This is a genomic window from Ensifer sp. LBL (assembly GCF_050435225.1).
Taxonomy (GTDB): Bacteria; Pseudomonadota; Alphaproteobacteria; order Rhizobiales; family Rhizobiaceae; genus Ensifer.
In genome coordinates this window covers 1180414-1235446 of the sequence record NZ_JBNDJY010000001.1, presented here as the reverse complement: position 1 = coordinate 1235446, position 55033 = coordinate 1180414, and the positions used below count along the sequence as shown (strand labels likewise).

The following is a 55033-nucleotide window of genomic DNA, read 5'->3' as shown; positions in this document are numbered from 1 at the left end:
CAGCCCTGGCCATTACTGACGGACTGACTGTCGACGTTCTATAAGCATTACGGGTTATGCTATCTGGCGCGTGCCATATTTCGTTTCACTGTCCGCGCCAGGCGCCCGACTGCCAGAGCTGTGCAAGCGAGACGCGATAATCCGGAAACGCGAATTCAAAACCGGTTGCGCGCATGCGGGCGTTCGAAACCCGCTTGTTTTCGCCATAGAAGGTGCGGGCCATCGGTGACAGTTCGGCTTGCTCGAAGGGCGTTTCCGGCGGCGGCTCGACACCCATGAGCCGGGCGGCTTCCGCGACCACGTCCTGCGGCGGTGCCGGCTCGTTGTCGGTGATGTTGAAAACGCCGCTGGTGCCAGTGTTGGCAAGGAACAGGGCTGCCGCGCCAATATCCTCGACGCGGATGCGATTGAACACCTGGCCGGGCTTGACCAGTCGCCGCGCCGTGCCGTTTTCGAGATTGCAGAAGGCGTTGCGTCCGGGGCCGTAGATGCCGGAGAGCCTCAGCACCGCGACGGGAATATCCTTCTTCTTGCCGAAGGCGATCCAGGCGTCTTCCGCTTCCACGCGTTCGACAGAGCGGGCCGAGACCGGTTTGCGCAGCATGTCCTCAGTGACCCATTCTCCGCCGTGGTCGCCATAGACGCCCACCGTCGAGAGGTAGCCGATCCATTTGAGGTTCGGCGCGATCTGCGCGAGGTCCAGGCTCGTGGCGCGGAACATGGGATCGCCGTCGCGACCGGGCGCGATCGACTGGATCAAATGGGTTGCCTTGCCAAGGGCGGTGGCCAGACCGTCGGAGATCGTTTCGCCGTCGAAGAGGACCGGGCGGATGCCGGCCTTTTCGAGCTTTGTCGCCTTCTCCTCGGTCCGGGTGGTGCCGATGACGCTTGTGGCCGTCGGGGCCATCGCTTTTGCGATTGCGGTACCGGAGTAACCGGCGCCAAGGATCAGGACATGCATCGGCTCACTCCCGCGATCTGCCATTCGTTGAGGACGTCTTCGTCCGTCTCTGGCTCGCATTGTTCGGCAAATTCCGCAAGCGCCGCAGGCGCGACCAATCGTGACAGCGCCCAGACCGCCATCGCCCGCACCACGGCAGAGGGGTCGTTGACGCGGGCCTTGACTGCGGGCACCAGCGCCTCGCTGCCGGAGTTGCCGGCGGCGATCAGCACGTTCCGCACGAAGCGGTCTCGACCGATGCGCTTGACGGGCGAGCCTGAAAACAGGCTGCGGAAGCTCGAATCATCGAGGTCAAGCAGGGTTTCGAGCGACGGCGCCTTCAGGTCGTCGCGTGCTCTGAGCTTCATTTCCGAGGCCGCCTGCGCGAACTTGTTCCAGGGGCAGGCGGCAAGACAGTCGTCGCAGCCATAGATGCGGTTGCCGATCAGCGGCCGGAATTCGGGATCGATCGGCCCCTTGTGCTCGATCGTGAGGTAAGAGATGCAACGGCGCGCATCGATCCGGTAGGGCGCCGGGAAGGCGTCGGTCGGACAGGCGTCGAGACAGGCGCGGCAGGAACCGCAATGGTCGCGCTCGGCGTCGTCGAACGCAAGGTCGGCCGTGGTGAACAAGCTGCCGAGAAACAGCCATGAGCCATAGTCGCGGCTGACGAGATTGGTGTGCTTGCCCTGCCAGCCGAGGCCGGCCTGCTCCGCCAGCGGCTTTTCCATGACAGGGGCGGTATCGACGAAGACCTTGACGTCCTCGCCGGCGCGGGCGGCAAAGCGGGTCGCGACTTCCTTGAGCTTGCCCTTGATGATGTCGTGATAGTCGCGGTTCTGGGCATAGACCGAGATCGCACCGCGATCGGTCTGCTGGAGAATGCCGCGCGGATCGTGTTCCGGGCCGTAGTTCATCGCGAACATGACGACGGAGCGCACCTCGCTCCAGAGCGTGCGCGGATCGGAACGGCGCTCGGCCGTCTCTTCGAGCCAGTCCATCGTGCCGTGGAAGCGCTCGTCGAGGAAATCCCTGAGCCGGCTTGGGGCTTGCGGAATAGCATCGGGCCGGGTGATGCGACAGAGATCGAAGCCCTTGTCTGCCGCTTCCGCCTTCAGGAACGCCGTCAGCTTCAGCCGGCGCCGTTCCTCACTGTCTGCCTTGGCATCGATGCCGGGCACGCTGTTCGCCTCAGAAGTCGAGATCCGCATAGTGCGGAACGGGGGTCACGCCGCGCACGCGCTCGGCAAGCAGCGGGCGGAAGGAGGGGCGGGACTTCAGCCGCTGGTACCATTCCTTGGCGCTCGGAGCGTCCGACCAGTCGATTTCTCCAAGATAGTCGAGCACGGACACGGTCGCGGCCGCGGCGAGATCCGCATAGGAAATGCGGTCGCCGGCAAGCCAGGTGCGTGTGCCCGCGAGCCACGAAAGGTATTTCATGTGCTGGCGGATATTGGCGCGGGACGTGCGCAGGATCTTGCTGTCGGGCGCGCCGCCGCCCTGGTCCGGCGTCATCTGCAGCTTGAAGATACGCTCGCGCACCAGCGGCCGGGTCACATCGGCTTCCATCTTCTGCAGGAACCACTCGACCAGCCGGCGGATCTCGGCGCGCTGGAACGGATCTTCCGCGAGCAGCCGGCGATCCCGCTTCATGATGCCGTTCGTCTCGTCGAGATATTCCGAGATGATCGTGGCCCCACAGAGAGCCCTCATACTATCGTCAACATAGACCGGTAGCGTGCCGGCCGGGTTCAACGCCAGGAAGTCGCGCCGATTTTCCCAGGGCTGCTCATCGGTCAGTTCCGTCTGATAGCCGTATTCCGAAAGGATCAGGCGAACGAACCGTGAGGCGGAGGACATTGGGTGATGATACAGTGTCGGCATCGATGATCTGGTTTCTCAGAGGCTTTTTGCTGGGGGCATCAGCGTGGCGGCGCAAGCGTCTGGCCACGGCTCATAAGAAAGAGCTATAGAAATTTGTGGTGGCAAACACAAGCGAATCAGCCTTTTCCCCCCACTTCAAAACTTGTCAGGAAAATCTCATATATGGCGGATCAATCGATCATCAGCGCGCTCGTCCTCGGGCTCATCGAGGGCCTGACGGAGTTTATCCCTGTCTCGTCGACGGCGCATGTTCTCCTCGCCGGCCACTTTCTCGGCTTCAAGTCGCCGGGCAACACCTTCGCCGTTCTCATCCAGCTTGGCGCCATTCTGGCGATCCTGCTCGTCTATTTCCAGAAGCTTCTGTCGATCGCGCTGGCGCTGCCGACAAGCATCAAGGCGCGCCGCTTCGTCGTGTCAGTGCTGCTCGCTTTCCTGCCGGCGGCCGTCATCGGCGCCATCGCCCATGATTTCATCAAGACGGTGCTGTTCGAGACGCCTGTCCTGATCTGCGTCGTGCTGATCGTCGGTGGCGTCATCCTCTATGCGATCGACCAGATGCCGCTGAAGCCGCGCTATACCGACGTGATGGACTATCCGCCGTCGCTGGCGCTGAAGATCGGTCTGTTCCAATGCCTGGCGATGATCCCCGGTACGTCCCGTTCCGGCGCGACCATCGCCGGCGCGCTGCTGATGGGCACCGACAAGCGCTCGGCCGCCGAGTTCTCGTTCTTCCTGGCGATGCCGACCATGCTCGGCGCCTTCACGCTGGACCTCTACAAGAACCGCGACGCGCTGTCCTTCGACGATTTCACCATGATTGCCGTCGGTTTCATCGCAGCCTTCGTCGCCGGCATTTTCGTCGTGCGCTCGCTGCTCGACTTCGTCTCGCGGCGCGGCTTCACGCCTTTCGCCATCTGGCGCATCGTCGTCGGGATCGCCGGCCTGATCGGTCTGTGGCTGCTTGGCTGAGCGGAACCGACGATCTCAGAATGACAAAAGGCGCGTTCCGGACGCGCCTTTTTCTTTGGCCTAAAGCGGCCTCCATAAACAAAGCCGCGTGCGTCTCAAGAAGAAACGCACGCGGCCACTGGCCCCCGCCAATAACTTTTTGATGCCTCGTCGAGGCGCCGCCCCTTAGTGGCCGGAAAGGTCGATCGATGCCGTGGTGCACGGATCGACGCCATAGGCCGGCGCGCAATCCTTGCCGCTGCTGGCGACCGTGTTCGGCGCCATGAACGAGCCAGCCAGAATGATCAGTGCCGCACACGCAAAAAAGATTGCGATCGACTTGCCCATGGACGCTATGCCTTTCGAGAATGATGCCGCCGCCCGCCGTCATGCCTTGGGATCGGGGGCGCGAGGCGGTGTTTAGTTGGTGGATATGACATGATCAATATCAGGACATGTTGAATTTGCGGTAAATGCCAATCGCTTTTGCCAGTGCGGCAGAACTGCAACGCTGTTACCGCAATACAACAGAAAACGGCCGCCGGAGGTTCCGACGGCCGTTCAAAAAATCACTGGGTCGCTGCCGATCAGGCGGCGCGGCCGCTGCGGGTGTACTGGCCCTGTGGACGGTAGCGCACGAGGTAGGTCGGCAGGATCGGTTCCAGCATCGTCGGGTCGATGCCGATGCCCGAAAGCGTGCGGCCTTCCGAGACGGCCTTTGCCGAGACGACATTGTCGGATTTCAGCAACACCACCTGGTCGGCGGTGAGCGGCGGCGTGACGAAGGGGATCAGCGACGAAACGCTGCCGATCAGGGACGCAACGCCGAAGGGCAGCGAGACGAGCGTGCGCTTGCGGTCAATTGTGTTGAGCATGATCTCGAGACAGTCACGGAAGCTCAAGACGTCAGGGCCACCGAGTTCGTAGATCTTGCCCTTGGCGATCTTGCCATCGACGGCGCGGGCCACAGCTTCGGCGACGTCGGTCACGTAGACGGGCTGGAATTTCGTCTCACCGCCGCCGACCAGCGGCAGGACCGGCGAGAAGCGGGCCATGTTGGCGAATTTGTTGAAGAAGCCGTCCTCGGGGCCGAAGACGACCGACGGACGCAGGATGATCGCGTCGGGCTTCGTTTCCAGGATAGCGGCCTCGGCGCGGCCCTTGCTGCGGGCATAGTTCGAAGCGGACGATGCGTCGGCGCCGATGGCGGAGATGTGGGTCAGCGTCGCGCCGACGCCGCGGGCCGCTTCAGCCACGGCACGGGCGCCGAAATCCTGGACCGCATCGAAGGTGTTGCGGCCGCTCTCGAACAGTACGCCGACGCAGTTGATGACGTGATCGGAGCCTTCGACCGCGCGGTCGACCGATTTACGGTAACGCAGGTTCGCCTGGACGAAGGAGATCTGGCCGACATTGCCGAGCGGCTGGAGATGGCCGGCAAGATCCGGACGGCGAACGGCGACGCGGATGCGATAGCCGCGCTTGGCGAGCGCGCGCACCACATGACGGCCGACGAACCCGGATCCGCCGAAAATCGTCACCAGCGGCGGAAGGTTGGACAAGGTCATGGGATGTGCACTCCTGATCGGATCGGAAAGAATTGATTGCTACATAGCCCAACAGCCGCGAGAGGTGAAGGCCAATCGACGCCTGCGTGCAGAGCCTGCTGAAGGTTGGAGGCGGTGGGGATCAGACGCCTTCGACGACCACCATCTCGGCGTCGGCGACTTCCTGGCGGATAGCGGCGGCAATCTGGTACTCGGGAGAGTTATAACAGTCGATCGCCGCCTGCAGCGATGGAAATTCGATAACCACGTTGCGGGCGCGAACGCCACCTTCCAGCCGGTGATGCACACCGCCGCGCGCCAGAAAATTGGCGCCGTACTTCTCGAAGGCCGGCTTTGCGGCCGCCACATAGTCCTTGTAGCGCTCGGGGTCGCGGACATCGACCCGTGCGATCCAGTATCCCTTGGCCATACTGAGCTCCTCGTCTTGCAGCACGAAAGGCTGACGGGAGTGTTACTTCCGGCAAATTTGGGTCGAGGTCAAGCGGATCGGCCGGCCGCGCGGATCCGAAGGGTGCCGCCCGACATCAGCGGGCAAGCGCGCCGTTCATTTCGGCAAGGATGGCGCGGGCAGCGACAAGCGGCTCGGCGGCTGCGACGATTGGGCGCGCGACGACGAGATGGCTGGATCCGGCCTTGAGCGCCTCGGAGGGCGTCATCACCCGCTTCTGGTCGCCCTTGTCCGCGCCGGCCGGGCGGATGCCCGGAGTGACGAGCGCCATGTTGGGGCCGATGATCTTGCGCACGGCCGAAGATTCTTCCGCCGAGCAGACGATGCCGCCCATGCCGGCGGCGCGCGCCTGTTCGGCCCGGCGCAGCACCAGCGTGTGCGGGTCGTATTCGTAGCCGGCATCGATCACGTCCTGCTCGTCCATCGAGGTGAGCACGGTGACGCCGAGCAGGCAGAGATCGGAGCCCTTCGCTGCCTCGACTGCCGCCTTCATCGCCTTCGGATAGGCGTGCAGGGTCAGCATCGACATGCCCATCTTGGCGATGTTCTCGACGCCCTTGGCGACCGTGTTGTCGATATCGAGCAGCTTCATGTCGAGGAAGACCTTCTTGCCGCTCTTGGCCAGGTCGCGTGCGAATTCCAGGCCGCCGGCAAAGACCAGCTGGTAGCCGATCTTGTAGAAGGAGACGTCGTTTCCGAGCGTCGACACGATCTTCTCGGCATCCGCAATCGTCGGAAGGTCGAGGCCTACGATCAGTCTGTCGCGCGCGGTTTCGGTCATCGTCTAAATCCCCTGCCAGTGTTCCATCGGGGTCCAGTCGCATGCGACGGCTCGATCCGCAAGGCGGAAAGCAAAGACATTGCCGCCGCCGCCACCCTTCTGGTCGGCGGCGCGCGAGATCGGCGCGCCAGTGAGCCGGCATTTCAGAAGCGTGCCGACGCCGCCATGGCCCACGAAGGCGATCGGGATCTTCGGGTCGTGGTCCTCGAGGATCCGAAAGACCGCATTCGAGATGCGGGCCTGGGCGTCGATCGCCCGCTCCCAGCCCTTGAAGCTCTCGGTGGGATTGGCGAAGAACCAGTCGGCCGCCTTCTCGAATTCCGGCGGCGGCAGGAAGCCGGTAGCCGAGCGATCGTTCTCGCCCATGTCGTGGTGGACCTCGACCGTCACGCCGGCCGCATCGGCCAGCAGTTGTGCGGTCTCGATCGCCTTGGTTTCGTCGCTCGAAACGATCCGTCCGAGCGATCGCACCCAGGGCAACGCGGCGGTGATGACCGCGCGTTCGCGGCCAACCGTGGAAAGGCCCCATTGCGGGACGGGCACATCAGGATCGATCTGGACCTGCGGATGGGTGACGTAGACGCCGAACATCCTGTCAGTGCGCCCGGCGATAGACCCAGAGCTGCGCCGGCGGAATGTTGCGCACGACGAAGTCGAGATGCTGGATGCTGTAGCGGTCCGGCATGGCAACGACGGGCGACAAAGGTCCGTAGGAAATCTGCACGACCGGCCGGCCGACCGGAATGCGCGACAGCAGATCGTCGATCAGTTCAACGCGCCGGTGCATCGGGAAGTTCAGAAGCGGCACGGCCGAGACGACGCTGTCGAAGGTCTGGCCGTTGAGTTCGCCAAGGGTATGCTCCAGATCGAAAGCATCGCCGTTGATGAAGTTGACGCCGTTGAAGTTGGTCTTGAGCTGATTGTAGAAATCGGTCGAATACTCGATCGACACGAGATTGGACGGCTCAAGGCCACGCTCCAGGATCGCCTTGGTGATGACGCCAGTGCCGGGGCCGAGCTCAAGAACCGGAAGGCCCGAGGCCGGGTTGATGACGCTTGCCATTCGGCGCGCGGTGACGGAGGAGGTCGGCAGGATCGCGCCGACGGCCTTGGCGTTGCTCATCCATCCCTTGAAAAAGCGAATCTCCTCGTCGAACTTCCGTCCGAGCCGTTCCTTCACCTTCACGCGCAAATTCATTGAACCCCTCAAAACCGCTGTCCTCTCCTCGCACAGGCCGTCCGCGCATGATTCCCCACCCGGTGATTCGAGCCGGTGGCGGCGGCGTCAATATAATGTGTCCCCATCTGCGGCAAAAACAAGTCTGTCTGCGCCTGAAAGCGTTCGCTTATCAACAGCCCGCAAATGCCGCGGCCAACAAAAAACCCGCCACGCGCGGGCGTGACGGGTTGGCAATTCGTGCCGCGTCAGGCCCGGCTACACGCGCATCGGCATGAGCACATAGAGCGCATCTTCAGCGGCCAGATCACGGACGAGCGTCGGCGAGCCCGGGTCTGCAAGCATGAAGATCGCATCGGTGCCGGTCAGTTGCGACGTGATGTCGAGCAGGTACTTGGCGTTGAAGCCGATTTCGAGCGGATCGTGGTCGTAGCCGACGGGCAGTTCTTCCGTAGCACTGCCGGAATCCGGATTGTTGACCGTCAGCGTCATCTGGCCTTCGTTCAGCGCCAGCTTGACGGCGCGGCCACGCTCCGACGAGATCGTCGATACGCGGTCGACGGCCTGGGCGAAGGACTGGCAATCGACGCGCAGTTCCTTGTCGTTGTTGGCCGGGATGACGCGCTGGTAGTCGGGGAAGGTGCCGTCGATCAGCTTCGAGGTCATGACGATCGAGCCCATCGTCAGGCGGATCTTGGCGTCGGAGACTTCGACGGTGACGACGAGATCCGGGTTGTCGAGCAGCTTCTGCAATTCGCTGACGGTCTTGCGCGGGATGATGATGCCCGGCATGCCTTCGGAACCGGACGGCGCTTCGACGTCGGCGCGCGCCAGGCGGTGGCCGTCGGTGGCAACAGCGCGAAGCTTCAGCTCACCCTTGCTTTCGACCGTGTGGACGAAGATGCCGTTGAGATAGTAGCGGGTTTCCTCGGTCGAGATCGCGAACTGGGTGCGATCGATCAACATCTTGAGGTCGGTCGCCTTGAGGCGGAACGAGTGCGAGAAGCTGCCGGCGGTCAGGTCCGGGAAGTCGGATTGCGGCAGGCACTGCAGCGAGAACTTGGAGCGGCCCGAGGCGACGGTCATCGCCGTGCCTTCGGCGTTGGTGGCGAGCAGCACTTCCGAACCGTCGGGCAGCTTGCGCACGATGTCGTAGAGCAGGTGGGCCGGCACGGTGGTCGCACCCGCCTGTTCCACCTGAGCCGGCGTCGCCTCGGTGATTTCGAGGTCGAGGTCGGTCGCCTTCATTTCGAGGCTGGCGCCGTCGGAACGCAGGAGCACGTTCGAGAGGATCGGGATCGTGTTTCGCCGCTCCACCACGCGGTGCACGTGGTTCAGCGATTTCAGGAGGTTGGATCGCTCGAGAGTAATGCGCATGGGATGCCGCTTTCAACCATTGCCCGGCGGGCGAAACGTCCGCCTGAGCGTCAACTGCGAGTGCCCCGGCCGACCGACCGGATAGATGTGGACCGGCAAAATGGCAGAAAGAGCGCCCGGAAAGCAAGGGGTTTGAGGGCTTCTGTCCCCAGATGCGGCACGTAGGCCCGCCGTCTTGCCCTTGCTCTGTCATGGTGGCTCACTCATAAAGGCCGGATAGACACATCGGTCAGCACGATCAGGACGTTACAGGTGGAAAAGCAGAAGACAGCGGAACCGGCAGGCGGACAGAGGGAGCGCAGCTACCGGCTGCACAATGTGAGCGTTCCGGCCCGTCCCCTTGATGCCGCGCTCTATCTGGTGGCGACCCCGATCGGCAATCTCGGCGACATCACGCTGCGGGCGCTGGAAACGCTGGCCGGCGCCGATGTGCTGGCCTGCGAGGACACGCGGGTCACACGCGTGCTGCTCGACCGTTACGGCATCACCAATCGGCCCTATGCCTACCACGAGCACAATGCCGACGAGGTCGGTCCTCGGTTGCTGGCAGCGCTTTCGGAAGGGCGTTCGGTGGCGCTGGTGTCCGATGCCGGCACGCCGCTGGTCTCCGACCCCGGCTATCGCTTGGGGCAGCTTGCGATCGGGGCCGGACATCGCGTCGTGCCGATCCCCGGCGCCTCGGCGCCGCTCGCAGCGCTCGTCGGTTCGGGCCTGCCGAACGACGCTTTCCTTTTTGCCGGTTTCCTGCCGACCAAGGACAAGGCCAAGCGCGATCGCTTCAGGGAACTCGCCGCCGTGCCGGCAACCATCCTGTTCTTCGATTCGCCACACCGGATCGCTGCAACCGTCGCTGCGGCAGCCGAGGTCCTGGGCGAGGGCCGGCGGGCCTCCGTCTGCCGCGAACTGACCAAGACCTTCGAGGAGTTTCGCCGCGGCACGCTCGGCGAGCTTGCCGTTCATTATGAACAGGCGGGGCCGGTCAAGGGCGAGATCGTGCTCGTCATCGGCCCTCCTGACGCCGCGCCCGAACCGGAAGCGGCCGATGTCGATGCGCTGCTGCAAAGCCTCGTTGCCGACATGCCCACCGGCAAGGCGGCAACCGAAGCCGCCCGCCAGACGGGCCTGCCGCGCAAGGAACTCTATGACCGGCTGCTGCAACTGAAGGAGCGCCATGACGACTGATGGCGGCGACAAGCGGAAGCTGAGGGCGCTGAGGCGAGGATACCTTGCCGAATACCGCGCCGCGCTTTGTCTCCTGCTCAAGGGCTACCGCATCGTCGCCATGCGCCATCGCACCAAGCTTGGTGAGATCGACATCATCGCAAGGCGCGGCGATCTCATCGCCTGTGTCGAGGTCAAGGCCCGTCGCTCGGCCGAAGACGGCGTCTTCGCCGTGACGGCGACAGCGCAGAGGCGTATCCGTGCCGCGAGCGATCTCTGGCTGGCGAAACAGCCGGAATTCAGCAGGCTTTCCGTGCGCTACGACATCGTCACCGTGACCCCTTGGGGCTGGCCGCGGCACCTGCCGGATGCGTTCTGAATCGGCGCATAATGAAGGAAAATGATTGCGTTGTTCCGCGGGTGCCTCTCGTTGGAACATATTCTCGAATTTGTAATCGTTCCGACATAAAAGCGTTACGGGCCTGTCATTGAAGGTCACTAGTCCACTGCCATCCGCAACCCGGTGGAGAGGATTAGTCATGTTCAAGAAGTTTACGCTCGCAGCCCTTACCCTTGCTTTTTCCGCGACCTCGTCGCTTGCCGCGACCAATATTACCTGGTGGCACGGCATGGCCGGCCGCAACGGCGAAGTCATCAATGAAGTTTCCAAGAAATTCAACGAAGCCCAGAGCGCCTGCGCGCTGACCCCGGTTTCCAAGGGCACCTATGAAGAGGCGCTCGCTTCCGGCATCGCCGCCTTCCGCTCGGGCGAACAGCCGAACATCCTGCAGGTCTTCGACGCCGGTGCCGCCACCATCATCAACGCCAAGGGCGCGGTCATCCCGGCCGAAGACCTGATCATCAAGGCCGGCCACAACTTCGACCGCAACGCCTTCATCGACGGCGTGCGCTACTTCTACGCCGACAGCGAAGGCAAGTTCGTCGGCATGCCGTTCAACTCGTCGGCGCCGATCATGTACATCAACGACGAAGCGCTGAAGAAGGCCGGCGTCGAAGCACCGAAGACCTGGGAAGAGTTCGAAGCCGCTGCCCCGAAGCTCAAGGAAGCCGGCTACATCCCGCTCGTCCAGTCGCAGCTGACCTGGCAGTTCACCGAGAACTTCTTCTCGCGCAACAACATCCAGTTCGCCACCAACAACAACGGCTATGACGCCGTCGTCGACACTGAGCTGAAGGTCACCGACCCGAACCTCGTGATGATGTTCGACAAGCTCAAGGCCTGGAAGGACGAAGGCTACTTCGCGTTCTACGGCGCCGGCTGGAATGACAACCAGAAGGTCTTCGAAGAAGGCAAGGCCGCCTTCTGGATCGGTTCGTCGGGCTCCTTCGGCGGCCTGCAGAAGACGGCGCAGATGCCGTTCTCGGCAACCTTCCTGCCCTATTGGGGCTCGATCAAGGGCGCCGGCACCAACTCCTTCATCGGCGGTGCTGCCCTGTTTGCCATGTCCGGCAAGTCGGATGAGGAAAACAAGTGCGTTGCCGACTTCTTCCAGTTCCTGACCTCGCCGGAGATCCAGTACTTATACCACAAGGCCACCGGCTACGTCGCCATCACCAAGGCAGCCTACGAGCTTGCCCAGAAGGACGGCTACTACAAGGAAAAGCCGGTTGCCGAAGTCGGCATCAAGCAGCTCATGCTGCCGGCCGGCGACTGGTCGAAGGGCTACCGCCTCGGCTTCTACCCGCAGATCCGCGAAATCATGGAACGCGAATACGGCCGTATCTTCTCGGGTGAAACGACCGTCAAGGACGCGTTCGATACCATCGAGAAGGAAGGCAACGAGCTGCTCGCTCGCTTCGCCAAGACGGCCGGCTGATCTCCATGTCGACCGTGACAGATCTCCTCCCCGCAGCGCGGGGAGGGACCGGAGCAAAGACCGGGAGGCGTCGCTTCGGCGCCTTCCGGCTTTTCGGTGGCCAGTCGAATAGTGGAGGGGAAAGCGCTGCAAAGCGTGTGCAATTCTCCTCGCGGTTCCTGCCTTACCTCTTCCTCGCGCCGCAGCTCGCGATCATCTTCATCTTCTTCTACTGGCCCTCGGTTCAGGCGATCCAGTCGTCCTTCTATCTCGAAGACCCCTTCGGCTTCGGCTCGACTTTCGTCGGCATGACCAACTATACGGACGTGCTGAAGTCAGGCGAATATCTCGGCATCGCCCGCTTTACCGCGGTCTTCACCGCGCTCGTCACCTTCTTTGCGCTGTCGATCGGCCTGCTGCTCGCCGTCAAGGCTGATGGCGTCATCCGCGGCAACGCGGCCTACAAGACGCTACTCATCTGGGTCTATGCCATCGCCCCGCCGGTTGCAGGTCTGATCGGCATGATGTTCTTCGACCAGCATATCGGCCCGATCGTCGAGCTCGCCCGCTGGTTCGGCTGGGACATCAAGGTCGGCCTCAACTACTTCGACACCGCCTTTTCCATGGTGGTCGTCTCGGTCTGGAAGCAGATCCCCTACAACTTCATCTTCTTTCTTTCGGGCCTGCAGGGCATTCCGGTGGCGGTGCGTGAGGCGGCAGCGATCGATTGCCGCTCGGGCTTCCGCCGCTTCTGGACCGTCATCCTGCCGCTTCTGGCGCCGACCGCCTTCTTCCTTCTGATCATCAACGTCACCTATGCGCTGTTCGACACCTTCGGCGTCATCGACGTGATGGTGAAGGACAAGGCCGCCAACAACCCGATCACCCTTGTCTACAAGGTCTACATGGACGGGTTCCGCGGCAACGATCTCGGCGGCTCGTCTGCCCAGTCGGTGATCCTGATGCTGATCGTCTTCGTGCTCACCATTTTCCAGTTCCGCTTCATCGAGCGGCGCGTGCACTACAATTGAGGCGGGGCCGATGTATCGCACCAAGATTTTCGACCACGTCATCCTCCTCATCGGCGTTTTCATCATGGTGGCGCCGGTCGTCGTCGCCTTCATGACCTCGACGCACGAGGCGGCCGATATCCACCGCAACGGCCTCAGCCTCACCTGGGGCGGCCACTTCGTCGAGACCTATCAGACGGTGCTGACCCGTGAGGGCGGCTTCACCGGCAAGATCACCGGCTTCAACATGATGCTGAACTCGATGATCCTGGGCTTGGGCTTTGCCGTCGGCAAGATCGTGCTCTCCATGCTCGCCGCCTATGCGCTGGTCTATTTCCGCTTTCCGCTCGCGACCTTCTTCTTCTGGGTGATCTTCACCACGCTGCTTTTGCCGCTCGAAGTGCGCATCCTTCCGTCCTACGAAGTGATGAACACGCTGAAGCTGACGAACACCTATACCGGTCTGATCGTGCCGCTTCTGGCATCCGCCACCGGCACCTTCTATTTCCGGCAGTTCTTCAAGTCGGTGCCGGACGAGTTGCTGGAGGCGGCCCGTATCGACGGCGCCGGGCCGTTCAAGTTCTTCATCGACGTCCTGGTGCCGCTCTCGCGCACCATGATGGCAGCGATCTTCATCATCATGTTCGTCTATGGCTGGAACCAGTATCTCTGGCCCACCCTGATGACCACCGACGAGGGTTTCTTCACGCTGGTGCGCGGCATCAAGCAGATCCTGCTCGTCTGGGTCGGCTCGAACATCCCCGACTACAACGAGGCTTTTGCGCTGGCGATCCTCGCCATGCTGCCGCCTGTGATGATCGTCGTGATCTTCCAGCGCTGGTTCATCAAGGGCCTGACCGAAAGCGACAAGTAAGCGGAGCGGCGGCGGGACAAAGGTCCCGCCCGCTCCTGAAACGACACCAATTTTACGGAGGCAGCCATGGCGGCCATTACTATCGCCGAGGTCTCGAAGATCTATCACGGCAATGTCGAGGCGGTGAAATCCGTCTCGATCGACATCGAGGACGGCGAATTCATCGTGCTGGTCGGCCCGTCCGGTTGCGGCAAGTCTACGCTCCTGCGCATGGTTGCCGGCCTTGAAACGATATCAAAGGGCACGGTGACGATCGGCTCGCGCGTCATCAACGACGTCGATCCGGCCGAGCGCGACATCGCCATGGTCTTCCAGAACTACGCGCTCTATCCGCACATGACCGTCTACGAAAACCTCGCCTACGGTCTGAAGAACCGCAAGACGCCGAAGGCCGAGATCGACGCCCGCGTCGCCGAAGCCGCGCGCATGCTGGAGATCGAGCCGTATCTCTCCCGCAAGCCCCGCGCGCTCTCGGGCGGCCAGCGCCAGCGCGTCGCCATGGGCCGCGCCATCGTGCGCAAGCCGGCGGCCTTCCTCTTCGACGAGCCGCTTTCCAACCTCGACGCCAAGCTGCGCGTGTCGATGCGCGGCGAGATCAAGCGCCTGCAGAAGCGTCTCGGCACGACCTCGCTCTACGTCACCCACGACCAGCTCGAAGCGATGACGCTTGCCGACCGGCTGGTGGTCCTGAACGGCGGCCGCATCGAGCAGATCGGCCGGCCGCTCGATGTCTATCACCGCCCGGCCTCGACCTTCGTCGCGAGTTTCATCGGCTCACCGGCGATGAACCTGATCAAGGGGCACATCGAAGGCGGTAGCCTACAGATCGGCCTCTACCGGATAGACCTCGCCGGCCGCGCGCCGGTGGAGGGCGCCGTCACCGTTGGCCTTCGCGCCGAGGATCTCCGGCTTGCGGGTGTCGGCGAGGACGCCATGCTGTTTCAGGTCGACTATGTCGAGGAACTGGGCGCGCAGCGGCTCGTGCATGGCGCCATCGAGGGCCAGGCGCTGACCATCGCGCTGTCTCCGGAAACGCCGCTATCGGGCGATCTCGCGGTGACCATCGCGGTCGACCGCCTGCACTTCTTCTCGCCCGAGACCGGAAAGCGGCTGGAGCGCGGCACGTCGTTTGCCAATGAAGCCCCGGCGCAGACCCTTCGCCTGGAGACCGCATCGTGATTTTCGAAACCGTCGAGCAACTTGCCGTTCCCTCGCTTGAAACCCGCGCCAGCTTTGCCGAGATCGTGCGCACCATTGCCGCCCATGACGCCGCCATGGCTGCCCGGCCGGAGATGAACAGCGTCGAGGTCGGCGGTACGCCTTCGTCGGCCGCGCCGCTCGCCTTTCCGTTCACCGTCTCTGCCTGGAACCTGGAACGCTGCCTGTTTGCGCCGGAAAGCGCTGCACATCTGGCCGAAACGGGCGCGCCGGTCGTCCTGCTTTCGGAAATGGACAACGGCATGGCCCGTACCGGCCAGCGTCATCCGACCGCCGAAGTCGCCGATACGCTCGGCATGCAATACGCCTATGGCATCGAGTTCATCGAGCTTGGCCTCGGCTCCGACACCGAGCGCGAATTCTGCGAGGACGATTTCAACGCCAAGGGTTTCCATGGCAATGCGCTGATGGCCTCGGTGCCGCTCGGCCGGCCGTTCATGCTGCGCCTCTGGGGCGAACGCCTGTGGTTCACCGACGGCGAGCAGCCGCGCCTTGGCGAACGTATGGCGATCGGCGCCGTCATTGAGACCGAGGCTGGTCCGTTCGTCGCCGTCTCCACCCATCTCGAAAGCGCAACGACCGCCGTCTATCGCGAGCGCCAGGTCAAGGAATTGATAGATGCGCTCGACGAAACCTTCCCCGGCCTGCCCGTGCTGATCGGCGGTGACCTCAACACCGGCAACCACGCCGGCGGCGATTTCGAGGCCGAAGGTCTGTTCGCCGTGAGCGCTGCCAGGGGCTTTACCCGCCACGGCGGACCGCTCGACGTGATGACCACGCGTCCGAGCCTCATCACCCGTTGGCCGGAACGGGCGATGAAGCTCGACTGGTTCCTGTCGCGAGGTCTGAAAATTGGCGAGACCCGCATCATCCCGTCGCTCGACGAAACCGGCCGGCCGCTTTCGGACCACGATCTCATCACCTGCGTCGCCGAAGGCTTCGAATAGGCCCGGCTCTCCTTGCCTAAGGCCCGCCCGCATTCTACATGTCGAGGGCTTTACCAGTGCGGCAGGGGGTAGCGGTTTTCCCGTCCTCTTCCGTTCCGGTAGTTTGAAATCGATCACGGCTGTCCGTGATCCATGAGGGATGGGTAGATGGCGAAAATCGTCAATGTCGGGGTCCAGATGGACCATGTGTCGGGGATCAACATTGCGGGGGATTCCACCTTCGCCATGAGCCTCGAGGCACAGTCGCGCGGCTATCGCCTTTTCCACTACACGCCCGAAAAGCTGTCGCTGCGCGACGGCAAGGTCTATGCGAGCGTGCAGCCGATGACGCTGCGCGACGTCAAGGGTGACCACTTCACGCTTGGCGAAGCCGAGCGTGTCGATCTTTCGACCATGGACGTCATCCTGCTCCGTCAGGACCCGCCCTTCGACATGGCCTACATCACCTCGACGCATCTGCTCGAGCGCCTGCATCCGAAGACGCTCGTCGTCAACGATCCGGCCTGGGTGCGCAACTCGCCGGAGAAGATCTTCGTCACCGAATTTGCCGACCTGATGCCGAAGACGCTGATCACCCGCGATCCCGCCGAAATCGCAAGCTTCCGCCAGGAAATGGGCGACATCATCCTGAAGCCGCTCTACGGCAATGGCGGCGCGGGCGTCTTCCACTCGACCCGCGACGACCGCAACATGTCGTCGCTGCTGGAAATGTTCGGGCAGATGTTCCGCGAGCCCTTCATCGCCCAGGAATACCTGCCGGCGGTGCGCAAGGGCGACAAGCGCATCCTGCTCGTCGACGGCGAGCCGGTGGGCGCCATCAACCGCGTTCCGGCGGACCATGACGCCCGCTCCAACATGCATGCCGGCGGCCGCCCCGAGCCGACGGAGTTGACGGCACGCGAAAAGGAAATCTGCGCCCGCATCGCGCCGGCACTCAAGAAGCGCGGCTTCCTCTTCGTCGGCATCGACGTCATCGGCGACTACATGACCGAGATCAACGTGACCTCGCCGACCGGCATCCGCGAAGTCAAGAAGTTCGGCGGCGCCGATGTCGCGAGCCTGCTTTGGGACGCGATCGAACGCAAGCGCGCCTGATCGGCACTAGCTTGTAACCTGCCACCGGTGGAACAAGCGTGCCGCGGGTCTTTGCCCGCGGCCGTTTTCTGGAACGGCCCCTTGCCGGTGCGTCCACGCCTTTCAAGTGTTCTGTTATTGTTCTTGTTTTTGTGCGCGATCCGTGCAAGGCTTCTGCCTGCAACCCTGGGCGGTTGCGGCGCCCGATAGCCGGGCTGCCTGGGCGAGGGGGCAAGCATGGTCGCGCGCGTCAGCACGGTCGCATTTCAGGGTATCGAGGGACTGCCTGTTGATGTGCAGGTGATGGTCGCGCCGGGCAAGGTCGGCATGCAGATCGTCGGCCTGCCGGACAAGGCCGTCGCCGAAAGCCGCGAGCGGGTGCAGGCCGCGTTGCATGCCTCCGGTCTCGCCCTGCCGGCCAAGCGGGTCACCGTCAATCTCGCGCCCGCCGACCTGCCGAAGGAAGGCAGCCATTTCGACCTCGCCATCGCCCTCGGGCTGATGGCAGCCCTCGGTGCCATCCCCGGCGACGCGCTGGCGCCTTATGTGGTCATCGGTGAACTCAACCTCGACGGCACCATTGCTGCCGTTGCCGGCGCGCTGCCGGCGGCAATCGGCGCCAATGCGCTCGGCAAGGGGTTGATCTGCCCGGCCGAAAGCGGACCCGAGGCGGCCTGGGCCGGCGCCGAGATCGATATCCTGGCGCCGCGCAGCCTGATCGCGATCGCCAACCATTTCCGCGGCACGCAGGTGCTTTCGCGGCCTGAAGCCGCCATCCGTTCGGGCGCATCTAACCTGCCCGATCTCGCCGACATCAAGGGACAGGAGAGCGCCAAGCGGGCGCTCGAGGTGGCTGCTGCCGGCAACCACAATCTCTTCAAATTGTGGACGCAAGACCCATCCGCTATCTTCAGCGTTGAAGCGTGCCGTGGTCGCCGGTATTGCTGTCGTTCCCGCGTAAGTTCAGGCTCACTTATGCAGCCTCTCGAAGCCAAGCACCCACTATGCTGACAACGATATTCGATACTGACGGCAACTCGCTCAACGCTAAGGTGGAGGTCGAGGACTACGCCATCATAGTTCACAGTCGCGGTGGCGCATTCGGCAAACCCAATCTTCGAAACCCTGACTACAGACAGGCACTCCGGACAATCCTTGAGCGCCTCATGGCTGGGGGTGCGACCCTCTCCGGGGTTTGGCTCGACAGCGCTGTTGCTCAGAACTGGCCGGAACCCGATCGGCAACTGTTGGATCGGGCAGAACTCGCCCTCCCGGTTGATGAACTTGTCACGCTGATCGGCCAGCGCGGAGCGGCAAAAGGTCGCCCGAGTGGCACGAAGGGGCACGGCAACAGCACCAAGCGTGTCCGAATTGGCATATCGGGCGCCTTATCATCAGAGTTGTTGGGGCTGCTCAATCAAGGTGTACGTACTCGCCAGCCACGCCTCCAGGCGGAGACGTTGAGGCGCGTCGAGCCGTGGATGATCGACGAGGCAATCGAGGCCTTTAAGTCCGGGGTGCAGCACGGCTTTCAAGGATCAACCGACTACGACGTGCTGCTGCCGACGGGTGAGCGTCTTCCACCGAAGGCGATTTTCGGCATAGCGCTTTCGGGTGTGATCGGCCGCCCCGCTATGCCGAGCGATTTTTCGGGGGGCATCGGCACGCCATGCTTCGAAAGCATCGAGGACGCGGGGTACCCGATTATCCCCAAGGACGAGGAAACGCCATCGCCCCGCTCCGAGTTCGATGATGAGCGCTCTTGGGCCGAGGGGTCGACTGTTCGCGTCACGCACTTGCGCCGTGAGCGCGCACCAGGCCTCGCGCGAACGAAAAAGCGGCGCTTCATCGAGCAACACGGACATCTCTTCTGCGAGCGTTGCGGCTTAATTCCCTCGAAGTGCCTTGGACCCTTTGGTGACGCCTGTATTGAAGTTCACCACGACACGGTTGCTGTTGCCAAAATGGAAGGCAAAACGCGCACCCGTCTCGCAGACTTGAGGTGCCTCTGTGCGAACTGCCACCGCATCGTCCATCGCGAGACTTTGTAAGTGTCCGTTCCACGATGAAACGCGTCGCTGGATACACGTTCATTGATCACGCTCGCGGCTGCTCAATGGTTGATCGCGCATAACGTCGTCACGGTCGATCCGGTGTGATCGCATTGACCGCACAACCGTAGATCAGTAGTTTACTGGAGGGGTTCGGACGGGGGTCTTCATGTCAATCGAAAACCGATCGGTCGCAGAAAGTGCGAGCGAAAAGACGGCAATCGCGGCGATAGTTGCCATCGTCATGGTTGTTCCGGGGATGATCCCCGCTGCGATTGTTACCGTGATCTATGGGTTCTTCTTCAGCTTCTATACGGCTGGCGGGTCGTGGATACCCTATGTTGATGAGATTGGCCGCCTGTGGTTCCCCGAGATGCTCCGTGGGGCGGTAGTCGGCGCGGTGGCCATATGGGTGAGCAGGTACTTCTTTCCACGAAGCAACGTTGAAGCGGTGCGCTTAGCTGCGCTCGCGTTTTGGGGCGCGATAATGCTGCTGGCCGTGATAGTCAGCGTATCGGTTCGCGGCATGACGCTTGATGTTATATCAGTAGTGGCTCTGATGACCGGTTTCGGGGTTGGCTTGTGGGTCACCGATCATTGATCTCCATCGCGACGAAAGCAAATAATCCTCTCTCGGCCAAAGTTCTCACACCGCCCTTATGCGCAACTATAGTCTGGGTTCTGTGATGGGGATACTTGCAAGGCTATTCAGGCAGGAAGACTACGAGAACGCTGACCACTGGCGGCATGGCTGGGAGAACACTAAGGTCTTCCAAGAAGTGGTATTCACGACCATAGAGTGCGTGGTCATCCTCGCGGCTCTGGACATCGCTCTAAGGAAACAGTTCAGTTGGACGCTCGCGGTCGTGGACGGCTTGGCGTTCCTCGCGTTGATGTCCTACCTGCTTTTGTACTTCAAGTTCCTCATTAATGCCGCCAATGAGAAGTTCGAGATCATTCGTAATCCCAGCGCGTTCGCATGGATTGCCGGTACTGCGTCCGTGCTTGCCTCGTGGGCTATCACCTTCTTGTTGCCCCGAATGGTCTCGACGTTCGTGGAGATCAACTTCATGCAGTGATCGCTTGAAACCATTGCTTGCCAAGGATGATTTCTGTGGAGCGATGGCCCTAACTCTCCAGTTGACGTCGAACTTACAGTAGTATTTTCGAACCTTTGCAAGGGAGGGGAGCATGGGGATCATCTGGGTAATATTGATGTATGCGCTGGGCATCGCGCAGCTCGTGGCATTTCAGGCAGGCTTACAAGAGTGGCTCGGCCTACACTGGATCGTGTCGATCGTCATCGGCATCGTCGCGCTGATGCTTGGTCCGATTGGCAGCCTTGCCGTGGCTGTCGTGGGGTTCTTCGGAGCTATGGAGGCGTGGAACTGGGAGTGGTGGCAGGCGGGCTTACTCTGCTTCCCGTCTCTCGTGATCGGCCTCGTGCTGCTGGTGGTGAACGGGGCAGCGGGCCTCGGCGGTCTGCTCTTCAGCAGAGGACGTTAGACCGATGAGTGATCGTCCTGCTTTGTATCTGTTGATACCGGCAGCCCTGCTCGTCGTCGCTATCCTGCCGCTTCCATACGGATACTACACGTTCCTGCGGCTCGTGGTGACAATAGCAGCAGCCGCTGCCGCGTATGTCGACTATCAAAGCTCCCGTTCGTTCAGCTGGCGTGTGATCGTCATGGGCCTCGTGGCCTTGCTCTTCAATCCAGTTGTCACCGTTGCACTGAGCCGGTCGACATGGTTGCCGATTGACCTTCTTACCGCTGGTCTGTTTGCGTACATGGCACTGAGGAAGGATAGGGCAACAGAAACGTAGCAGCAGGTCCTCCGCGTGTCTGAGGTGGCGAAAACGCACTATCGCCTCGCTAATCTACGTCAGTTGGTTTTCGAATGCGTCGTAGTGGTGCTTCCATTATGACGCACTCGTCCGTTTCATTTCCGCCGACGCGCTCGATCAACGCAAGAGCATGCTCCTCGTCCAGCGGTTCCACGTCGACTGGCATCGGCTTGCCGGTCCAGCCACAATCCCCGCATACGGGGCGCTCCCAGACGACATCCAGATCTCGGACATCTCGCCCCTCCTCAGGTGCCAACGAGCGAGAGCCGCACTTGGGACAGGCCTCAGGAACGTCCCTGTGGAAGCGGATGACCAACGACGTCCCAAGTCCAAGGACATGTTCGACAGTCGAGATACACGCCTCCGCATCGTGCCAAGTCGCCGCTCGAGCGTGAGTTAACCAGTTCGCAAATGTCCATGCCTCGATCAGGAGCGTTTTGAATAGGTGCCGCCGCTCTTTCTGCTCTCGACCCGGTAGAGCTTCAGCCAAGATCACTTCGACCCAAGCCCGGAAGTCGGCGCGCATCGGCCGGTCATTGCATTCCCACCGCACCCAATCTTGGGCCGCTCCGATGAACGTCAGTAAAGTCTCGCGGCTACGCATACCTACCGCTTGGAAGTCGGCCACCGTGTCTGCACGCGAAAGGGCAGCGGTGCAATCCGCGATTTGCTTAAAGGTCTCCCCAAAGGGCATAATTCTTCGAGCGTTTAGTTGGCGTGGCTCGGATACAGGCATGCGTAGGCACAGCCCCATATGGAAGGTCACCGCCAAATCCATGTTCGGGAACTGGTCCTGCGAATAAAGATTGGTGGGGTTGGTTATGACCCACCATCGATCTTTGTCTGTGTGAATATCCCACACATCATGTCGATGGCTTAAAACAGTTTCGGAATAAACCTTCTGCAGGAAGGTGATCTTCAGATCGGGAGCTTGTGACGCGAAGTAGTCGCAAACGTCTAATCGTTCTTGGTCGGTTGCCGGAAGCATGAGAAGTAGTCTCGTTCGTGTCCGTGAACAGGGCGCCTACTTCTTACCAGCCCCGCTCGCTAAAGTCGCCATCTGAAATCCACGCAACCAGCATGCACGTCACCGCTTCAAGGGAATTTCGAAAACTCATTATCGCCCCCTCGCGATCACAACCCCCAAGCTGCCAACGCCTTCTCTGCGGCTGCTGGGTCTTCCTTAATCCTGTAGACCGTTTGGCGGGTCAGGCCTGAGGCCTGGGCGATCTCTGACACGCTGTCGCTCTTCCTAAGGAGATCAGCCACAGTCGTGTACTGCTCGCGGGTATAACTCGGCTTGCGACCCTTATAGCTGTCGTTGCCCTTGTCTCTCGCGTTGGCTATGCCAGCCTTCTGGGCGTCTTTCGTGGCCTCTGCTTGGGCCTGTGCGGTGCCAGCCATGAAGGCAATCATCGCGTCTCTGACAGCCATCTGTATGGGGTCAGCCGTGGCCCCGTCGAAGGTCATGGAGTTGATTACGGTCCTGATCACCACGCCCCGACGCATGAACTCCCTGATAGTGTCGGTCACGTCTGCATAGTTCCTGCCCAGTCGGTCGACCCAACGAACCACGAGAGTGTCACCGGCTCGCAGCATATCGAAGAGGCGCTTGCCCTCTGGACGGTCCTTCATAAGGACAGACATACCCGATACGCCATGATCAGCAATGACATGATCGAAGGTGAAGCCAGCCTTCTCCGCTTGAGACTGCTGGTGATCGAGGGTCTGCTCAGAGGTAGATACGCGGGCGTAAAGAAAGGTTGCCATGATGGTTCACTCCACATGTCCGTTGGGGTTTTGTCCGAATGGATATGTGTACGAAAGAACTAAGTCAACCCTATCGGACATATCTTCCGCCGCCGCCGAAGCGTCCGCTGAGGTATACCCTTGCGAACACTGTTTGGCCGTGCCGCAGAAAACAGGAAAAGGACTGTGGGACGCAGGCCAGGTCCCTTGACCGGCCGTATGAAACTTCCGATGGCTATATCCGGTTAGATGCGCATGGGGGTTGAATGTTTAGGAAATTAGCACTTGCGTTTGTGGTTGCTGCGGGTTCTTCCGATGCAATCGCCAGTGAGACGGGTACGTTTACCGATCTGTTCGAGAGCGTATGTATCGGGAGCCAACTTAAGCCCGACCTTGTTAGCACGATCCTCACGCAGGCCGCGTCATTCTATGGCATGCAACTCAAGGAACTTCCTCAGGAGCATGTCGTGACGTTGGCTGCCGGCGCTCAACGCGGTTGGGGAATTGCAAAAGATGCCTCCGAAGCGTTTGTCGTAGTAGTTGGGCAGAGGACTATGGATAACGGGAAGCTTAGCAACAACTGCGCCATCACGAAGCAAGGCGTCGGTGGGGCCGATGAAGTGAAATCCTTCGTTGAGCGAAAGTTTAAATCAAAGAAAATTCTTGAGCAGGCACAGGGTTCCTCGGATGTCGCGGTCTACGGAGTGGAGCTGTTGGGGTTTGATAAGAAGGCAGCCATAGGTATTCAATCAACACAAGGCAGCGACCCCAACTTAAGCATGCTAATGCTTTCCTTGTTTGAGGCGGAATAGGGAGAGGTGCCGAAGTATCCACTTCTGTCGACACGCACAAAATAGGCACCACCGGGGGGAAATTGCATGTTCCCTATATCTGATTTGGGCTCTCAGATTTTTAACTCGGATATTCCGACCGTAGAAGCGCGTTCGAGGCTGGATGGTACAAGGAGACCACCCGAACCTCTCACGCTCTTCCACGGTCGATACGGCACAACGGAAAACCGCGCTTAGTAGCCTAACTCTCTTCGAGGAAGGCTCTGCATGGCCCAGTTGAAGAACCACTGCACGGGCAGTAGGCGCTGGAAGGGGAGGGTGTCGGTGACGGCCCTCGCATCGTGGCGAGAGTAGTCGTCGCCAAATGCAGCAGTCACAATTCCCGATGTCGCCTTAGGCAGCTTGTCGAGCAAGAGGTCAGCGGTCGGGTTACCGAACAGCGTGCCGGTCAGGCCGCTCGAACGATAGTCGAGGACGCTCTCGCCAACCGTGAAGCTGGCACTCGTGTCGATCAGCATCGGCAGCAGGGAGCTTTCCGAGGATCGCATGACGCCGGCAATGCCGAGGTTCGACCATGACAGCCGCTCCTTCATCTTGCGCGACCGATCAGGGTCACCCAGGAGCTGCAGGTGGGTCTGGCCCCAGTAGACGAGCGAGCCGGTGATCGACGCCAGCATGAGCTGGACGCCTGCTGTGATGTCGCGCTGATTGAGGCCCTGCATGAGGCCGCGTGTCCAGGCACCAACGGCGAACGAACGGAACTGGAGGAAGACCTTGCCGAGCGGCGAGTTCATCCACTTGGCGAACTGCCCGACGTCGTTCTCAAGGATCATGTTGCGGGAGGCTCGGTTGAGCGCTTCCGTGTAGGCCTTGCGAGCGTCGGTCGGCCATTCGCCCACGTTCAGCTTCGTCAGTCGCTTGCCCTTGTATTCCGCGTGGTCGGTGAAGGCTTTCTTGACCAGGGCGATCTTGTCGTCGTCCAGGCCGAGGAGGCGCATTCGGTTCGGGGTGAGGCCCTTGCCGCCCTTGGCCAGCTCGCTGAACTTCTGGGCGAAAGCTCGAGCCGACCATTTCTGGAGCGTGGCGTTGATCGGGGCCATGAGCGAACCCATCGCCACCGCTCGGTTGGCGTGATGAAGCCGAGGCTCGATCCAGTCCATAGCCTTGCCGATGGGCGTCGAGCTGCCGCTGGCGAGCGCCTGGGGAATACCGAAGGCGTCGGAGGGGATGTATGATGCACCCACCTCGAAGTCGCGACCGACAGCCACAAGGTCGTCGATCTCGTCCATCAGCTCGTCCACGCTCTGCCCGCTGCGTGCCATGTTGATCAGGCGACGGAACTCAGGCAGCGCGGTATAGGACGTCTTGACGCCCATCTGGGAAACAACACGGGCCGCTTCCGGTATCTGCGAGAAGCCGACCTGACCCATGAGGCGGGTGAAGTTGAAGTCTCGCGTCAGCCGCATGAAGCGCGGCAGGTTGCCAGTCTCGTCGAACCGAGGGATGCCCATGATGGCGTCGAAGGCGAAACGAAGGTTCTTCTCGTCGCCGGTCGTGTCCAGCGTCTTGTTGCCCCGCTTGCCCTCCTCCGAGGCCACGCCTTTGATCTTATCGATCAGCGTGTCCATGTCGCCCGAGGAGCGGATGCCGTCCACCAGAAGCTCGTCGGGATTGACGGGGTTTGGTATCTTGACGCCCGCGAGAGCGACCTGACCGGACATGTTCCGGTTATAGAGGTGCATCAGCAGGTTGGCGTTGTTGACGTAGAAGTCGCTGATCTTCACCTCGCGCACGGTCGTGCCGTGAGCATCGGAGAGCGTCATCGAGAAGTTCTCGTTCATGAGGACGCGGTGCTTCAGCCTGGAGCTGCCACCGGCCTCCTTGTCAGCCTGGGACTTGGTGCCCTTCAGGTTGGTCAGCACTTCATCGACCTCGGCCTCCGACATCATGTTGCCGCCGTCGAAGCGGGCATCGAGCAGGAGCTTGCGGAAGTCGTCGAGATCTTCGCCGGCCAGTGCGCGGGACGCACCCAGCTCCTGGCCGTGACCGAGCTTATACATTCGGTCGGTGATCGCGTGGCCCATCTTCTCGGCCAGCTCGGGCCGGATGTTAGGCTGAGCGTCCTTGATCGCTTCCGTGAAGAACTTGCTGACGCCTACCTGTTCACCGTCGAGGTTCTTGCCGTAGCCGAAGGTGTTGATCAGATCGACCGCAGCTTCCCGGTTGGTGATGCGAGGCACGTAGTTCTCAGCGCCCATCTCGGTGCGGGTGATGCCGGCGTCGTGGGCCTGCTTCCACCAATCACGCATCATGGTGTTGAAGTGAGCGCCGGCAGCCTTGACCTCGGCAGGGAACGCATCACGCACTGCCTGGGTGTCAGCTCGCTGCCAAGCCGTGATCATCTCGGAGAACTCGTTCTGAGCGTCCACGGACTTCCACGTGCTGATCTTGTTGGCCTTGCGGTAGGCCGACCAGTGCTGGTTGAAGGACTTCGCCCAGGAATAGTTGGCCGAGCGCTGGAGACGACGCTGCGTCTCGGAGGCCGCGATGACGCTGACCTTGTCCTTCATGGCGTTGCCGGCTGCGTCCTCGACGAGGTATTTGCCGATGCCGCGAACGGCAGGGTTGGAGGACTTGCCGAGCTGTGCGGCCAGATCGAAGCGGGCCTTGCCGAAGAACGTCTTGTATTCCTTGTCGATCTCCTTCCAGGCGCGGTGCTGGTCAGCGGCGTCCGTGCGGTACATCGGCTCAACGAAGTTGGACTGAGCGGCACCGACCGAGCGCCCTGCGTTGGCTGCCCTGGCCTCCTGGGTCATGGCGTGACCGATATTCTCGATCATGTCATTCTCCTGGGCCAGCGCCCGCGTCGGGTTGCGGAAGCCTGAGAAGACCCCGCCCATGACGATGCCGGTCCCGATGGAATACATCAGGTCCGTCTTGGTCTTCGTCGGGTCAACCGCATGAAGCGCACTGTCCACGGCAAGGTTGCCAGCGGCACCTTCGATGGCACCGAGCGCCACCGTGCCGATGCGCCCGAAGCGGGCAGCAACAGCAGCAGGAGCGCCCAGGCCACCAGTCGCCGCAGAGATCGCAGCGGTCGCCGCCCAGGCGCCAGGGTCGGTCATGGCAGCAGCGATCTGCAAGCCAACGCCGGTCGCGCCCATCTTGTTCAGCTTATCGTTGACCTCAAGCTGGCGCATGATGCGGCCACGAATGGCATCAGCATGCTCAGCCGAGACAGCGTCTTCGAACTCCGAGAGGAACTGGGTTGGGACGCCCTCACCCACGCGCTTCACCTCGGCCTCATCAATGAAGTAGGTGGTGTCGGGGGTGAAGTTGCCGAGCGCCCGCATCGGGGCCAGGATCGACCACTCGTTCTGGAGCGCCAGCTTGGCACCCTCGAAGAAGCCGGGAGCATCCTCCTCGGCCTCCTTCTCAGCCTTCTCCTTCATGACCCGTTCGGTCACGCTATCGACGCTGCGGTTGGTGTCGGTCTCCCCGAGGGTGATCTGGGTCTTGGTCGGGTCTACGCCATCGGTCGCTCGAAAGGAGCTGTTCGGGTCAACCGAGCCGGTCGCCGAACCTCCCGAATAAAGCGATGGACCGCTGGCACCGCCGAGCTTGTTCGACCAGAGCTGAGCGAAGTCGCCGGCTGTGATCGTCATAGCTTCCCCTGCCCGTTCCTTCGGAAGGTTCAGGCTGATGGCCTTGCTGCCGACGATGGTGTGGGCCGCTGCGGTCGGGTTCTTGAGGAACGACAACGCACCGCCTGCGCCCTGCTGGTGGGCCATGTAGATTTCGCCGGGGGTCGGCTCACGGCCAAGCCCGCGACGGAGGATGCGCCTGTTGTCACGCATCAGGCGAACGCCGGCATCCGCAGAGGCCTCGGCATCGAACGGCGAGCGCCCGTTACCGTACTGGTCCCAGGTGCCGCTCAGGAACTGGAAGAGGCCCGAGGCGGTCGAGTTGCGGTTCTTGGCGCTGGGGTTCAGCCCGCTTTCGAGACGGGCCATGCGGATGGCGGTATCAGGGTCTTCGCCGTAGCGGTTGGCGGCATTGGTGATGATAGCCTTGATGTCGGTCATTGCGAGGCGCTCCGTGAGGTGAAAAGCTCGCCTCTGACGTCTTCCGCCATCGTCTTGAACCGGACGATGCGGGGACCGTGGGCGTTGCTCTCGGCTACTGTGAAACGGGCCGCACGCTCGATGTCGTGGAAGACCGATCGGGGGTAGGGGCGCTCGTTGTCCCAAATCTCCATTCGTCCCCGGTGACCCAGGGCGACCAGATGACGACAAGCGTCAGGGGCGGGATTGCGGGTTCTGGCGATGATGGTCTCACCATTGAAGGAGACCGAATAGCCTTGCCCCTTGTGGGTGATCTTCACCGGCTCGATGAAGACCCTCAAGGGCGATATGTCTGGTTGATGCATGGGTTCTCTCTGGCCCGTCAGGCGGGCTATGTATCGCGTTGCTGTCGTTTGAGATGACCTCCTCGCTGTGGTGTCGTGCCGACGAAAAAAACCCCACGTCCGGTGAGACGCAGGGGCTAAATGACAACAACGCAACGAAGAGAGTTTGCCGGTCAGAGTGACCAGCATCCGCACCTCCCATGATCGAGGCTGGCGTGTGCCAGACTGAAGGGTGTCGATGAAGCGACTGTGCGGGTGGAGATGGAGACGATGACTGACGAGGGTGATCCCTCATCGGTCGATAGGTGATCGTTAAGGAGACCTGAGGGTGTCGTCAGGGAGACCTATTGTTGAGATAGGATTTCATCATCATCAACGACATAAAGAAATCTGAGAGAAGCCTAATTTCATTAGTTCAGCCTCTCCTCCCCCTTTATCCGTATCGGTGGGGGTAATCTCGTTCTTGGTCTTCCCCGTATGGTGGGGGTAATCTCGCTCTCGTACTTCTCTTTAAGTAAGGGGTAATCTGAGGTTGGTACTTGGAAGGACGATACAGCTACTGCATGTATCGATTTGTTGGTGCGGGTTTCGAGCGAGGACGAGCGCTCCTCTCGAAATGACCGATGGTGCCGACCACCCCCGCAACGCCTCTCCATGATCATACGGCGGAACGGGAAACGACATCAGAAAGGCGAAGCCCCCCGAAGATCGCTCAACGGGGGCGCAAGTTGTTTCAGCGGGCCTCGTGGACGTCCGGTTTATGGATTGGAGTTTGGCAACTCGCCCATCGGGTAGTTCTTGAGTTTTGGCCAGCTCATCGTCAACAGCATGTCCTCGGTGTAGGCAAACGCCCCGTCGAAGCCGGCTATGATCCTTTCCACCAGCGGTCTTTCGTGAACAGTCAGGACCAGGCTTTCAACCAGTCTTATTTGCGCGACGGTAAGGCTGCTTGTCAGCCGTTCATTGTAAGGGACTGAAGCAAGCAACCCCTCGAACATGTCGGACGATGCAAGTAGCTTCCGAAGCTGTCCATTTTCGCCGCGCACCGGCATGCGAGCTGTAGCAATCAACGCGGATGGTAGCGACCACACCGCTGCCGCTGCTCGTATCACCTTCATCAATCGGTCCCCGACATCTGGCGACGGTGCGTTGGCGATTACGCTTAGGAACCCCTGGACGACGATGAAGTTTTCCAGCGGTCCCCCTCTGATGGCCTGCATGTCTTGAACTGATTGAAAGACCAGCTCGATCTCCGGGGGGCCAATGGTACTGTTACGGTCATCGGCCAAGAACGTCTTTAGATCGGTCTCGAAGAACCATAGAGCGCGCTTTCGATGGAAGAAGCGGATGGTCTTATCTTGCAACTGGACAGCCATGATTTCAGAGGCTTTAGACATTCGGATGTGCCGCCTTTCAACGGACTTCCGACCACTTCGACCAGCACCAAGGCGTGATACGGTTGGACGCCAACTCTCCGACGAGCGGCACGCGGAGGAAGACGCCGGCAAAATCGAGTTCAAGCTCGAAACGATGGCGGCCCTGACCAATCTTCATATTCATCTCGTTACTCCTCGTTGTTGATGGGAGGAGTTAGACGTGGTGTTGGCTGTCTCGTCAATGGATAAAAATCAATAAAATCAATATCTTATATCCACAAGTGGATAGTTCTTGCGCAAAGTAACTCCTGATCAAGACGTTAGAGGGTTGTCCTTGTGTTGGTTATGAGCGGCAGCTTCGCGAAGAGATCGCGTGTCATGTCTTGCACCTCCGGCGGACCAGCGTCTGGTTTCGCGACCAATCAGTTCGCCAAAGGCATCGCGAACGTTATGTCTGTTGGTTCTCCTTCGGCGTGCTTCCAGTGGAACCAAAGCTGGCCGTCTCGGTAGTCCACCACGACCTTCGAGAACACTTGTCGCATCGTCGCGCTGATCTTCGCGGCATCGCACTCCTCCGCCTGCGCTGCTGCGACCAACTCCTTGACTGTGTTCTGAACTCGGTTGGTAAGACTATCCGCTATCAGCCCTTCCACCTCCTCAAGCGTCTTCGCGATCTCGTCGCGCTCATGCTCCATCTTCGTCAGGCGCCTCAGCAGCGCCTTAGAGTGCCCCGCCTGCGCGATGGCTTCTACAAGCCTTTCGATCTCCTCGTAGACGGCCCCTTGATGGGTAAGCAGGGTGTCCCACTTGGTCTGCAGTCCTTCATGTGGCGACGGTAGCCGGCCTAAAAGCTCCTCGACGTGGTGGATTATCCCATGTTCGACGTTCTCCATCCTTACCTGTTTGTATTCGCACCCAGCACCTACTTTCGCCCTTGAGCAGACGAGATAGGGCTTGCCTCCCTTGGGGCCAGAGCCTTTGTTGATGCGGGTCATTGAGGCATCGCATAAGGGGCATCGAGCGAGGCCCGCGAGCATGTTAGCGACAGGGGCGCGTGCTGATGTCGGTCGTGCGCTGATCATTGAGGCAACACGGTCGAACGCCTCACGCTCTACGACCGCAGGGAAGTAACCTTCGATTGTCTCGGTTGGAACACGAACCTTTTTGCCGTTGATCCTTTCGGCCCGATGTGGCGTGAAGTTTCCTATGACCGCATGGTCCGCGAGCATCTTGTTGATGTACGAACGCTGCCACATCTTCCCGCGACCAAAGACAGGGATACCCTCTCGGTTCAGCCCCTGAGCGATGCTGTGTTGCCCGACACCGTCCAGCGTCTGGCTGAAGATACGGCGGACTATCGCGGCACGTTCGGGGATGACGTCGAAGCTGTTGCTGTCACGGTTCAGCTTAAGCCAACCGGGGCACAAAGCGGTTAGTGGTTTGGAGCCATTCTGGGCCTTGTCCCGCTTGGTCGTCCACGCTTCCCGCAAGCGCCTCGCTTTAACCTCACTCTCTTCATTCGCTCTCATGAACATCATGACAGCGACCATCAAGTCGATGGGGTTCCGGCGAAGGCTCTCGTAGGTGTACTCCCGACTGTCGTTGAGGGTCACGATTGTGACGCCTTCGCGGGCAATATCCTTAAGTGTGTCGAGGGCATCCATAGCGTTCTCTCGGGACACTCGGTCAAGGTTCTCGACCAACAAGTAAGAACCTTGCTTGATGTCGCCAGAACGGACGAACTGTAAAAACTCCCCAAGCATGCCCTCGGTACGGTTCTTGCCCTGCCAAGCGGAGACGCCCAGGTCGTGGAAGTCGAAGGTTGTGTCGATCGTCAGCCCGTGCAAGGCAGCGTATTTCTCTGCTGCCTCAAGCTGGCGACGAAAGCTGTCACCCTTCATCTGTTCGGGTGTCGAGAAGCGGATATAGCTGTAAGCTTTCGGCTTGGTCGTGATCAGGTCGTTCATGGTCAGGTGCATATATCAGAGGCCTTTGTTTCGGGTAAGGTCTTTCGTTAATAACATGTTGATGGTCGGCCCGCCCGGATCGGGCAAGTCGATGCTTGCCGCCCGCCTGCCGTCGATCCTGCCGCCGCTCAATCCGGCCGAATTGCTCGAAGTGTCTATGATCCACTCGATCGCCGGGCAGCTGCCGGGCGGCAAGCTTTCGGACCGGCGGCCGTTTCGCACGCCGCACCATTCCGCCACCATGGCCGCGATGGTTGGTGGCGGCCTTCGCGCCAAGCCCGGCGAGGCGTCGCTCGCCCATAACGGCGTGCTGTTTCTCGACGAGTTTCCGGAATTCACGCCGCAGGTACTCGATGCGCTGCGCCAGCCGCTCGAAACGGCCGAATGCATCATCGCCCGCGCCAATCACCGGGTGAGCTATCCCGCCGCGATCCAGCTTGTCGCCGCCATGAACCCCTGCCGCTGCGGCATGGCCGGCGAGCCGGGCCGTAGCTGCGCCCGCGGCCTGCGCTGCATGTCCGACTACCAGGCGCGCATCTCCGGCCCGCTGATGGACCGCATCGATATCCGCATCGACGTGCCGGCCGTCAGTGCCGCCGACCTCTTGAAGCCGGCAGCGGCCGAAAGCAGCGAGGTCGTCGCCCGTCGCGTCGCCCGCGCCCGCGCCATGCAGATCGACCGTTTTGCCGCCCTCGGCCATGCGGAGCTGACCAGCAATGCTCGCGCATCGACCTCGCTGATCGAGAAGATTGCGGCACCCGATGCGGCCGGGCTGCAGCTTCTCAGGGACGCTGCCGAAAAGATGAAGTTCTCCGCCCGTGGCTACCACCGTGTGCTGAAGGTCGCCCGCACGCTCGCCGATCTCGATGGCGCAGTAACCGTCGGCCGCATTCATCTCGCCGAGGCGATTTCCTATCGCATTGCCGGCGAGCGGCTGCAGGCGGCTGCCTGACGAGGGCAGACAAGACTGTGCATGCCCAGCTCTCGCCGTCTCGGGCACGCATGATGCTGGAAGCGGATCGTCCAAGCTTTCTTGAAGCAGCTTGGCCGGCGAGGAGTGAACTGGATGACGGATACTCCAAAGGGCAGAAGAACCGATCGCGCCGAATGTCTGATCCAGGCGCTTCCGTCAAAGATCTACGCCGCGCTGGTCGATCCCGCTGCGGTGGCGGTCTGGCTGCCGCCCGAAGGCATGAAGGGGCAGGTGCATGCCTTTGAGCCGCACGTCGGCGGCGCGTTCCACATGGAGTTGATCTACGAGGCGCCGGACGACAGGACGCAGGGCAAGAGTTCGGAGGATGCCGACATCGTTTCCGGTCGCTTCGTCGCGTTGGAGCCGGATCGGTGCGTGGTGCAGGAGACCGAGTTTCAATCCGACGATCCGGCTTTTGCCGGGACGATGCGGATCACCTGGGCGCTGGAGCCGGCGGCAGATGGCACCCGCGTCAGCGTCACCTGCGAAAACGTGCCGGAGGGCATTTCGAAGGAAGATCACGACGCCGGCCTGCGCTCGACGCTTGCCAATCTTGCAGGCTTCACGGAGCAGGCTGGCTGAAGCGGAACCACGCATCAACGACAAACAAAAAGGGCGCCCGTGGCGCCCTTTCTAATTGTAGGTGATGCCAGCCCGATCAGCCGCCCAGGCCCTCGAACAGCACCGTCGAGAGGTAGCGTTCGGCAAAGGACGGGATGATGACGACGATGGTCTTGCCGGTGTTTTCCTCGCGCTGGCCGATCTCGATTGCGGCGGTGAGTGCGGCGCCCGCGGAAATGCCGACCGGCACGCCTTCGAGCTTGGCGACCAGGCGTGCCAATTCGATCGCCTCGGCGCTGCTGACAGTGACGATCTCGTCATAAACCGTGGTGTCGAGGATCGCCGGGGCAAAACCTGCGCCGATGCCCTGGATCTTGTGCGGGCCGGGGGCGCCACCGGAAAGAACCGGCGATTCTTCCGGCTCGACGGCGATCACCCTGATTGAGGGCTTGCGCGCCTTCAGCACCTGGCCGGCGCCGGTAATCGTGCCGCCGGTGCCGATGCCGGAGACGAAAATGTCGACCGCGCCGTCCGTGTCGTTCCAGATTTCCTCGGCCGTCGTCTTGCGGTGGATTTCCGGATTTGCCGGGTTTTCGAACTGCTGCGGAATGATGGCGTCCGGCAGCGTCTCGACCAGTTCCTGCGCCTTGGCGATCGCGCCCTTCATGCCCTTGGCGCCTTCGGTCAGCACCAGCTCGGCGCCGAGCAGCGCCAGCATCTTGCGCCGCTCGACCGACATGGTCTCCGGCATCGTCAGGATCAGCTTGTAGCCCTTGGCGGCCGCGACGAAGGCGAGCGCGATGCCGGTGTTGCCGGAGGTCGGTTCCACCAGCGTCGTGCGGCCGGGCGTAATCTTGCCCTGCGCTTCCAGGCTCTCGATCATCGCTACGCCGATACGGTCCTTGACCGAGGCGATCGGGTTGAAGAACTCGAGCTTGGCCAGCAGGTTCGCCTTGACGCCCTTTTCCTTGGCAAGCTTGTCCAGCCGCACGATGGGTGTGTCGCCGATCGTTTCCGTGATCGAGGAGTAGACGCGGCCGCGGCCGGGCTTGCGTGTGTCGGACATGAGTTTCTCCCTTGGGCGTGAAGTGTCGTGCTATGAGAATAGGAACAAAGAACGCGCAATTCCAGAACGACAAACACCGCGCGGCGATCCGCCGAAGGAAAAACCACCGGCGAAGTCGTTGTTCGGGAAAAGTTTTTTCAGTTGGCGCGAACGGCGATATAGGCCGCCGTTCCGGCAAGCACGCTGGCGGCAACCCGGTTCAGCGCTTTCAGGGCCTTCGGTTGCTTGAGCAACAGTCGCGCACGCGAGGCGAGCAGCATATAGGGCACGAGCACGCTTAGGAGCACCAGGAAGGTGGCGGTCAGCAGCAGGCCGTAATCGCCGGGGCCGATCGCCCTGATGTCGATCAGCGTCGGCACGAGCGCCACGTAAAACAGCATCGTCTTCGGATTGCCGAGCGTGATCAGCAGGCCGGACAGGAAGGACATGGCCGCACTCGTCGACGGCTTTGCCTTGATGTCCTCGGGCAGCAGCCCCGCGCTCCAGAGCTTCCAGGCGATGTAAGCGAGATAGAGAACCCCGGCAAACTTCACCACCAGGAAGGCTGTGGTGAAGGTCTGGGCGATCAGCGCGAGCCCGAGGATGACGGCCGTCAGATAGATCATGTCGCCAAGCGCGATGCCGAGGCCCATGAAGAAGGTTTCGCGGAAACCGGAGCCGAGCGCGCGCGCAACCAGCGCCGTCACGCCGGGGCCGGGGATGGCAGCGGCGATGAAGAGCGCGCCGCTATAGGCGATGAGGGCCGCGAGCGTCATGGAACGTCCTTGCGAAGATGATGCCGATTTCTACCGCAAGCGGCCGAAAAAGGAAATCACCGAACTGCGATCGGCGGGCGTCCGCTGACGAAATTGATCGGGTGACAAGTCTGCCGTTGTCCGCTGCAGCGAAATGCGTAGAGCTTGCTGAAAACGAGCGAAAGGCGCCTCTCCATGCCCGAGTTGAAGGATATGATCGGCTTTGCCCTCCTGGCCCTTGGCATGGTGCTGACGCCGGGGCCGAACATGATCTATCTGATCTCGCGCTCGATCAGCCAGGGGCCTGGCGCCGGATTGATCTCGCTCGGCGGCGTGGCACTCGGCTTCGTCGTCTACATGGTCTCGGCGGCACTCGGGATCACCGCGCTGCTCCTGGCCGTGCCCTTCGCCTATGATGCGCTTCGCATCGCCGGTGCGGCCTATCTTCTCTATCTCGCCTGGCAGGCCGTCAGGCCCGGTGGCCGCTCACCCTTTCAGGTCAAGAACCTGCCGAAGGATGGGCCGAAGAAGCTGTTCGTCATGGGTTTCCTGACGAGCCTGCTCAATCCCAAGGTGGCGGTGCTCTATCTCTCGCTGCTGCCGCAATTCATCCGGCCGGAACTCGGCAACGTGCTCGGGCAATCGCTGGTCTTCGGCTCGATTCAGATCGCGACCAGCGTGACGGTCAACGCCATGATCGCGCTGGCCGCCAGCGGTATCGCCGCCTTCCTTGCCGGGCGGCCGTTGTTCATGGTGGTGCAGCGCTGGGCGATGGGTACGGCGCTGTTCGGCTTCGCGCTGAGCATGGCCTCGGAAGCGCGGCGCTAACGCGCGCTTGCCGATGCCTTCGTCAATCCCGGAGCGGGCTTACTCGAAAACCGGCCGCATGAAGCTGCGCTCGTAGCTGAGGATGCAGCGCGTCTTCTCGGCATAGGCGAAGGCGTCCTGGCATTCCGGATCCACGGCCATTTCCTTGCGGTAGACCTCGTAGGCGGCCAGGCTCGGAAAGCTGAAGAGCGCCAGTGCAATGTTGTTCGCCCCCTCGTGCGGCAGGAAGTAGCCGTGGTGCGTGCCGCCCAGCCGATTGACGAGCGGGATCCAGAGCTTGGCATAGTGCTCGAACTCGGCCGCCTTGTAAGGGTCGATAACGTATTTCAGGTAGCAGGTGATCATGCGGTTCTCCCTTCGCGTTCCCGCTTGATAGAAGAGGGAAAGCGAAGTTTCCAGCCAAGAGTCATGCCGGCGGCGGCAACGAGGATCGCGACCGAGCCGGCGATCTGGATCGGCTGCAGCTGGTGCCCGAAAGCGAAGCGGTCGACGACGATCGCAGCGATCGGATAGATGAAGGAAAGCGCGCCGGTCACATGTGTCGGCAGCCGCTGGATCGCGCCGTAGAGCAGCACATACATCAGCCCGGTGTGGATGATGCCGAGGGTCAGGACGATCGACCATTGCGTTGCGCCTGACGGGGCGGGTGCGGCAAGCGCCATCGGTGCCAGCATCACGGTGCCGGTGATCACCTGGATCAGCGCGATCAGATGCGGCGGCGTGCCCTTGAGCAGCTTGGTCGCAATCGCCGCGATCGCGTAGAAGAAGGCAGCGCCGATCGAAAGCGCAACGCCGATCAGGTAGTCTTCGGGCGCGAAGCCTTGGCTGGGCTTGGCCGAAATGATCGCGAGCATGCCGGCAAACGACACCAGGAGCCAGAAGATCTTGGTGACAGTGATCTTCTCGCCGAGGAATACGGCGCCGAGCCCCAAGAGCATGAAGGGCTGGGTGTTGTAGACCATCGTCGCGATCGAGATCGATGCGTGCGAATAGGCGGCGAACAGTAGCAGCCAGTTGACGACGATGGCGATACCGCCGACGACCGACAGCAGCAGCATCCGACGACTGAAGTGACGACGGTCGAGAAGCCCGAGCGCCCAGGCGATGGCAACGAGTGTCACGGCCCCGAAGACGCAGCGCCAGAACACCACGCTCGTCACCGGCTGCCCCGACATCAGCACGAACCAGCCGATGGTACCGGAGATCAGCATTGCTGCCGTCATCTCGATACTGCCGCGTTTGAGTTCGGTATTCATGGTCACTGCGCTCCTATTGGTGATCGCAGAATAGCCGGTACTCATGGCCTTTCCCATGGATGAACGAAGGCGATTATGCTATATTGCCTAATTATCGAAGTTCTGATTGTTGTTGTGACTTATGGTGTCGTGATGCTGGACGAGATAGACCGACGAATCCTCGACATACTGGCAGCCAATGCCCGGGTGTCGCTGAAGGAACTGGCGCAGGAGGCGGGGCTCTCCTCTCCGAGTGCTGCGGATCGGCTGCGCAAGCTCGAAGAGCGCGGCGTCCTCGACGGTTTCACCATCGCCCTCAACCCCGCCAAGGTCGGCTACCCGCTGCAGGCGGTCATCCGCGTGCGGCCGATGCCGGGCATGTTGCACATCGTCGAGCGTCTGATCCAGGAAACGCCGGAATTCGTCGAGTGCGACAAGGTCACCGGCGACGACTGTTTCATCGCCAAGCTCTACGTGCGTGACATGGCGCAGCTCGACACGATCCTCGACCGGATCGCCGAGAAGGCGCAGACCAACACCTCGATCGTCAAGTCGACGCCGGTTAAGCGCCGCCTGCCGCCGCTCCTTTAATGGGAAATCTGACTTAAACGCCGGTCGAGCCGAAGCCGCCGGCGCCGCGTGCCGTCTCGCTTGCCCCGTCGGCCTCGCGAACCGTCACCTGCGTGACCGGTGCGATCACCATCTGGGCGATGCGCATGCCGCGCTCGATGATGAACTCCTCGTCGCCGAGATTGACCAGCAGCACCTTCACTTCGCCGCGATAGTCGCTGTCGATCGTGCCGGGCGTGTTGAGGCAGGTGATGCCGTGCTTGAAGGCAAGGCCGGACCGCGGGCGGATCTGCGCCTCGTAGCCGGCGGGCACTTCGAAGATGAAGCCGGTCGGAACGAGGGCGCGCTTGCCTGGGTTCAGCATCAGCGGCCGATCGGCGGCAACGCCCGCGCGCAAATCCATGCCGGCAGCGCCTGCGGTCTCGTAGGCCGGAAGGTCCAGGCCTTCGCCGTGCGGCAGGCGAACGAGGTTGAGGGTCGGGCGGGATAGGGACGTGTGCGTGCTCATGCCCGCATAAGCCGGGCCACGGGCACCTCGGTCAATTGCATAATCGGGGCCGAGCCTGTAAAGGACGCGGCAACTCACAGGATTTTACGATATGGCTGAAACTCTCGCCGAGGCGGTCTCCCGCCGCCGCACATTTGCGATTATCGCCCACCCGGACGCCGGTAAGACCACGCTCACGGAAAAGTTGCTGCTGTTCGGCGGTGCCATCCAGCTCGCCGGTGAGGTCAAGGCCAAGAAGGACCGCATCCAGACCCGTTCGGACTGGATGAAGATCGAGCGCGAGCGCGGCATCTCGGTCGTCACCTCGGTGATGACCTTCGAGTATGGCGGCAACGTCTTCAACATTCTCGATACGCCCGGTCACGAAGACTTCGCCGACGACACCTACCGCACGCTGACGGCGGTGGATGCGGCCGTCATGGTCATCGACGCCGCCAAGGGTATCGAGCCGCGCACGCTGAAGCTCTTCGAAGTCTGCCGCATGCGCGATATCCCGATCATCACCTTCGTCAACAAGATGGACCGCGAAAGCCGCGATCCCTTCGAGATCCTGGACGAGGTCGAGGAAAAGCTGGCGCTCGACTGCGCGCCGGTGACCTGGCCGATCGGGCGCTCCAAGACCTTCTGCGGCTCCTACAACCTCGCCGACAACACCGTGCGCGGGTCCGACACGCAGGAAATCCCGACCAAGGTCAACGGCCCGGAGATGGCTTCCCATCGCCTGCCGGAAAACGAGCGCGACGCCTTCACCGAAGAGCTGATGCTGGCGATCGAGGCCTGCAAGCCCTTCGACAAGAAGGCCTTCCTCGAAGGCCATCTGACGCCGGTCTTCTTCGGCTCGGCGCTGCGCAACTTCGGTGTGCGCGATCTCATCAACGCGCTCGGCGACATCGCGCCGCCGCCGCGTGACCAGGTGGCGGATGTCCGCACGGTGCATGCCACCGACGACAAGATGACGGCCTTCGTCTTCAAGATCCAGGCCAACATGGACCCGAACCATCGCGACCGCATCGCCTTTGCCCGGGTCTGCTCCGGCAAGCTGGAGCGCGGCATGAAGGCGCGCCTGTCGCGCACCGGCAAGCAGCTGGGCTTGAGCGCCCCGCAGTTCTTCTTCGCCTCGCAGCGCCAGCTCGCCGACACGGCCTACGCAGGCGATGTCGTCGGTATCCCGAACCATGGCACGCTCCGGATCGGCGATACGCTGACCGAGGGCGAGCCGCTGGTGTTCCAGGGCGTGCCGAACTTCTCGCCGGAAATCCTGCGCCGCGTGCGGCTCGAGGATGCGATGAAGGCAAAGAAGCTGAAGGAAGCGCTGCAGCAGATGGCGGAAGAGGGCGTCGTGCAGCTCTTCTCGCCGGAAGACGGCTCGCCGGCGATCGTCGGCGTCGTCGGCGCGCTGCAGCTCGACGTGTTGAAGGAGCGCCTCAGCGCCGAATACGGCCTGCCGGTCTCCTTCGAAATGTCGCGCTTCTCGGTCTGCCGCTGGATCTCATCCGACCAGCCTGCCGAACTCGACAAGTTCGTGACCGCCCGTCGCGGCGACATCGCCCGCGATCTCGACGGCGACCCGGTGTTTTTGGCGCAGGACAGCTTCTCGCTGCGCTACGAAGCCGAGCGCTATCCGGCGATCAAGATGGTCGCGATCAAGGAGTATCACGTCGCCAAGGCGGCGTGATTGTTTGCGTCCGGCCGGTGCCAAGGCATCGGCCGGCCTCTCGGTGCACAAGCGCCGTTTCCGAACGAAATCCCTAAACCTAAAAATCGAAACGCGGCGACGAACGATCGAGCATGGCCATGCTTGGACGAGCGCCCCAGGTCTGTTCGATGGCCGGCGAAAGTGCTGTGAACAGGCGGTCGATGTCCTCACGTGCCGTCTCGTGCAGCGCTTCTGCCACGATCAGCGCTCGCGTTGTCTCAGGTCGTATCGCCGAAAGGCCGCCCTGCCGGTTGGTCCAGCGCCGGGCATGCGCCCGCCCCTCCGCGTCAGTGAAGACCACTTCGGCTGGTTCCGGATTTTCCGTTTCTCCTGAGAACGTCAGATAGCTCTCGTTGCCGAATGCCCGGCAGACATGCAGATGGCCGGCAACCTGCGCCAGATCGAAGACCGCGATCGGTATGGCGAAGGCGAGCGACGCTGCGTTACAGAGATCGATCAGCGGGTGGATCGAGGGTAGGTCGCCTTCCTTGCGGAAGCGCCGGAGCAAGGCTTCAGACGCCGAGCGATACTGCGTCGGCTTCAATCCCATCTTGGCGAAGGTCCGGCGCCAGGCCTGGATCTCGGGCAGGTCGCTTTCCGAACCTGCGCCGAGGCGATCGTTCGCGATCGCTTGGAACTGGCGAACATGGTCCCCGACCGAGACGCCGCCGCTGATGCCATCGATGAAAAGCGCGCCGGCGCTCAGCTCCGGGAAGTCGCGCCAGATGTCGCCTGCGTGCTGGAAGTGCATGGAAGTCCTCGAAGTGGATGCGTTCATTCTGGTTCAGGCCTTTGCGGCGGGAAGGGCGCGAGCTGTCCTTCGGCCAGCGCGGATCTGGGGTAGGGTCATGCCGAGGACGGCGGCGAGTACACAGCCGATCCCAAGCAATTGTGGGGCGCCGACCGGCTCGCCGAGCAAGAGAAAGGCAAAGGCGACGGCTGAAACGGGCGCCAGCGCGGTGAAGACGGAAGCCTCCGTGCCGCTCACTTTGGCCGACCCCGCATACCAGAGCAGGAAGCCGGCAACGGTCGGGATGAGGGCGTAGTAGAGAACCGCAACGATTGCGTCCCTGTCGATCGCGGCCGTTGCATGCGTCTCGAAGAGCGCGGGGATGAGGGCGACCACGAAGCCGAGGCCGGCCATCAGCGTCGAAAGCGCCAGCGGCGAGATCTCCGTCTTCACGCGCTTGTTGAGAAGGATGAACAGGCCCTCGCAGATGACGGCACCGAAGATAAGGGCGATGCCGAGCGGCGAATGGGCGCCGCCTTCACCGGGCTTGAAGACGATGGTGAGCACGCCGGCTGCGGCAAGCGCGATCGCCGCAAGCACTTTGCGGTCCGGACGCTCGCCGAGAAGAAGGATGGCGATGGCGGCGGAAACCACCGGTAGGGTGCCGATCACCACGCCGGCATCGGTTGCCGACGTCAGGCTCAGGCCGGCGATCAAGAGCGTCGTATAGCCGACGCTGCCGGCCCCCGCCTGGGCGATGAGGAGAAGCCAGTCGCGGCCTTTCAGTTTCGGCCATGACGTCCTGGTGAGCCACATCAACAGCAGGAAGAGCGGGAAGGCGACGGCAAAGCGCAGCGCGGTGGCCGTGAACGGTGGCAGGCCCGCCGCGATGATCTTGCTGGCGATGACCGTGCTGCCGACGAGGATCATCGCCAGTGACAGGTAGAGATAGCCTTGAAATTTTCCCGACACGTCCGTTCTCCGTTGCTACGCCACGCTTGTCGCTGCGCGGCTGGTGCAGCAATGCGCCCGGGGAGGGCTCTGGTCTTGAACGGAATTGCGGGTGTTACTTTCTGGCCTCGGCATAAATGCCGGGCGAGAGGCCATATTTGCTGACGAAGACGCGGGTCATATGGCTCTGGTCGGCAAAGCCGGCCGTAAACGCAGCCTCCGCCAGCGGCATGCCTCCACCGATCAGGCGGCGAGCGAGATCGATCCGGCGCTGGACGATATAGGCATGTGGCGTCAGGCCGACCGCGCTCGCGAAATTGCGCACCAGTTGAAAGCGGCTGAGCCCGGCTTCAGCGGCAAGATCGGCCAGCGTGATCGCGGCCGTCGGGTCGTCGTCGATCATCGCCTTGGCCGCCGTGACTGTTGCCGGCCTCTCACCCTGGTTTCGCTTGCCGGTGGCAAGAACGCCTGCCAGCAGCATGAGGAGCTGTTCTTCATGCCGGATGGCGTCGGCCCTGGCCGTTGGGTCGGTGATGGCCGCAAACAGCGACCGAAATTGATCTGCCACCTCCCGGTCGTGAAAGGCGGGGGCAGTGAACTCGCCGGAATCCGCGCGGCCCTGGCTGATATCCTCGGCGGCAGTGGCGATGACGGATGGATCGAAATAGAGCATGCGCCAGGCGCGGCCGGCATCGCCGATCGGCATGCCGTCATGCACTTCGCCAGGGTTGACGGTGATCATGTCGCCGGCGCCGGCTTCGACCATGCCACGGCCACTGAGCGACTTCTGCGCCCCCTCATAGATGAGACCGATGCCGAACTGATCGTGGGTGTGACGGGCGAAGGACTGGCGCGTTTCGGCCTCGACCGCGTCTATGCCCGCGGCCGCACTGCGCAGCATCCTGATCTTGCCCTTCGCCATCTCGCGCGCCTGCTCCGGTCTCCAGCTTCGTCTTGTACACCGCAGAGCCGCCTCCGGCCATCGCAATGACGCGTCCTCGGGCTCACATCCGCGGCTCACGGAAACTTTCATCTTTTCGACGTTGCAATCACCGGCCGCATCCTTACGTTGCGATCCCAAGCGGCGCGAAAGGGAGATGATCGAAATGCTGGATCTGCGTGTTCACTTCCTCGAAGCGGACGGATCTCTGGCGCCGTGGCGCGAGCGGATACTGCAGTCCGTGCGCGAGACCGCCGAGCGGATCGGCGCGGCGGTTTCTGCCTCGGACAGCGCTGCACCCATCGATGTCCTCGTCGAGCATCGTGCGGGCGAGACGATTCCCGAACTCGGTGTTGCAGGCGCCTGCTATCGCAGGGCGCTGGTCTTCTTCACGGTCGATCCCGGCAACGAGAATTTCGAGGTAAGCCTTGCTGCAGGAGAGGTGCGCAAGTTACTGACGCACGAGCTGCATCATTCCTTCCGCCACGGCGCCTGCGGTTATGGTTCCAAGCTCGGCGAAGCTTTGGTCAGCGAGGGGCTAGCCGATGCATTCGATGCGGAAATCAACGGCGGCGACGGCCACGCGTGGAATCATGCGCTCGAAGCTGCAGACTGGGAAGGCTTGCTGGAGCGCGCCGAGCGAGAGCTTTGGGCCGAGACCTATGATCATGCGGGCTGGTTTTTCGGCACCGATCGCTCCCTGCCGCGCTGGGCCGGCTACACGATCGGCTATCACCTGGTGAAGACCTATCTGGCGGCGAACCCGGATGCGCGCCCGTCGCAGATGACGGCAACGCCCGCATCGGTGGTGATCGGCGAGGCCTGGGCACCGCTCAAGGAACGCCTGCTCGTTGCGGCATGATGGTTCCGTTGGAGACGGCTAGGCGTGCGGCGGCTCGTCGCGATCACGCCCCGGCAGCTTCCCGACGTCGCCGATCCAGGGCAGCGCCGAGGCGCACCAGATCTGTGAGCGTGGCCGGAGTTGCCGGCGCTGGTTGATCGTTCCCACCCGGATGCCGACCTCCAGGGCGTCCTCGTCCGTGCCGGTCGTATAGATCGGCGAGCCGCAGTTCGGGCAGAAGAACTGCAGCCGCTGCCGGCCGTTTGCGGCGATCTTCACATAGAGCTTCGGTTCGCCGCCGGTCAGCCGGAAGTTCTCCCGCTCCGTGCCGGCGGTGACGCGGTAGGCGGATCCCGTCAGTTGCTGGCAATCGGTGCAATGGCAGATGCCGACATCGGCCGGATCGATCTTCGCCTCATAGGTGACGAAGCCGCAATGGCATTGCCCGTCGATGTGCATGAAGCCCTCCCTGAAAGCGGGAAAGCTAGGGCGGAGCCGCAAAAAGTGTATGCCGTTCTCATCCGCCCCCTAAGCCTCAGCGAGTGATGGGGCTCGACGGTTGCGACGCTTCGTTCCGCCAGCGTGGCGTAGGGAGGAAAGGTGATGGTGTAATGCCGTTTGGTTCGCCGCCGCTTACACGCCGGTAAACAGCCACTCGTGTTCGCGGGCGTTGTGGAACTTCCAGATGCGCTTCGGCCCGGCCATGACGTTGAGATAGTAGACGTCGTAGCCATGCACGGCGGCGACCGGATGATAGCCCCTCGGCACCAGCGTCACGTCACCGTCCTCGACTGCCATAGTCTCGTCGAGCGAGCGGTCGTCGGTATAGACGCGCTGCATCGCAAAACCCTGCGGCGGGTTGATGCGGTGGTAGTAGGTCTCTTCCAGATAGCTCTCGGACGGCAGGTTGTCCTGATCGTGCTTGTGCGGCGGGTAGGAGGAGGTGTGGCCGCCCGGCGTGATCACCTCGACGACGAGCAGCGACTGCGCCGAGCCGTCGTCTTCCGGCATGATGTTGGTGACGTAGCGGGTGTTGGTGCCCTTGCCGCGGGTCATCTGCGGATGGGTGCCTGGCGCGATCACCTTCGTCTTGAAGCCGTCGCCGCCCGGCGCCGAGCAGATGGCAAGGTCGAGATCCGAGGTGGCCGTTGCCTGCCAGCGGCTGCCTTTCGGCACGTAGACGGCATAGGGCTGGCCCTCGAACGGCGTCATGCGCTCTCCGAGCTCGCCGAGGCTTTCGCCGTCGACGGCGACCTTCGCCTTGCCGGAGACCAGCACCAGGCAGATTTCCTTGTCGCCGGTCTCGCCTTCGGTCGTCTCACCGGCTTTCAGCCGTTCCAGCGCGAAGCCGACATAGGTCCAGCCGGCGCTCTCCGGCGTCACATTTTGCATGAGGCCCGACTTGGCCTTTGGTTTGACGAGCAGCTTGGACATGTCGATCTCCCTGAATTCTTTTCTAGGGCATGCCGAACGTATGGCTTGCCCCTCACCCTAACCCTCTCCCCGCAGGCGGGGAGAGGGGATTGTTGAGGTCGCCGCTACTTTCTGCTTCGCCGGAGCGCGAGGAGGGCGACGGTGCGGCATATCCCTTCTCCCCGCCAGCGGGGAGAAGGTGGCGGCAGCCGGATGAGGGGCTTCCCTCACCGCGCGGATGAGGGGCACACACTCAAAGTCCGGCGACCGAACGTGACGGCTTACTTGTCGAGCCCGGCTTCCTTGGCGAAGGCCTTCAGCGACTTCAGCCCGAGCGACTGGTATTCGAACGGGTTGCGCACCGCCGAATCCTGCTCCGCCTCGATCACCAGCCAGCCTGAATAGCCATGCTCGGCGGCAATTTTCAGCACGGGCAGGAAGTCGACGCCGCCTTCGCTGTCGCCGGGAACCGTGAAGACGCCACGGCGCACGCCTTCGAGGAAGGAGAGGCTTTCGCCCTCGACGACCTTGCGGACCGCGGGTCGCACGTTCTTGCAATGAATGTGGCGAACGCGGTGCATGTATTTCTTTGCGACCTCGGCCGGATCGGAACCGCCGAACCAGGCATGGCCGGTATCGAGCAGCAGCTTGGTCGCCGGGCCGGTGTTCTGCATCAGGAGATCGATTTCCTCACCGGTCTGGACGATCGTGCCCATGTGGTGATGGTAGACGAGGTCGATGCCCTGGTCGGCGCAATATTGCGCGATCGCTTCGAGATCGGCGCCAAACGTCTTCCACTGGTCGGCCGGCAGGACTGGCTTGTCGTTTGCGACCGACTTGCCGTCGTCGCCATGGATGGCGTTCGAGGTTTCGCAGACGATCGCCACCTTGCAGCCATTGTACTTCAGGAGGTCGAGATGCGGCTGGATCGCCTTCTTCTCGGCCTCGACGTCATGAGTGAGCAGGTTGGTCGAGTGCCAGCCGGACACGAAGACGAGATCGTAAGCGCCGAGCTTCTGCTTCAGTGCTTCCGGATCGGACGGCATCTTGTGGCCCTTCTCGATGCCGTCGAAGCCGATCTTCTGGCAATCGGACAGGCAGTCCTCGAGCGTCAGATGCGCGCCGATCGAATGATCGTCGTCGTTGCTCCAGGCGATCGGGTTGGTTCCGTAGCGGATCATGGTCTGTCGTTTCCTATAGCATTGTCCGCGCAGGCGGATCGTTCGTGGTGCCTCATCGGCGCGCAGCAGGAGGTAGATTGCCCCTCATCCGGCTGCCGCCACCTTCTCCCCGCAGGCGGGGAGAAGGGATATGCCGTGCCCTCTGCGTCTCCTCTCCACTCGTTGGGAAGGGAAAAGCCGTGCTCTCCGCAGTCCCCTCTCCCCGCGGGCGGGGAGAGGGTTAGGGTGAGGGGGCATAAAGACAAAATGGCGCCCGCGCAGAAAGCGCGAGCGCTATGTTTTTGATCAGCCGAAGCGCTGTGCGGCGAGCGCCTTCTCATAACCCTCGCGCGCCGCGTTGACCTGGGCGCGACCCGAGACCTCGGGCACTGCGACATCCCACCAGTGGCCGCCGGCCTCGGTCGTGATCAGCGGATCGGTGTCGATGACGATCACGGTCGTGCGCGTCTCGCTCGCGGTCTCCTTGAGCACTGCTTCGAGCTCGGAGATCGAGCCGACCTTGCGGGTGACGGCGCCCATCGCGCCGGCATGCGCCGCGAAGTCGATCTGCGGCAGTTCGACGTGATGGGTGTCTTTCAAGAGATTGTTGAAGTTGGCGCTACCGGTGCCCATCTGCAGTCGGTTGATGCAGCCGTAGCCGGCATTGTCGAGCAGCACGATCGTGAACTTGGCGCCAAGCATGATCGAAGAGGCGATCTCCGAATTCAGCATCATGTAGCTGCCGTCACCGACCATGACGATCACGTCGCTCTCAGGCTTGGCGAGCTTGACGCCGAGACCGCCGGCCACTTCGTAGCCCATGGTCGAGAAGCCGTATTCCATATGGTAGCCGCCGGGCTCTTCCGCCTGCCAGAGCTTGTGCAACTCACCCGGCAGACCACCGGCGGCGCAGACGAGCGTCGTGTTCTTGGCTCCGCGGGCGCGCTGCACGGCGCCGATCACCTGGGCGTCGGAGGGAAGGGCCGCATTGGTCGTGGCCGTTGCCTTGTCGGCAGCTGCCAGCCATTCGGCCTTGCCGGCCTTGGCCTTGGCGGTCCAGCTCGGATCGGCCTTGTAGGCACCGAGACCGCCGGAAATGCGGTTCAGGCCGGCGCGTGCGTCGGCAATCAGCGGCAGTCCGTTGTGCTTGCCGGCGTCGAAAGGCTGGACGTTGAGGCCGATGATCTTCAAGCCTTCGTTCTTGAAGAGCGCCCAGGAGCCGGTCGTGAAGTCCTGTAGGCGCGAGCCGACGGCAAGCACCACGTCGGCGTCCTCGGCAAGCGCGTTGGATGCCGAGGTTCCGGTCACACCGACCGAGCCCATGTTGAGCGTATGCGAATGCGGCAGCGCCGACTTGCCGGCCTGTGTCTCGACGACCGGGATGCCGTGGCGTTCGGCGAAATCGCCGAGCTCCTTGCTCGCTTCCGAATAAAGCACGCCGCCGCCGGCGATGATGATCGGCTTCTTCGCTGCTTTCAGCGCCGCAATGGCCGTCGCCAGTTCGTCGAGATCGGGCTCGATGCGGCGCGGCACCCAGACCTTCTCGTCGAAGAAGTTCTCCGGATAATCATAGGCTTCGGCCTGTACGTCCTGGCAGAGCGACAGCGTCACCGGGCCGCAATCGGCGGGATCCGTCAGCACCTGCATGGCGCGGCGCAGCGCCGGGATGATCTGCTCGGGGCGGGTGATGCGGTCGAAGTAGCGCGATACCGGGCGGAAGCAGTCGTTCGCCGAGATCGTGCCGTCGCCGAAGCTTTCCACCTGCTGCAGCACCGGATCGGGGCGGCGGTTGGCGAAGACGTCACCCGGCAGGAAGAGAACCGGCAGGCGGTTGACATGGGCGAGTGCCGCCGAGGTCACCATGTTGAGCGCGCCAGGGCCGATCGAGGTGGTGCAGGCCATGAAGCGGCGGCGGAAGCTCGCCTTGGCAAAGGCGATCGCGGCATTGGCCATGCCCTGCTCGTTCTGGGCGCGGTAGGTCGGCAGCGTGTCCTTGATCGCATGCAGCGCCTCGCCGACGCCGGCGACGTTGCCATGGCCGAAGATGGCGAAGACGCCGCCGAAGATCGGTACCTTCTTGCCATCGATGACGGTCATCTGGCGTGTCAGGAACTGCGCCACGGCCTGTGCCATGGTCAGGCGCACGGTCTTCTGGCTCATAATCTGTTTCCTCCTCGTGGCGGAATCGTCCCGTTCCACCCTGCTTGCTGCATTGTCCGACACTTGGCGCCGATCCTATGCCGCCTTTGTTTCACCCAGTTGCAGCCAGAGATCGACAAGTGCCTTGAACTTTCCGGCCATGTCGGCGATCGCCTGGTCGTCGCTCATCGTGCCGCCGAGCCAGGCCCTGCCGGCATCGGCGAAGATCGTGCGGCCGACGGCAAAGCCCCGGACCGTCTTCGACGTGCGGGCAGCTGCAAAGCCGTCCTTCAGTTGCTCATAGGGCGCTTCGAGGCCCAAGAGCACCACGCCGCGGCAGAGCGGATCGCGGGCTTCGATGACGGCATCGATCGCTGCCCAGGCGCCGCGGCTTGCCTGCGGCTCGAGCTTCCACCAGTCCGGCTTCAGCCCGGCATCGTAGAGCTCGGTCAGGGCCCGCGGAATGGTCTGGTCGTCGAGCTTGCCATGCTTGCCGGCAATGATCTCGATCAGGATTTCGCGGCCGACCTTGCGCGCCGCCTCGAAGGCCGAGCGGAGCTTTGCCACCTGCTGGGCCTTCAGCTCGGCCGGATCGTCCGGGTGGTAGAAGGAGAGCACCTTGATGCAGTGGTCGACCGGCCAGTCGATCAGGCGGCTGCCGAGATCCTGGCTGAATTCGAATTGCAGCGGCCGCGAGCCCGGAAGCTCGATCGGTTTGCCGATCCAGAAATCGCGGTGGGCGCCGGCGGCGTAAAGCGCGTCACGGCCGTATTTGTCGTCGATCAGCATGCCGAAGCCGGAGCGGCCGGCCGCGACCTGGGCGGCGGCCTTCACCGCCAGCACCTTGAAGGCTGGAATGCGGTCCAGCAAGGACTGGTCACCGGCGGCCATGTCTTCGAGCTGGCTGCGATGGTCGATCGCCAGCGCCATCAGCAGCGGAATGTCGCGGCGGCGGGTGGTCGCCCAGTGAACGTGGTTGATCGCCTCGTCCTTGCGCAGGGCCCGCTCCTTGCTGCCCTTTTCCAGGAAGAACTGCAGTTCGGTCCAGGTCGGGATTTCAGGTGCGCAGAGAAGGCGGGAGACGGCGAAGGCGCCGCAGGCATTGGCCCAGGTGGCCGACGTCGCGTGCGGCTCGTTTTTCAGCCAGCCGCGTAGGAAGCCGGACATGAAGGCGTCGCCGGCGCCGAGCACGTTGTAGACTTCGATCGGGAAGCCCTTGCCGACGATACCGTCTTCGAGGTCGTCGGTGATCGGGCCGTCATAGACGATGCAGCCCATCGGTCCGCGTTTGAGCACAATCGTCGCCTTGGAGAGGGAGCGGATCGTCTTCAGCGCTTGCAAGAGGTCGCTTTCGCCTGACGCGATCAGCACTTCCTCTTCGGTGCCCACGATCAGGTCGCAGTCGGCGAGAACGGTCTTCAGGTGCGCCGACACGCGATCCGACGCGATGTATCGGCTCTCGCCGGCGTCATGGCCGGCAAGGCCCCAGAGGTTCGGGCGATAGTCGATGTCGAAGACGATCTTCGCGCCGTTTTCCTTGGCGATGCGGATCGCCTTGCGCTGGGCAGCGTCGGTGTTCGGCTTGGAGAAATGCGTGCCGGAGACAAGCACGGCGCGGGCGGAGCGGATGAATTCTTCCGAAACGTCGTCTTCGCAGAGCGCGTTGTCGGCGCAGTTGTCGCGATAGAAGAGCAGCGGGAAGGTCTTGTCGTTTTCGACCGCGAGGATCGCGAGCGCCGTCAGCCGCTCCGGGTCGGTGACAATGCCGCGGGTCTCGACGCCTTCACGGGTGAGCTGCTCGCGGATGAAACGGCCCATCTGCTCGTTGCCGACGCGGGTGAGAAGCGCTGACTTCAGACCGAGGCGCGCCGTGCCGACAGAGATGTTGCAGGGGCAGCCGCCCACCGACTTGGCAAAACTCGAAACATCTTCAAGCCGCGTGCCGATCTGCTGGCCATAGAGATCGACCGAGGCCCGGCCGATGGTGATCAGGTCGAGCGGCTTTGCTCCCTGTGCCGAAACGTTCTGGCTCACTGCTTCCTCCCCGCGGACACCTTGGCGGGCCCGACCATTTCCGTACTGTGGGTGATGGCCGTATGAAACATAAATTCCGACGTTTAGTCAATATGGAATTTTCATTCTATCTGTTCCGTTTCGCCTAACTGCCCTCGGCAAGCCGCTGGCGCTTCTCGGCAATGGCGACCGTCAATGCCATGGCAAAGGCCATGCTGGCGGAGAGCGAACGGAAGCCGGCATGATCGGCCTCGACCAGTTCGAACCAGACTTTCGAGGATTCCGCGAGCGGCGAGAAGGCCGAGTCTGTCAGCGACACGACCGGCACCTTGCGCTCGGCGAGAAGCCGCGCCTGGGCGGCACTTTCAGACGCATAGGGCGAGAAGCTGACGGCAAAGGCGGCATCGTTCTTCGTCGCCATCGCCAGCATGTCCTCGTCGATGCCGGCGGCCGTGCCGACGAGCTGGTACTTCACCTTCAGCTTGCCGAAGGCATAGGCCATGTAACTGGAGATGGGATAGGAGCGGCGCTTGGCGATCAAGTAGATCGTGTCGGCCTTGGCGAGGATATCGACGGCGCGCTCGAAGGCTTCCGGATCGACCGAGGAGGCGATGTTGTCGAGCGAGCGGTGGGCGGCGGCGACGAAGCCGTTGAAGATTGAGCCGCTTTCGAGCTTGCTGTGGTCGTTGGCGCTCAGTGCCTTCAGCCGGTCCTCATAGCCCGGCGTGCGCTCGCGCAGCCGGGCGCGAAAGATCTGCTGCAGGCTGGAAAAGCCCTCGAAGCCGAAATGCTGGGCGAAGCGCACCAGAGTCGACGGCTGCACTTCCGCCGAGGTGGCGATGCTCGCGGCTGTACCGAAGGCGATTTCGTCGGGGTTGTCGAGCGCATAGGCGGCGACCTGGCGAAGCCGCTTCGGCAGCTCCGCCTTGCGTTCCAGAATGGCGGCCTTCAGCGCCTCGAAATCCTGCGGCACCTCTGTCGTCGTTTCCGGCGTGGCCATGTCTCGCTCGTCTCCCTCGATATCAGTCTGGCTTTCGGCCTCACCCTAATCGATTAGTCGGGAACGGGATAGAACAGGCGTTCTATTTTCCTCCAGCATTTCCAGCAAAAGTGCGCAGCGGTTTTGCGTCCGGGAATGCGCGTCGGGGAACCGCTTAAATCCGTACCCATTCGTTGGTCTTGGCCGATTGATAGGTCGCCGAAAGCACCTTCTGCACCTCGTAGCCTTCGCGGAAATCCGTCGATGGCGACCTGCCGCCGGCGATGGAGTCGAGGAACTCCTTGACCTCGATGGCCTTCAGGTCGTTGAAACCGATCTGGTGGCCCGGCGCCACGCAGAAGGCGCCATAGGGCGGATGTTCCGGTCCGGCCCAGATGGTGCGGAAACCGCGGGTGCGGATATCGTCGCCAGTCTTGTAGAGGCGGATTTCGTTCAGCCGCTCCTGGGTGAAGACGATGCTGCCCTTCGAACCGTAGATCTCGAAATCGTGCTGCATCTTGCGTCCCGTTGCGATCCAGCTTGCCTCGAAGCTGCCGGTCGCACCGTTTTCGAAGCGCACGAAGGCGCGGGTGATGTCGTCGACCTCGACGGCGCGGGTTTCACTGGAGCCGGCGGAAACCGGGCGTTCGGGGATCTGGATGATGGTCTCGGCGAGCACCCGGCTGATCGGGCCGACGAGGTGGCGCATCGAGGCGATGATGTGGCTGCCGATGTCGGCAAGCGCGCCGCCACCGCTGGCCGGGTTCAGGCGCCAGCCCCACGGAACCTGCGCATCGGCCATGAAGTCTTCCGCATGAATGCCGCGCATCGAACGGATTTCGCCGATCTCGCCGCTTTCGATGATGTCCTTGGCAAGGAAGATCAGCGGGTTCTTCAGATAGTTGAAGCCGACCTGGGTGACGACGCCCGCCTTCTCAGCCGCTTCAACCATCTCGCGGCATTCCGCAACGGTCGGCGCCAGCGGCTTTTCGCAATAGACGTGCTTGCCATGGGCGATCGCCGCCAGCGCCATCTCCTTGTGCAAGAGGTTCGGCGTGGTGATGTCGATGATGTCGATATCCGGATCGGTCAGGAGTTCCCGCCAGTCGGCCGTCGCCTTGCGGAAGCCGAGCTGGCCGCGGGCGCGCTCGGCACTTTCGACGGTCACGTCGGCGACCGAAACCAGATCGAGCTCGAAGGGCAGGTCGAAGACCCGCGCGGCAATGGTGAAGCCGAGCGCATGGGCCTTGCCCATGAAGCCCGTGCCGATCAGGCCGATGCCGAGTTTGCGCTTGCTGCCCATGCCGAATTCCTCCCTGGCGGCGCTGCCGTGTTGGCTCGAAATGAAATGAATTGTGCAAGATTTGTCAATATGGAATATTTGTTCGAAATAGGGCGGGATGCACGCCCTGTGCCGCTCGAAACAGCCAAATCTGTGTGTTCCGGTTAGTCTCACCTTGACGAAGGGGGAATGTGTTAACGCATTTTTACCATGTTCCGTTGGAACATCGCATTTCGTCATGGTTAACGAATCGCCCTCAAGTGAACGGGGGCGGAGCTGGAGTGAAGTCAGCATGTGCCGCTGGGCAGCCTATCGCGGAGAGCCGCTCTATCTCGAGGAACTGGTGACCTCTCCGGCGCACTCGCTGATCGAGCAGTCCCATTGCGCGACACGGGCCAAGACCGCCACCAACGGCGACGGTTTCGGCATCGCCTGGTATGGCGATCACCCGGAGCCCGGACGTTACCGCGATATCCTGCCGGCCTGGTCCGACTGCAACCTGAAGAGCATCGCACGGCAGATACGCTCGCCGCTCTTCCTCGCCCATGTGCGCGCCGCGACCGGCGGCGGCACCCGGCGCGACAACTGTCATCCCTTCGTCTTCGGTCGCTGGTCCTTCATGCACAACGGCCAGATCGGCGACTTCGAGCACCTGCGTCGGCCGATGGAGAGCATGCTCGACAACGACCTCTATTCGGCTCGCACCGGCACGACCGACTCGGAACTTCTGTTTCTTCTCGCCATGCAGTTCGGGCTCGACCGCGATCCGCTCGGCGCCATCGCCGAGGCGCTCGCCTTCATCGAGCAGCTTGCCGAACATCTCGAACGCCAGGTGCTGGTGCGCTTCACCGCTGCTTTCTCCGACGGCCAGGATCTCTACGCCGTGCGCTACGCCTCCGATTGGAAGGCGCCGACGCTCTATGCCGCACCCATGGGTCCGAGCGGCGGCTATTGCCTGGTTTCCGAGCCGCTCAACGACGACGACAGCGCCTGGGTGGAAATCCCTGACGGCACGGCGGTTATCGTGGGCGAAAATGGCGTCGATGTCCGACTGTTTTCGACCAAGGGCGCACCGGTTCGCTCGCGGCATCTCGCCTGAGAAATCACATTTGTGATGTAGCGGACAGTGCCAGCCCCTCATCCGGCTGCCGCCACCTTCTCCCCGCAGGCGGGGAGAAGGGACACGCCGCACCCTCCCGATCCATCTGCTCGCTGCGAACGCACCGTTCACGCAGGGCACGTCCCCTCGCCCCGCTTGCGGGGAGAGGGGTAGGGTGAGGGGCGCCTGTTTCGCTGGACTAGCCTTTATCTGCCCGTGCCAACGCGTCGGCGATCATCGCCGCAAGCTTCTCGGCCACCGCGTCCTTGTCCATCTCCGGCCAATCATCATTGCCGGTGGCCGAGATCAGTTTCACCTTGTTGCGGTCGCCGCCCATGATGCCGGTTGCCGGTGACACGTCGTTGGCGAGGATGAAGTCGGCGCCCTTGCGTTCGAGCTTGGCGCGGCCGTTGTCGGCGACGTTTTCGGTTTCGGCGGCAAAGCCGATGACGAGTTTCGGCCGCTTGGTATGGTGGCCGACCGTCTTCAGGATATCGGGGTTTTCGGCAAGCTGCAGCGGCGGCGGCGCCTCGCCGGGTTTCTTCTTGATCTTGTTGCCGGCGGCCGTCGCCACCCGCCAGTCGGCAACGGCGGCGACCATGACGGCAACGTCGGCAGGGAGGGCGGCAAGCACCGCGTCGCGCATCTCTTCGGCCCGTTCCACATGCACGACCTTGACGCCGGCCGGATCCGGGATCGTCACCGGGCCGGAGACCAGCGTGACGTTTGCGCCGAGTTTTGCCAGCGCCGCGGCGATCGCATGGCCCTGCTTGCCCGAGGAGCGGTTTGCGATGTAGCGCACCGGGTCGATCGGCTCATGCGTCGGCCCTGACGTGACGACGACGCTGCGTCCGGCAAGCGGCTTTGGCGTTCCGCCGAGAAAATCCTCGACGGCCGCCACGATTGCCAGCGGCTCGCTCATGCGGCCTTCTCCGGCTTCGCCGCTTTCCGCCATCTCGCCCGCTTCCGGGCCAATGAAACGGATGCCGTCCTTGGCAAGCGTCGTCCGGTTGCGGCGCGTTGCCGGGTGCGCCCACATTTTCGGGTTCATCGCCGGCGCGACCAGCACCGGCCGGTCGGTCGCGAGCAGAATGGTCGAAGCGAGATCGTCGGCATGGCCGTTCGCCATCTTCGCCATCAGGTCGGCCGTGGCTGGTGCGACGACGATCAGATCGCATTCGCGTGCCAATCGGATATGGCCGACGTCCTGCTCGTCCTCGCGGGAGAACAGGTCGAGATAGACATGCGAGGCTGAAAGCGCGCCGACGGCAAGCGGCGTCACGAACTGCTGCGCACCCGATGTCATGACCGGCCGCACGCTCGCGCCGCGTTCCCTGAGGCGCCGGATGAGATCGAGGCTCTTATAGGCCGCGATGCCGCCTGAGATGATGAGGAGAATACGCTTGCCCGACAGTGTCATTTGCACCCGGCCCTTCGGCCGTCCTCTTGCCCGGCATGGGCTGCCGAGCCTACGCGATACCAGAACAGTTGGGACGGCTGGCTTTGCCAGCGTCTCTGGATCGAACCTACTTGAGCGATCCGCCGGGCGCAACGTGTGCCGCTGGCGGACACGCGTTGCGCCCGGCGGATCGAGGAAATGCGGCGGAACAAAAGCCGCACCGCTTGCGTCAACCGGGGCAGGGGCTGTTGCCGAAGCCTGATAATGCGGTTAATCCGCTCTCAATCCGCGGGGGCTAAGCTTCTTCCATGCGAATAAATGCGATCACAAACTGGGCCTATGGCGTTACCGTCCTTCTGACGGGGCTTTCTGGTGCCGCCTTCATCCTGTCGACCGACAGCGCGATCAAGGAACGCCAGGCGGTTGAGCAACATCTGGTGCTTGATACGCTCGGCGAAGAGCTTGCGCTCGGGGCTGAAACGCGAAGTGACGAGGCACGCCTTT

Annotated in this window: 55 protein-coding genes and 2 pseudogenes (1 of these 57 cut by a window edge); 24 read left to right on the top strand and 33 right to left on the bottom strand. The window is 62.4% G+C overall.

The features are described from left to right. Nucleotides 1-85 precede the first annotated feature (85 nt). From OKW20_RS06005 to OKW20_RS05995, 3 genes are read right to left on the bottom strand one after another with little or no spacing between them, the layout of a single operon-like run. Nucleotides 86-961, bottom strand: a complete 876-nt coding sequence (locus tag OKW20_RS06005) for an SDR family oxidoreductase (RefSeq protein WP_429170848.1) — start codon at nt 959-961, stop codon at nt 86-88. After that, the gene (queG, locus tag OKW20_RS06000) at nt 949-2151 is read right to left on the bottom strand and encodes a tRNA epoxyqueuosine(34) reductase QueG (RefSeq protein WP_429170846.1); all 1203 of its coding nucleotides are present in this window, start codon (nt 2149-2151) and stop codon (nt 949-951) included. The genes OKW20_RS06005 and queG overlap by 13 nt, the downstream gene beginning before the upstream one ends. Next, nucleotides 2132-2824, bottom strand: a complete 693-nt coding sequence (locus OKW20_RS05995; RefSeq protein WP_043615432.1) for a glutathione S-transferase family protein — start codon at nt 2822-2824, stop codon at nt 2132-2134. Before OKW20_RS05995 ends, queG begins: the two co-directional genes overlap by 20 nt. A 162-nt stretch (nt 2825-2986) precedes the next feature. Between OKW20_RS05995 and OKW20_RS05990 the strand changes: the two genes are divergently transcribed. Then, nucleotides 2987-3793, top strand: a complete 807-nt coding sequence (locus tag OKW20_RS05990) for an undecaprenyl-diphosphate phosphatase (protein WP_429112039.1) — start codon at nt 2987-2989, stop codon at nt 3791-3793. A 165-nt stretch (nt 3794-3958) separates the two neighbouring features. On the opposite strand, the gene OKW20_RS05985 is transcribed toward OKW20_RS05990, so the two are convergent. The 7 genes from OKW20_RS05985 to dnaN all read right to left on the bottom strand — a co-directional run bounded on the left by OKW20_RS05985 (nt 3959) and on the right by dnaN (nt 9123). Continuing rightward, nucleotides 3959-4120: a hypothetical protein gene (locus tag OKW20_RS05985; protein WP_034804494.1), complete on the bottom strand. Its 162-nt coding sequence runs from the start codon at nt 4118-4120 to the stop codon at nt 3959-3961. A 239-nt stretch (nt 4121-4359) separates the two neighbouring features. Continuing rightward, nucleotides 4360-5340, bottom strand: coding sequence for a complex I NDUFA9 subunit family protein (locus OKW20_RS05980; protein ID WP_429112040.1), 981 nt, complete (start codon nt 5338-5340; stop codon nt 4360-4362). Nucleotides 5341-5461: 121 nt separating this feature from the next. Then, nucleotides 5462-5749 (bottom strand): DUF1330 domain-containing protein, encoded by a 288-nt coding sequence (locus tag OKW20_RS05975; RefSeq protein ID WP_043615443.1) that lies wholly within the window; start codon nt 5747-5749, stop codon nt 5462-5464. 115 nt (nt 5750-5864) lie between these two features. Next, entirely contained in the window at nt 5865-6569 is a 705-nt protein-coding gene (gene pyrF, locus OKW20_RS05970) for an orotidine-5'-phosphate decarboxylase (RefSeq protein ID WP_429112042.1), read from the bottom strand. Between the two features lie 3 nt (nt 6570-6572). After that, on the bottom strand, nt 6573-7160 hold the full coding sequence (locus OKW20_RS05965) for a histidine phosphatase family protein (RefSeq protein ID WP_429170844.1): 588 nt from the start codon (nt 7158-7160) through the stop codon (nt 6573-6575). Nucleotides 7161-7164: 4 nt separating this feature from the next. Next, nucleotides 7165-7767, bottom strand: coding sequence for a phospholipid N-methyltransferase PmtA (gene pmtA, locus OKW20_RS05960; RefSeq protein ID WP_082005986.1), 603 nt, complete (start codon nt 7765-7767; stop codon nt 7165-7167). A gap of 237 nt (nt 7768-8004) precedes the next feature. Then, nucleotides 8005-9123: a DNA polymerase III subunit beta gene (dnaN, locus tag OKW20_RS05955; RefSeq protein WP_192448080.1), complete on the bottom strand. Its 1119-nt coding sequence runs from the start codon at nt 9121-9123 to the stop codon at nt 8005-8007. Nucleotides 9124-9375: 252 nt separating this feature from the next. On the opposite strand from dnaN, the gene rsmI reads away from it, so the two are divergent. The 14 genes and pseudogenes from rsmI (at nt 9376) to OKW20_RS05885 (ending at nt 21100) form a co-directional block, all read left to right on the top strand. Then, on the top strand, nt 9376-10305 hold the full coding sequence (gene rsmI / locus OKW20_RS05950; RefSeq protein ID WP_429170842.1) for a 16S rRNA (cytidine(1402)-2'-O)-methyltransferase: 930 nt from the start codon (nt 9376-9378) through the stop codon (nt 10303-10305). After that, a complete protein-coding gene (locus OKW20_RS05945) occupies nt 10295-10663 on the top strand; it encodes a YraN family protein (protein ID WP_429170840.1) in 369 nt (122 codons plus the stop codon). The genes rsmI and OKW20_RS05945 overlap by 11 nt, the downstream gene beginning before the upstream one ends. 160 nt (nt 10664-10823) lie before the next feature. After that, nucleotides 10824-12122, top strand: a complete 1299-nt coding sequence (locus tag OKW20_RS05940) for an extracellular solute-binding protein (protein ID WP_429170838.1) — start codon at nt 10824-10826, stop codon at nt 12120-12122. A gap of 5 nt (nt 12123-12127) precedes the next feature. Further along, nucleotides 12128-13132 carry an ABC transporter permease subunit gene (locus tag OKW20_RS05935; protein WP_429170836.1) on the top strand — a complete coding sequence of 335 codons (1005 nt, stop codon included), beginning with the start codon at nt 12128-12130 and terminating at the stop codon, nt 13130-13132. A gap of 10 nt (nt 13133-13142) precedes the next feature. Continuing rightward, a complete protein-coding gene (ugpE, locus tag OKW20_RS05930; RefSeq protein WP_429170834.1) occupies nt 13143-13985 on the top strand; it encodes a sn-glycerol-3-phosphate ABC transporter permease UgpE in 843 nt (280 codons plus the stop codon). A 66-nt stretch (nt 13986-14051) separates the two neighbouring features. After that, on the top strand, nt 14052-15164 hold the full coding sequence (locus OKW20_RS05925; protein WP_429170833.1) for a sn-glycerol-3-phosphate import ATP-binding protein UgpC: 1113 nt from the start codon (nt 14052-14054) through the stop codon (nt 15162-15164). Then, entirely contained in the window at nt 15161-16150 is a 990-nt protein-coding gene (locus OKW20_RS05920) for an endonuclease/exonuclease/phosphatase family protein (RefSeq protein ID WP_429170831.1), read from the top strand. The genes OKW20_RS05925 and OKW20_RS05920 overlap by 4 nt, the downstream gene beginning before the upstream one ends. Nucleotides 16151-16297: 147 nt before the next feature. Next, nucleotides 16298-17245: a glutathione synthase gene (gene gshB / locus OKW20_RS05915; RefSeq protein WP_429112056.1), complete on the top strand. Its 948-nt coding sequence runs from the start codon at nt 16298-16300 to the stop codon at nt 17243-17245. A 216-nt stretch (nt 17246-17461) separates the two neighbouring features. Further along, nucleotides 17462-18100, top strand: a pseudogene (locus OKW20_RS05910) (magnesium chelatase domain-containing protein); the annotation flags it as partial. A gap of 128 nt (nt 18101-18228) precedes the next feature. Next, entirely contained in the window at nt 18229-19275 is a 1047-nt protein-coding gene (locus OKW20_RS05905; RefSeq protein ID WP_429170829.1) for an HNH endonuclease, read from the top strand. Between the two features lie 169 nt (nt 19276-19444). After that, entirely contained in the window at nt 19445-19876 is a 432-nt protein-coding gene (locus OKW20_RS05900; RefSeq protein WP_429170827.1) for a hypothetical protein, read from the top strand. An 85-nt stretch (nt 19877-19961) separates the two neighbouring features. After that, a complete protein-coding gene (locus OKW20_RS05895) occupies nt 19962-20354 on the top strand; it encodes a hypothetical protein (RefSeq protein WP_429170825.1) in 393 nt (130 codons plus the stop codon). 112 nt (nt 20355-20466) lie between these two features. Continuing rightward, nucleotides 20467-20781: a hypothetical protein gene (locus OKW20_RS05890; protein WP_429170823.1), complete on the top strand. Its 315-nt coding sequence runs from the start codon at nt 20467-20469 to the stop codon at nt 20779-20781. A gap of 4 nt (nt 20782-20785) precedes the next feature. After that, on the top strand, nt 20786-21100 hold the full coding sequence (locus OKW20_RS05885; protein ID WP_429170821.1) for a DUF6804 family protein: 315 nt from the start codon (nt 20786-20788) through the stop codon (nt 21098-21100). A 49-nt stretch (nt 21101-21149) separates the two neighbouring features. On the opposite strand, the gene OKW20_RS05880 is transcribed toward OKW20_RS05885, so the two are convergent. Continuing rightward, nucleotides 21150-22109 (bottom strand): hypothetical protein, encoded by a 960-nt coding sequence (locus OKW20_RS05880; RefSeq protein WP_429170819.1) that lies wholly within the window; start codon nt 22107-22109, stop codon nt 21150-21152. 146 nt (nt 22110-22255) lie between these two features. Continuing rightward, a complete protein-coding gene (locus OKW20_RS05875) occupies nt 22256-22891 on the bottom strand; it encodes a recombinase family protein (RefSeq protein WP_429170817.1) in 636 nt (211 codons plus the stop codon). A gap of 245 nt (nt 22892-23136) precedes the next feature. Between OKW20_RS05875 and OKW20_RS05870 the strand changes: the two genes are divergently transcribed. Continuing rightward, the gene (locus OKW20_RS05870) at nt 23137-23682 is read left to right on the top strand and encodes a hypothetical protein (RefSeq protein WP_429170815.1); all 546 of its coding nucleotides are present in this window, start codon (nt 23137-23139) and stop codon (nt 23680-23682) included. 212 nt (nt 23683-23894) lie between these two features. Here the strand turns inward: OKW20_RS05870 and OKW20_RS05865 are convergent, their stop codons facing one another. The 5 genes from OKW20_RS05865 to OKW20_RS05845 all read right to left on the bottom strand — a co-directional run bounded on the left by OKW20_RS05865 (nt 23895) and on the right by OKW20_RS05845 (nt 31412). Then, nucleotides 23895-27746, bottom strand: a complete 3852-nt coding sequence (locus tag OKW20_RS05865) for a transglycosylase SLT domain-containing protein (RefSeq protein ID WP_429170813.1) — start codon at nt 27744-27746, stop codon at nt 23895-23897. Beyond that, entirely contained in the window at nt 27743-28090 is a 348-nt protein-coding gene (locus tag OKW20_RS05860) for a hypothetical protein (RefSeq protein WP_429170811.1), read from the bottom strand. The genes OKW20_RS05865 and OKW20_RS05860 overlap by 4 nt, the downstream gene beginning before the upstream one ends. A gap of 737 nt (nt 28091-28827) precedes the next feature. Further along, a complete protein-coding gene (locus OKW20_RS05855; protein ID WP_429170809.1) occupies nt 28828-29466 on the bottom strand; it encodes a hypothetical protein in 639 nt (212 codons plus the stop codon). A 16-nt stretch (nt 29467-29482) separates the two neighbouring features. Continuing rightward, nucleotides 29483-29629, bottom strand: a complete 147-nt coding sequence (locus OKW20_RS05850) for a hypothetical protein (RefSeq protein WP_429170807.1) — start codon at nt 29627-29629, stop codon at nt 29483-29485. Nucleotides 29630-29867: 238 nt separating this feature from the next. Next, nucleotides 29868-31412, bottom strand: a complete 1545-nt coding sequence (locus tag OKW20_RS05845; RefSeq protein WP_429170805.1) for a recombinase family protein — start codon at nt 31410-31412, stop codon at nt 29868-29870. A 49-nt stretch (nt 31413-31461) separates the two neighbouring features. On the opposite strand from OKW20_RS05845, the pseudogene OKW20_RS05840 reads away from it, so the two are divergent. Then, nucleotides 31462-32364: pseudogene (locus OKW20_RS05840) on the top strand (YifB family Mg chelatase-like AAA ATPase); the annotation flags it as partial. Nucleotides 32365-32478: 114 nt separating this feature from the next. Continuing rightward, a complete protein-coding gene (locus OKW20_RS05835; protein WP_429170803.1) occupies nt 32479-32967 on the top strand; it encodes an SRPBCC domain-containing protein in 489 nt (162 codons plus the stop codon). Nucleotides 32968-33043: 76 nt separating this feature from the next. Here the strand turns inward: OKW20_RS05835 and cysK are convergent, their stop codons facing one another. Further along, on the bottom strand, nt 33044-34012 hold the full coding sequence (cysK, locus tag OKW20_RS05830) for a cysteine synthase A (protein WP_429170801.1): 969 nt from the start codon (nt 34010-34012) through the stop codon (nt 33044-33046). A gap of 137 nt (nt 34013-34149) precedes the next feature. After that, nucleotides 34150-34767, bottom strand: coding sequence for a LysE family translocator (locus tag OKW20_RS05825; protein ID WP_043615483.1), 618 nt, complete (start codon nt 34765-34767; stop codon nt 34150-34152). Nucleotides 34768-34941: 174 nt separating this feature from the next. Here OKW20_RS05825 and OKW20_RS05820 point away from each other — a divergent pair, with 174 nt between their 5' ends. Continuing rightward, entirely contained in the window at nt 34942-35574 is a 633-nt protein-coding gene (locus tag OKW20_RS05820; protein WP_043615486.1) for a LysE family translocator, read from the top strand. A gap of 39 nt (nt 35575-35613) precedes the next feature. On the opposite strand, the gene OKW20_RS05815 is transcribed toward OKW20_RS05820, so the two are convergent. Continuing rightward, on the bottom strand, nt 35614-35919 hold the full coding sequence (locus tag OKW20_RS05815) for an NIPSNAP family protein (protein ID WP_429170799.1): 306 nt from the start codon (nt 35917-35919) through the stop codon (nt 35614-35616). Further along, the gene (locus tag OKW20_RS05810; protein WP_429170797.1) at nt 35916-36830 is read right to left on the bottom strand and encodes a DMT family transporter; all 915 of its coding nucleotides are present in this window, start codon (nt 36828-36830) and stop codon (nt 35916-35918) included. The genes OKW20_RS05815 and OKW20_RS05810 overlap by 4 nt, the downstream gene beginning before the upstream one ends. 132 nt (nt 36831-36962) lie before the next feature. On the opposite strand from OKW20_RS05810, the gene OKW20_RS05805 reads away from it, so the two are divergent. Further along, nucleotides 36963-37400 carry an Lrp/AsnC family transcriptional regulator gene (locus OKW20_RS05805; protein ID WP_043615495.1) on the top strand — a complete coding sequence of 146 codons (438 nt, stop codon included), beginning with the start codon at nt 36963-36965 and terminating at the stop codon, nt 37398-37400. Nucleotides 37401-37413: 13 nt separating this feature from the next. Here OKW20_RS05805 and dut read toward each other — a convergent pair whose 3' ends face one another. Further along, a complete protein-coding gene (gene dut / locus OKW20_RS05800) occupies nt 37414-37887 on the bottom strand; it encodes a dUTP diphosphatase (RefSeq protein WP_429112067.1) in 474 nt (157 codons plus the stop codon). Nucleotides 37888-37978: 91 nt separating this feature from the next. Here dut and OKW20_RS05795 point away from each other — a divergent pair, with 91 nt between their 5' ends. Beyond that, nucleotides 37979-39562 (top strand): peptide chain release factor 3, encoded by a 1584-nt coding sequence (locus tag OKW20_RS05795; RefSeq protein WP_043615500.1) that lies wholly within the window; start codon nt 37979-37981, stop codon nt 39560-39562. A 79-nt stretch (nt 39563-39641) separates the two neighbouring features. Here OKW20_RS05795 and OKW20_RS05790 read toward each other — a convergent pair whose 3' ends face one another. From OKW20_RS05790 to OKW20_RS05780, 3 genes are all read right to left on the bottom strand, one after another. After that, complete coding sequence (locus OKW20_RS05790) at nt 39642-40334, bottom strand: B3/B4 domain-containing protein (RefSeq protein WP_429170794.1); 693 nt, start codon at nt 40332-40334, stop codon at nt 39642-39644. 33 nt (nt 40335-40367) lie between these two features. Next, nucleotides 40368-41285 carry a DMT family transporter gene (locus tag OKW20_RS05785; RefSeq protein ID WP_429170793.1) on the bottom strand — a complete coding sequence of 306 codons (918 nt, stop codon included), beginning with the start codon at nt 41283-41285 and terminating at the stop codon, nt 40368-40370. Nucleotides 41286-41379: 94 nt separating this feature from the next. Beyond that, nucleotides 41380-42186 carry an AraC family transcriptional regulator gene (locus OKW20_RS05780; RefSeq protein ID WP_429170792.1) on the bottom strand — a complete coding sequence of 269 codons (807 nt, stop codon included), beginning with the start codon at nt 42184-42186 and terminating at the stop codon, nt 41380-41382. Between the two features lie 184 nt (nt 42187-42370). On the opposite strand from OKW20_RS05780, the gene OKW20_RS05775 reads away from it, so the two are divergent. Next, nucleotides 42371-43066, top strand: a complete 696-nt coding sequence (locus tag OKW20_RS05775) for a DUF2268 domain-containing putative Zn-dependent protease (RefSeq protein WP_429170790.1) — start codon at nt 42371-42373, stop codon at nt 43064-43066. Nucleotides 43067-43084: 18 nt separating this feature from the next. Here OKW20_RS05775 and OKW20_RS05770 read toward each other — a convergent pair whose 3' ends face one another. The 7 genes from OKW20_RS05770 to OKW20_RS05740 all read right to left on the bottom strand — a co-directional run bounded on the left by OKW20_RS05770 (nt 43085) and on the right by OKW20_RS05740 (nt 52052). Continuing rightward, nucleotides 43085-43504, bottom strand: a complete 420-nt coding sequence (locus OKW20_RS05770) for a GFA family protein (RefSeq protein ID WP_429170789.1) — start codon at nt 43502-43504, stop codon at nt 43085-43087. A gap of 174 nt (nt 43505-43678) precedes the next feature. Next, nucleotides 43679-44479 carry a 5-deoxy-glucuronate isomerase gene (gene iolB / locus OKW20_RS05765; protein ID WP_429170787.1) on the bottom strand — a complete coding sequence of 267 codons (801 nt, stop codon included), beginning with the start codon at nt 44477-44479 and terminating at the stop codon, nt 43679-43681. A 260-nt stretch (nt 44480-44739) separates the two neighbouring features. Next, nucleotides 44740-45639, bottom strand: coding sequence for a myo-inosose-2 dehydratase (iolE, locus tag OKW20_RS05760; RefSeq protein WP_429170785.1), 900 nt, complete (start codon nt 45637-45639; stop codon nt 44740-44742). A gap of 285 nt (nt 45640-45924) precedes the next feature. Continuing rightward, entirely contained in the window at nt 45925-47778 is a 1854-nt protein-coding gene (gene iolD / locus OKW20_RS05755) for a 3D-(3,5/4)-trihydroxycyclohexane-1,2-dione acylhydrolase (decyclizing) (protein WP_429170783.1), read from the bottom strand. Between the two features lie 75 nt (nt 47779-47853). Continuing rightward, entirely contained in the window at nt 47854-49791 is a 1938-nt protein-coding gene (locus OKW20_RS05750; RefSeq protein WP_429170781.1) for a bifunctional 5-dehydro-2-deoxygluconokinase/5-dehydro-2-deoxyphosphogluconate aldolase, read from the bottom strand. A 124-nt stretch (nt 49792-49915) separates the two neighbouring features. Beyond that, a complete protein-coding gene (locus OKW20_RS05745) occupies nt 49916-50770 on the bottom strand; it encodes a MurR/RpiR family transcriptional regulator (protein WP_043615522.1) in 855 nt (284 codons plus the stop codon). A gap of 154 nt (nt 50771-50924) precedes the next feature. Next, nucleotides 50925-52052, bottom strand: coding sequence for a Gfo/Idh/MocA family protein (locus tag OKW20_RS05740; protein WP_429170779.1), 1128 nt, complete (start codon nt 52050-52052; stop codon nt 50925-50927). Nucleotides 52053-52323: 271 nt separating this feature from the next. Here OKW20_RS05740 and OKW20_RS05735 point away from each other — a divergent pair, with 271 nt between their 5' ends. Then, on the top strand, nt 52324-53130 hold the full coding sequence (locus tag OKW20_RS05735; RefSeq protein WP_427345335.1) for a class II glutamine amidotransferase: 807 nt from the start codon (nt 52324-52326) through the stop codon (nt 53128-53130). 199 nt (nt 53131-53329) lie between these two features. Here the strand turns inward: OKW20_RS05735 and coaBC are convergent, their stop codons facing one another. Next, nucleotides 53330-54550: a bifunctional phosphopantothenoylcysteine decarboxylase/phosphopantothenate--cysteine ligase CoaBC gene (gene coaBC / locus OKW20_RS05730; protein ID WP_429171155.1), complete on the bottom strand. Its 1221-nt coding sequence runs from the start codon at nt 54548-54550 to the stop codon at nt 53330-53332. A gap of 287 nt (nt 54551-54837) precedes the next feature. Here coaBC and OKW20_RS05725 point away from each other — a divergent pair, with 287 nt between their 5' ends. Further along, a protein-coding gene (locus OKW20_RS05725; protein ID WP_429112089.1) for a diguanylate cyclase crosses the window boundary here: on the top strand, nt 54838-55033 show its 5' end (the start). 1616 nt of this gene lie beyond the right edge of the window; 196 of the gene's 1812 nt are visible here — the first part of the coding sequence; it begins with the start codon at nt 54838-54840; its stop codon lies beyond the right edge, outside the window.

Excerpts from the sequence above, each read along its gene's own strand:
- OKW20_RS05885 (WP_429170821.1), top strand. The coding sequence starts at position 20,786 with ATGAGTGATCGTCCTGCTTTGTATCTGTTGATACCGGCAGCCCTGCTC.
- OKW20_RS06005 (WP_429170848.1), bottom strand. The coding sequence starts at position 961 with ATGCATGTCCTGATCCTTGGCGCCGGTTACTCCGGTACCGCAATCGCA.
- OKW20_RS05795 (WP_043615500.1), top strand. The coding sequence starts at position 37,979 with ATGGCTGAAACTCTCGCCGAGGCGGTCTCCCGCCGCCGCACATTTGCG.
- OKW20_RS05855 (WP_429170809.1), bottom strand. The coding sequence starts at position 29,466 with ATGTCTAAAGCCTCTGAAATCATGGCTGTCCAGTTGCAAGATAAGACC.
- OKW20_RS05845 (WP_429170805.1), bottom strand. The coding sequence starts at position 31,412 with ATGAACGACCTGATCACGACCAAGCCGAAAGCTTACAGCTATATCCGC.
- OKW20_RS05875 (WP_429170817.1), bottom strand. The coding sequence starts at position 22,891 with ATGGCAACCTTTCTTTACGCCCGCGTATCTACCTCTGAGCAGACCCTC.
- ugpE (WP_429170834.1), top strand. The coding sequence starts at position 13,143 with ATGTATCGCACCAAGATTTTCGACCACGTCATCCTCCTCATCGGCGTT.
- OKW20_RS05945 (WP_429170840.1), top strand. The coding sequence starts at position 10,295 with ATGACGACTGATGGCGGCGACAAGCGGAAGCTGAGGGCGCTGAGGCGA.
- OKW20_RS05770 (WP_429170789.1), bottom strand. The coding sequence starts at position 43,504 with ATGCACATCGACGGGCAATGCCATTGCGGCTTCGTCACCTATGAGGCG.
- OKW20_RS05815 (WP_429170799.1), bottom strand. The coding sequence starts at position 35,919 with ATGATCACCTGCTACCTGAAATACGTTATCGACCCTTACAAGGCGGCC.
- OKW20_RS05820 (WP_043615486.1), top strand. The coding sequence starts at position 34,942 with ATGCCCGAGTTGAAGGATATGATCGGCTTTGCCCTCCTGGCCCTTGGC.
- OKW20_RS05985 (WP_034804494.1), bottom strand. The coding sequence starts at position 4,120 with ATGGGCAAGTCGATCGCAATCTTTTTTGCGTGTGCGGCACTGATCATT.
- OKW20_RS05890 (WP_429170823.1), top strand. The coding sequence starts at position 20,467 with ATGGGGATCATCTGGGTAATATTGATGTATGCGCTGGGCATCGCGCAG.
- OKW20_RS05880 (WP_429170819.1), bottom strand. The coding sequence starts at position 22,109 with ATGCTTCCGGCAACCGACCAAGAACGATTAGACGTTTGCGACTACTTC.
- pmtA (WP_082005986.1), bottom strand. The coding sequence starts at position 7,767 with ATGAATTTGCGCGTGAAGGTGAAGGAACGGCTCGGACGGAAGTTCGAC.
- dnaN (WP_192448080.1), bottom strand. The coding sequence starts at position 9,123 with ATGCGCATTACTCTCGAGCGATCCAACCTCCTGAAATCGCTGAACCAC.
- OKW20_RS05805 (WP_043615495.1), top strand. The coding sequence starts at position 36,963 with ATGCTGGACGAGATAGACCGACGAATCCTCGACATACTGGCAGCCAAT.
- OKW20_RS05810 (WP_429170797.1), bottom strand. The coding sequence starts at position 36,830 with ATGAATACCGAACTCAAACGCGGCAGTATCGAGATGACGGCAGCAATG.
- OKW20_RS05925 (WP_429170833.1), top strand. The coding sequence starts at position 14,052 with ATGGCGGCCATTACTATCGCCGAGGTCTCGAAGATCTATCACGGCAAT.
- coaBC (WP_429171155.1), bottom strand. The coding sequence starts at position 54,550 with ATGACACTGTCGGGCAAGCGTATTCTCCTCATCATCTCAGGCGGCATC.
- OKW20_RS05850 (WP_429170807.1), bottom strand. The coding sequence starts at position 29,629 with ATGAATATGAAGATTGGTCAGGGCCGCCATCGTTTCGAGCTTGAACTC.
- iolB (WP_429170787.1), bottom strand. The coding sequence starts at position 44,479 with ATGTCCAAGCTGCTCGTCAAACCAAAGGCCAAGTCGGGCCTCATGCAA.
- OKW20_RS05870 (WP_429170815.1), top strand. The coding sequence starts at position 23,137 with ATGTTTAGGAAATTAGCACTTGCGTTTGTGGTTGCTGCGGGTTCTTCC.
- OKW20_RS05940 (WP_429170838.1), top strand. The coding sequence starts at position 10,824 with ATGTTCAAGAAGTTTACGCTCGCAGCCCTTACCCTTGCTTTTTCCGCG.
- OKW20_RS05995 (WP_043615432.1), bottom strand. The coding sequence starts at position 2,824 with ATGCCGACACTGTATCATCACCCAATGTCCTCCGCCTCACGGTTCGTT.
- OKW20_RS05905 (WP_429170829.1), top strand. The coding sequence starts at position 18,229 with ATGCTGACAACGATATTCGATACTGACGGCAACTCGCTCAACGCTAAG.
- OKW20_RS05745 (WP_043615522.1), bottom strand. The coding sequence starts at position 50,770 with ATGGCCACGCCGGAAACGACGACAGAGGTGCCGCAGGATTTCGAGGCG.
- OKW20_RS05775 (WP_429170790.1), top strand. The coding sequence starts at position 42,371 with ATGCTGGATCTGCGTGTTCACTTCCTCGAAGCGGACGGATCTCTGGCG.
- dut (WP_429112067.1), bottom strand. The coding sequence starts at position 37,887 with ATGAGCACGCACACGTCCCTATCCCGCCCGACCCTCAACCTCGTTCGC.
- OKW20_RS05895 (WP_429170825.1), top strand. The coding sequence starts at position 19,962 with ATGGGGATACTTGCAAGGCTATTCAGGCAGGAAGACTACGAGAACGCT.
- iolD (WP_429170783.1), bottom strand. The coding sequence starts at position 47,778 with ATGAGCCAGAAGACCGTGCGCCTGACCATGGCACAGGCCGTGGCGCAG.
- OKW20_RS05835 (WP_429170803.1), top strand. The coding sequence starts at position 32,479 with ATGACGGATACTCCAAAGGGCAGAAGAACCGATCGCGCCGAATGTCTG.
- cysK (WP_429170801.1), bottom strand. The coding sequence starts at position 34,012 with ATGTCCGACACACGCAAGCCCGGCCGCGGCCGCGTCTACTCCTCGATC.
- OKW20_RS05860 (WP_429170811.1), bottom strand. The coding sequence starts at position 28,090 with ATGCATCAACCAGACATATCGCCCTTGAGGGTCTTCATCGAGCCGGTG.
- OKW20_RS05990 (WP_429112039.1), top strand. The coding sequence starts at position 2,987 with ATGGCGGATCAATCGATCATCAGCGCGCTCGTCCTCGGGCTCATCGAG.
- gshB (WP_429112056.1), top strand. The coding sequence starts at position 16,298 with ATGGCGAAAATCGTCAATGTCGGGGTCCAGATGGACCATGTGTCGGGG.
- OKW20_RS05900 (WP_429170827.1), top strand. The coding sequence starts at position 19,445 with ATGTCAATCGAAAACCGATCGGTCGCAGAAAGTGCGAGCGAAAAGACG.
- iolE (WP_429170785.1), bottom strand. The coding sequence starts at position 45,639 with ATGATCCGCTACGGAACCAACCCGATCGCCTGGAGCAACGACGACGAT.
- pyrF (WP_429112042.1), bottom strand. The coding sequence starts at position 6,569 with ATGACCGAAACCGCGCGCGACAGACTGATCGTAGGCCTCGACCTTCCG.
- OKW20_RS05735 (WP_427345335.1), top strand. The coding sequence starts at position 52,324 with ATGTGCCGCTGGGCAGCCTATCGCGGAGAGCCGCTCTATCTCGAGGAA.
- OKW20_RS05975 (WP_043615443.1), bottom strand. The coding sequence starts at position 5,749 with ATGGCCAAGGGATACTGGATCGCACGGGTCGATGTCCGCGACCCCGAG.
- OKW20_RS05965 (WP_429170844.1), bottom strand. The coding sequence starts at position 7,160 with ATGTTCGGCGTCTACGTCACCCATCCGCAGGTCCAGATCGATCCTGAT.
- OKW20_RS05780 (WP_429170792.1), bottom strand. The coding sequence starts at position 42,186 with ATGGCGAAGGGCAAGATCAGGATGCTGCGCAGTGCGGCCGCGGGCATA.
- OKW20_RS05865 (WP_429170813.1), bottom strand. The coding sequence starts at position 27,746 with ATGACCGACATCAAGGCTATCATCACCAATGCCGCCAACCGCTACGGC.
- OKW20_RS05790 (WP_429170794.1), bottom strand. The coding sequence starts at position 40,334 with ATGCACTTCCAGCACGCAGGCGACATCTGGCGCGACTTCCCGGAGCTG.
- OKW20_RS05825 (WP_043615483.1), bottom strand. The coding sequence starts at position 34,767 with ATGACGCTCGCGGCCCTCATCGCCTATAGCGGCGCGCTCTTCATCGCC.
- OKW20_RS05935 (WP_429170836.1), top strand. The coding sequence starts at position 12,128 with ATGTCGACCGTGACAGATCTCCTCCCCGCAGCGCGGGGAGGGACCGGA.
- OKW20_RS05740 (WP_429170779.1), bottom strand. The coding sequence starts at position 52,052 with ATGGGCAGCAAGCGCAAACTCGGCATCGGCCTGATCGGCACGGGCTTC.
- OKW20_RS05980 (WP_429112040.1), bottom strand. The coding sequence starts at position 5,340 with ATGACCTTGTCCAACCTTCCGCCGCTGGTGACGATTTTCGGCGGATCC.
- queG (WP_429170846.1), bottom strand. The coding sequence starts at position 2,151 with ATGCGGATCTCGACTTCTGAGGCGAACAGCGTGCCCGGCATCGATGCC.